55 protein-coding genes, 1 other RNA gene and 1 pseudogene are annotated in these 52,319 nt (G+C 54.7%); 38 read left to right on the top strand and 19 right to left on the bottom strand.

All coding sequences use genetic code 11. The features are described 5' to 3' along the window. Positions 1 to 87: 87 nt before the first annotated feature. Positions 88 to 660, bottom strand: a complete 573-nt coding sequence (grpE, locus tag ACUTSU_RS21375; RefSeq protein ID WP_020828269.1) for a nucleotide exchange factor GrpE — start codon at positions 658 to 660, stop codon at positions 88 to 90. 124 nt (positions 661 to 784) lie between these two features. Here grpE and nadK point away from each other — a divergent pair, with 124 nt between their 5' ends. From nadK to bamE, 3 genes are all read left to right on the top strand, one after another. Beyond that, entirely contained in the window at positions 785 to 1,663 is an 879-nt protein-coding gene (nadK, locus tag ACUTSU_RS21380) for an NAD(+) kinase (protein ID WP_445652322.1), read from the top strand. Between the two features lie 86 nt (positions 1,664 to 1,749). Further along, on the top strand, positions 1,750 to 3,411 hold the full coding sequence (recN, locus tag ACUTSU_RS21385; RefSeq protein ID WP_445654698.1) for a DNA repair protein RecN: 1,662 nt from the start codon (positions 1,750 to 1,752) through the stop codon (positions 3,409 to 3,411). Positions 3,412 to 3,524: 113 nt separating this feature from the next. Further along, on the top strand, positions 3,525 to 3,863 hold the full coding sequence (bamE, locus tag ACUTSU_RS21390) for an outer membrane protein assembly factor BamE (RefSeq protein ID WP_445652324.1): 339 nt from the start codon (positions 3,525 to 3,527) through the stop codon (positions 3,861 to 3,863). A 115-nt stretch (positions 3,864 to 3,978) separates the two neighbouring features. On the opposite strand, the gene ACUTSU_RS21395 is transcribed toward bamE, so the two are convergent. Further along, the gene (locus ACUTSU_RS21395) at positions 3,979 to 4,263 is read right to left on the bottom strand and encodes an RnfH family protein (RefSeq protein WP_445652325.1); all 285 of its coding nucleotides are present in this window, start codon (positions 4,261 to 4,263) and stop codon (positions 3,979 to 3,981) included. Beyond that, complete coding sequence (locus ACUTSU_RS21400) at positions 4,256 to 4,690, bottom strand: type II toxin-antitoxin system RatA family toxin (protein ID WP_020828273.1); 435 nt, start codon at positions 4,688 to 4,690, stop codon at positions 4,256 to 4,258. Before ACUTSU_RS21400 ends, ACUTSU_RS21395 begins: the two co-directional genes overlap by 8 nt. A 161-nt stretch (positions 4,691 to 4,851) precedes the next feature. On the opposite strand from ACUTSU_RS21400, the gene smpB reads away from it, so the two are divergent. The 4 genes from smpB (at position 4,852) to ACUTSU_RS21420 (ending at position 7,059) form a co-directional block, all read left to right on the top strand. After that, positions 4,852 to 5,334, top strand: a complete 483-nt coding sequence (gene smpB, locus ACUTSU_RS21405; protein ID WP_135317654.1) for an SsrA-binding protein SmpB — start codon at positions 4,852 to 4,854, stop codon at positions 5,332 to 5,334. A 49-nt stretch (positions 5,335 to 5,383) separates the two neighbouring features. After that, positions 5,384 to 5,764: a transfer-messenger RNA gene (gene ssrA / locus ACUTSU_RS21410) on the top strand. Positions 5,765 to 5,949: 185 nt separating this feature from the next. Continuing rightward, a complete protein-coding gene (locus ACUTSU_RS21415; protein WP_060706411.1) occupies positions 5,950 to 6,564 on the top strand; it encodes a hypothetical protein in 615 nt (204 codons plus the stop codon). Between the two features lie 360 nt (positions 6,565 to 6,924). Then, positions 6,925 to 7,059 (top strand): hypothetical protein, encoded by a 135-nt coding sequence (locus ACUTSU_RS21420; protein ID WP_445652326.1) that lies wholly within the window; start codon positions 6,925 to 6,927, stop codon positions 7,057 to 7,059. Positions 7,060 to 7,073: 14 nt separating this feature from the next. Here ACUTSU_RS21420 and ACUTSU_RS21425 read toward each other — a convergent pair. Then, a pseudogene (locus ACUTSU_RS21425) lies at positions 7,074 to 7,301 on the bottom strand (LysR substrate-binding domain-containing protein); the annotation flags it as partial. A 126-nt stretch (positions 7,302 to 7,427) separates the two neighbouring features. Between ACUTSU_RS21425 and ACUTSU_RS21430 the strand changes: the two are divergent. Continuing rightward, the gene (locus tag ACUTSU_RS21430; RefSeq protein ID WP_445654699.1) at positions 7,428 to 8,162 is read left to right on the top strand and encodes a class I SAM-dependent methyltransferase; all 735 of its coding nucleotides are present in this window, start codon (positions 7,428 to 7,430) and stop codon (positions 8,160 to 8,162) included. An 80-nt stretch (positions 8,163 to 8,242) separates the two neighbouring features. Here ACUTSU_RS21430 and ACUTSU_RS21435 read toward each other — a convergent pair whose 3' ends face one another. Continuing rightward, a complete protein-coding gene (locus ACUTSU_RS21435; protein WP_445652328.1) occupies positions 8,243 to 8,521 on the bottom strand; it encodes a GNAT family N-acetyltransferase in 279 nt (92 codons plus the stop codon). 150 nt (positions 8,522 to 8,671) lie between these two features. On the opposite strand from ACUTSU_RS21435, the gene ACUTSU_RS21440 reads away from it, so the two are divergent. Beyond that, the gene (locus ACUTSU_RS21440; RefSeq protein ID WP_445654700.1) at positions 8,672 to 9,085 is read left to right on the top strand and encodes a DoxX family protein; all 414 of its coding nucleotides are present in this window, start codon (positions 8,672 to 8,674) and stop codon (positions 9,083 to 9,085) included. Between the two features lie 39 nt (positions 9,086 to 9,124). Here ACUTSU_RS21440 and smrA read toward each other — a convergent pair whose 3' ends face one another. Then, the gene (gene smrA, locus ACUTSU_RS21445; RefSeq protein ID WP_445654701.1) at positions 9,125 to 9,697 is read right to left on the bottom strand and encodes a DNA endonuclease SmrA; all 573 of its coding nucleotides are present in this window, start codon (positions 9,695 to 9,697) and stop codon (positions 9,125 to 9,127) included. A 172-nt stretch (positions 9,698 to 9,869) separates the two neighbouring features. On the opposite strand from smrA, the gene ACUTSU_RS21450 reads away from it, so the two are divergent. Together ACUTSU_RS21450 and ACUTSU_RS21455 are read left to right on the top strand one after the other, a co-directional pair. Beyond that, the gene (locus tag ACUTSU_RS21450; RefSeq protein ID WP_012146414.1) at positions 9,870 to 10,208 is read left to right on the top strand and encodes an MbeD/MobD family mobilization/exclusion protein; all 339 of its coding nucleotides are present in this window, start codon (positions 9,870 to 9,872) and stop codon (positions 10,206 to 10,208) included. 66 nt (positions 10,209 to 10,274) lie between these two features. Next, positions 10,275 to 10,721, top strand: a complete 447-nt coding sequence (locus ACUTSU_RS21455) for a DUF1198 family protein (protein WP_037422188.1) — start codon at positions 10,275 to 10,277, stop codon at positions 10,719 to 10,721. A 29-nt stretch (positions 10,722 to 10,750) separates the two neighbouring features. Here ACUTSU_RS21455 and ACUTSU_RS21460 read toward each other — a convergent pair whose 3' ends face one another. From ACUTSU_RS21460 to ACUTSU_RS21470, 3 genes are all read right to left on the bottom strand, one after another. Further along, on the bottom strand, positions 10,751 to 11,089 hold the full coding sequence (locus tag ACUTSU_RS21460; RefSeq protein WP_012146416.1) for a DUF2002 family protein: 339 nt from the start codon (positions 11,087 to 11,089) through the stop codon (positions 10,751 to 10,753). A 102-nt stretch (positions 11,090 to 11,191) separates the two neighbouring features. Then, entirely contained in the window at positions 11,192 to 11,335 is a 144-nt protein-coding gene (locus ACUTSU_RS21465; RefSeq protein WP_445654711.1) for a hypothetical protein, read from the bottom strand. 145 nt (positions 11,336 to 11,480) lie between these two features. Beyond that, entirely contained in the window at positions 11,481 to 12,494 is a 1,014-nt protein-coding gene (locus ACUTSU_RS21470; RefSeq protein WP_445654702.1) for a helix-turn-helix domain-containing protein, read from the bottom strand. A 129-nt stretch (positions 12,495 to 12,623) separates the two neighbouring features. Between ACUTSU_RS21470 and ACUTSU_RS21475 the strand changes: the two genes are divergently transcribed. Then, positions 12,624 to 13,664 (top strand): alpha/beta hydrolase family protein, encoded by a 1,041-nt coding sequence (locus ACUTSU_RS21475; protein ID WP_445652331.1) that lies wholly within the window; start codon positions 12,624 to 12,626, stop codon positions 13,662 to 13,664. On the opposite strand, the gene ACUTSU_RS21480 is transcribed toward ACUTSU_RS21475, so the two are convergent. Beyond that, positions 13,624 to 14,520 (bottom strand): LysR family transcriptional regulator, encoded by an 897-nt coding sequence (locus ACUTSU_RS21480; RefSeq protein ID WP_445652332.1) that lies wholly within the window; start codon positions 14,518 to 14,520, stop codon positions 13,624 to 13,626. The two genes, ACUTSU_RS21475 and ACUTSU_RS21480, sit on opposite strands and share 41 nt — an antisense overlap. A 106-nt stretch (positions 14,521 to 14,626) precedes the next feature. On the opposite strand from ACUTSU_RS21480, the gene ACUTSU_RS21485 reads away from it, so the two are divergent. Continuing rightward, entirely contained in the window at positions 14,627 to 16,006 is a 1,380-nt protein-coding gene (locus ACUTSU_RS21485; protein ID WP_445654703.1) for an MFS transporter, read from the top strand. Continuing rightward, positions 16,006 to 16,386 carry a DUF4440 domain-containing protein gene (locus tag ACUTSU_RS21490; protein WP_445652334.1) on the top strand — a complete coding sequence of 127 codons (381 nt, stop codon included), beginning with the start codon at positions 16,006 to 16,008 and terminating at the stop codon, positions 16,384 to 16,386. The genes ACUTSU_RS21485 and ACUTSU_RS21490 overlap by 1 nt, the downstream gene beginning before the upstream one ends. Before the next feature lie 344 nt (positions 16,387 to 16,730). On the opposite strand, the gene asr is transcribed toward ACUTSU_RS21490, so the two are convergent. Beyond that, positions 16,731 to 17,150 carry an acid resistance repetitive basic protein Asr gene (gene asr / locus ACUTSU_RS21495; RefSeq protein ID WP_445652335.1) on the bottom strand — a complete coding sequence of 140 codons (420 nt, stop codon included), beginning with the start codon at positions 17,148 to 17,150 and terminating at the stop codon, positions 16,731 to 16,733. Between the two features lie 218 nt (positions 17,151 to 17,368). Between asr and ACUTSU_RS21500 the strand changes: the two genes are divergently transcribed. Continuing rightward, the gene (locus tag ACUTSU_RS21500; protein ID WP_037422211.1) at positions 17,369 to 17,677 is read left to right on the top strand and encodes a DUF883 family protein; all 309 of its coding nucleotides are present in this window, start codon (positions 17,369 to 17,371) and stop codon (positions 17,675 to 17,677) included. 63 nt (positions 17,678 to 17,740) lie between these two features. On the opposite strand, the gene pdxR is transcribed toward ACUTSU_RS21500, so the two are convergent. Next, positions 17,741 to 19,174 carry a MocR-like pyridoxine biosynthesis transcription factor PdxR gene (pdxR, locus tag ACUTSU_RS21505; RefSeq protein WP_445652336.1) on the bottom strand — a complete coding sequence of 478 codons (1,434 nt, stop codon included), beginning with the start codon at positions 19,172 to 19,174 and terminating at the stop codon, positions 17,741 to 17,743. 96 nt (positions 19,175 to 19,270) lie between these two features. On the opposite strand from pdxR, the gene ACUTSU_RS21510 reads away from it, so the two are divergent. The 5 genes from ACUTSU_RS21510 (at position 19,271) to nrdF (ending at position 23,739) form a co-directional block, all read left to right on the top strand. Next, positions 19,271 to 19,702, top strand: coding sequence for a carboxymuconolactone decarboxylase family protein (locus tag ACUTSU_RS21510; RefSeq protein WP_445654704.1), 432 nt, complete (start codon positions 19,271 to 19,273; stop codon positions 19,700 to 19,702). A 281-nt stretch (positions 19,703 to 19,983) separates the two neighbouring features. Beyond that, positions 19,984 to 20,220: a glutaredoxin-like protein NrdH gene (gene nrdH, locus ACUTSU_RS21515; RefSeq protein WP_020828299.1), complete on the top strand. Its 237-nt coding sequence runs from the start codon at positions 19,984 to 19,986 to the stop codon at positions 20,218 to 20,220. An 8-nt stretch (positions 20,221 to 20,228) separates the two neighbouring features. Continuing rightward, entirely contained in the window at positions 20,229 to 20,633 is a 405-nt protein-coding gene (gene nrdI, locus ACUTSU_RS21520; protein ID WP_020828300.1) for a class Ib ribonucleoside-diphosphate reductase assembly flavoprotein NrdI, read from the top strand. Continuing rightward, positions 20,615 to 22,759: a class 1b ribonucleoside-diphosphate reductase subunit alpha gene (nrdE, locus tag ACUTSU_RS21525; RefSeq protein WP_445654705.1), complete on the top strand. Its 2,145-nt coding sequence runs from the start codon at positions 20,615 to 20,617 to the stop codon at positions 22,757 to 22,759. The genes nrdI and nrdE overlap by 19 nt, the downstream gene beginning before the upstream one ends. An 8-nt stretch (positions 22,760 to 22,767) precedes the next feature. Beyond that, positions 22,768 to 23,739, top strand: coding sequence for a class 1b ribonucleoside-diphosphate reductase subunit beta (nrdF, locus tag ACUTSU_RS21530; protein WP_445652339.1), 972 nt, complete (start codon positions 22,768 to 22,770; stop codon positions 23,737 to 23,739). A gap of 77 nt (positions 23,740 to 23,816) precedes the next feature. Here the strand turns inward: nrdF and ACUTSU_RS21535 are convergent, their stop codons facing one another. The 4 genes from ACUTSU_RS21535 to ACUTSU_RS21550 all read right to left on the bottom strand — a co-directional run bounded on the left by ACUTSU_RS21535 (position 23,817) and on the right by ACUTSU_RS21550 (position 27,361). Further along, positions 23,817 to 24,029, bottom strand: a complete 213-nt coding sequence (locus ACUTSU_RS21535) for a DUF1289 domain-containing protein (protein WP_445654706.1) — start codon at positions 24,027 to 24,029, stop codon at positions 23,817 to 23,819. 72 nt (positions 24,030 to 24,101) lie between these two features. Beyond that, a complete protein-coding gene (locus ACUTSU_RS21540; protein WP_445652341.1) occupies positions 24,102 to 24,842 on the bottom strand; it encodes an SDR family oxidoreductase in 741 nt (246 codons plus the stop codon). An 84-nt stretch (positions 24,843 to 24,926) separates the two neighbouring features. After that, complete coding sequence (locus ACUTSU_RS21545; protein ID WP_445654707.1) at positions 24,927 to 25,871, bottom strand: MBL fold metallo-hydrolase; 945 nt, start codon at positions 25,869 to 25,871, stop codon at positions 24,927 to 24,929. Positions 25,872 to 26,005: 134 nt separating this feature from the next. After that, positions 26,006 to 27,361, bottom strand: coding sequence for a 2-hydroxycarboxylate transporter family protein (locus ACUTSU_RS21550; RefSeq protein WP_445652343.1), 1,356 nt, complete (start codon positions 27,359 to 27,361; stop codon positions 26,006 to 26,008). 326 nt (positions 27,362 to 27,687) lie between these two features. Between ACUTSU_RS21550 and ACUTSU_RS21555 the strand changes: the two genes are divergently transcribed. From ACUTSU_RS21555 to proX (ACUTSU_RS21580), 6 genes are all read left to right on the top strand, one after another. Continuing rightward, complete coding sequence (locus ACUTSU_RS21555; RefSeq protein ID WP_445652344.1) at positions 27,688 to 29,286, top strand: ATP-binding protein; 1,599 nt, start codon at positions 27,688 to 27,690, stop codon at positions 29,284 to 29,286. Between the two features lie 21 nt (positions 29,287 to 29,307). Further along, the gene (locus ACUTSU_RS21560) at positions 29,308 to 29,994 is read left to right on the top strand and encodes a response regulator (RefSeq protein ID WP_445652362.1); all 687 of its coding nucleotides are present in this window, start codon (positions 29,308 to 29,310) and stop codon (positions 29,992 to 29,994) included. A 406-nt stretch (positions 29,995 to 30,400) separates the two neighbouring features. Further along, on the top strand, positions 30,401 to 31,603 hold the full coding sequence (proV, locus tag ACUTSU_RS21565) for a glycine betaine/L-proline ABC transporter ATP-binding protein ProV (RefSeq protein ID WP_445654710.1): 1,203 nt from the start codon (positions 30,401 to 30,403) through the stop codon (positions 31,601 to 31,603). Continuing rightward, positions 31,596 to 32,714, top strand: a complete 1,119-nt coding sequence (gene proW, locus ACUTSU_RS21570) for a glycine betaine/L-proline ABC transporter permease ProW (RefSeq protein WP_445652345.1) — start codon at positions 31,596 to 31,598, stop codon at positions 32,712 to 32,714. Before proV ends, proW begins: the two co-directional genes overlap by 8 nt. Before the next feature lie 57 nt (positions 32,715 to 32,771). Further along, positions 32,772 to 33,764: a glycine betaine/L-proline ABC transporter substrate-binding protein ProX gene (gene proX / locus ACUTSU_RS21575; RefSeq protein ID WP_445652346.1), complete on the top strand. Its 993-nt coding sequence runs from the start codon at positions 32,772 to 32,774 to the stop codon at positions 33,762 to 33,764. Between the two features lie 51 nt (positions 33,765 to 33,815). After that, complete coding sequence (gene proX, locus ACUTSU_RS21580; RefSeq protein WP_261093275.1) at positions 33,816 to 34,817, top strand: glycine betaine/L-proline ABC transporter substrate-binding protein ProX; 1,002 nt, start codon at positions 33,816 to 33,818, stop codon at positions 34,815 to 34,817. A 39-nt stretch (positions 34,818 to 34,856) separates the two neighbouring features. Here proX (ACUTSU_RS21580) and ACUTSU_RS21585 read toward each other — a convergent pair whose 3' ends face one another. Next, complete coding sequence (locus tag ACUTSU_RS21585) at positions 34,857 to 35,735, bottom strand: LysR family transcriptional regulator (protein ID WP_445652347.1); 879 nt, start codon at positions 35,733 to 35,735, stop codon at positions 34,857 to 34,859. A 103-nt stretch (positions 35,736 to 35,838) separates the two neighbouring features. Here ACUTSU_RS21585 and ACUTSU_RS21590 point away from each other — a divergent pair, with 103 nt between their 5' ends. The 7 genes from ACUTSU_RS21590 (at position 35,839) to emrB (ending at position 43,157) form a co-directional block, all read left to right on the top strand. Then, complete coding sequence (locus ACUTSU_RS21590; RefSeq protein WP_445652348.1) at positions 35,839 to 37,038, top strand: MFS transporter; 1,200 nt, start codon at positions 35,839 to 35,841, stop codon at positions 37,036 to 37,038. Between the two features lie 124 nt (positions 37,039 to 37,162). After that, positions 37,163 to 37,909 (top strand): AzlC family ABC transporter permease, encoded by a 747-nt coding sequence (locus tag ACUTSU_RS21595; RefSeq protein ID WP_044554494.1) that lies wholly within the window; start codon positions 37,163 to 37,165, stop codon positions 37,907 to 37,909. Continuing rightward, complete coding sequence (gene ygaH / locus ACUTSU_RS21600; protein ID WP_020828317.1) at positions 37,899 to 38,252, top strand: L-valine transporter subunit YgaH; 354 nt, start codon at positions 37,899 to 37,901, stop codon at positions 38,250 to 38,252. Before ACUTSU_RS21595 ends, ygaH begins: the two co-directional genes overlap by 11 nt. A 159-nt stretch (positions 38,253 to 38,411) precedes the next feature. Then, a complete protein-coding gene (mprA, locus tag ACUTSU_RS21605) occupies positions 38,412 to 38,933 on the top strand; it encodes a transcriptional repressor MprA (RefSeq protein WP_445652349.1) in 522 nt (173 codons plus the stop codon). Between the two features lie 21 nt (positions 38,934 to 38,954). Beyond that, positions 38,955 to 40,406, top strand: coding sequence for an efflux transporter outer membrane subunit (locus ACUTSU_RS21610; RefSeq protein ID WP_445654708.1), 1,452 nt, complete (start codon positions 38,955 to 38,957; stop codon positions 40,404 to 40,406). A gap of 25 nt (positions 40,407 to 40,431) precedes the next feature. Then, positions 40,432 to 41,604, top strand: a complete 1,173-nt coding sequence (gene emrA / locus ACUTSU_RS21615; RefSeq protein WP_445652351.1) for a multidrug efflux MFS transporter periplasmic adaptor subunit EmrA — start codon at positions 40,432 to 40,434, stop codon at positions 41,602 to 41,604. A 17-nt stretch (positions 41,605 to 41,621) separates the two neighbouring features. Further along, positions 41,622 to 43,157: a multidrug efflux MFS transporter permease subunit EmrB gene (gene emrB, locus ACUTSU_RS21620; RefSeq protein WP_445652352.1), complete on the top strand. Its 1,536-nt coding sequence runs from the start codon at positions 41,622 to 41,624 to the stop codon at positions 43,155 to 43,157. A 217-nt stretch (positions 43,158 to 43,374) separates the two neighbouring features. Here emrB and ACUTSU_RS21625 read toward each other — a convergent pair whose 3' ends face one another. Then, positions 43,375 to 44,475: a tRNA/rRNA methyltransferase gene (locus tag ACUTSU_RS21625; protein WP_445652353.1), complete on the bottom strand. Its 1,101-nt coding sequence runs from the start codon at positions 44,473 to 44,475 to the stop codon at positions 43,375 to 43,377. A gap of 208 nt (positions 44,476 to 44,683) precedes the next feature. On the opposite strand from ACUTSU_RS21625, the gene trxC reads away from it, so the two are divergent. The 5 genes from trxC to ACUTSU_RS21650 all read left to right on the top strand — a co-directional run bounded on the left by trxC (position 44,684) and on the right by ACUTSU_RS21650 (position 50,743). Beyond that, the gene (gene trxC, locus ACUTSU_RS21630; RefSeq protein WP_445652354.1) at positions 44,684 to 45,103 is read left to right on the top strand and encodes a thioredoxin TrxC; all 420 of its coding nucleotides are present in this window, start codon (positions 44,684 to 44,686) and stop codon (positions 45,101 to 45,103) included. 137 nt (positions 45,104 to 45,240) lie between these two features. Beyond that, positions 45,241 to 45,945, top strand: coding sequence for a tRNA-uridine aminocarboxypropyltransferase (locus tag ACUTSU_RS21635; protein WP_445652355.1), 705 nt, complete (start codon positions 45,241 to 45,243; stop codon positions 45,943 to 45,945). A gap of 228 nt (positions 45,946 to 46,173) precedes the next feature. Further along, the gene (locus ACUTSU_RS21640) at positions 46,174 to 48,822 is read left to right on the top strand and encodes a bifunctional acetate--CoA ligase family protein/GNAT family N-acetyltransferase (RefSeq protein WP_445654709.1); all 2,649 of its coding nucleotides are present in this window, start codon (positions 46,174 to 46,176) and stop codon (positions 48,820 to 48,822) included. 153 nt (positions 48,823 to 48,975) lie between these two features. Beyond that, a complete protein-coding gene (gene pssA, locus ACUTSU_RS21645; protein ID WP_445652357.1) occupies positions 48,976 to 50,331 on the top strand; it encodes a CDP-diacylglycerol--serine O-phosphatidyltransferase in 1,356 nt (451 codons plus the stop codon). A 79-nt stretch (positions 50,332 to 50,410) separates the two neighbouring features. Continuing rightward, positions 50,411 to 50,743 carry a YfiM family lipoprotein gene (locus tag ACUTSU_RS21650; protein ID WP_445652358.1) on the top strand — a complete coding sequence of 111 codons (333 nt, stop codon included), beginning with the start codon at positions 50,411 to 50,413 and terminating at the stop codon, positions 50,741 to 50,743. Position 50,744: 1 nt separating this feature from the next. On the opposite strand, the gene ACUTSU_RS21655 is transcribed toward ACUTSU_RS21650, so the two are convergent. Continuing rightward, positions 50,745 to 52,055, bottom strand: a complete 1,311-nt coding sequence (locus tag ACUTSU_RS21655; RefSeq protein ID WP_445652359.1) for an MFS family transporter — start codon at positions 52,053 to 52,055, stop codon at positions 50,745 to 50,747. Positions 52,056 to 52,319 lie beyond the last annotated feature (264 nt).

Here is a 52,319-nt window from a genome sequence, read left to right on the forward strand (position 1 = left end):
TTTATCGGCCTCTACTCGCTCTGGGCTGGAATGAGGTTTGTCATCAGTCTGAGGCACCCGAGGGTGCCTTTTCTTTACTTAATTAGCTTAAGCCTTGGCTTTGGAAACCGCGACCATCGCCGGGCGCAGCAGGCGACCATTCAGCGTATAGCCTTTTTGCATCACCATCATTACGTGGTTCGGCTGGTGATCGGCAGATTCCATCAGGCTCATTGCCTGGTGCACATCCGGGTTGAACGGCACGTTAATATCACCAACGATCTCGATACCGTACTTGCGCACAACGTCCTGCAGGGACTTCAGCGTCAGCTCGATACCTTCGATCATCGCCGTCAGCTCCGGATTATTTTTATCCGCCAGTTCCAACGCACGCTCCAGGTTATCCAACACCGGCAGCAGGTCGCCGGAGAATTTCTCCAGAGCAAACTTGTGTGCTTTTTCAATATCCAGCTCGGTGCGGCGGCGGACGTTTTCCATTTCCGCTTTGGCACGCAGCAGGCTGTCGCGTTCATGCTGCTGGGCTTCGGCCAGTTGAGCTTCCAGCTCAGCAATGCGCTCATCCCGCAGATCGACGCCCTCAGCCGCTTCCGGCAAGACTTCCTGCTGTTCCATTTCTTCCGAGACTTGCTCGTTTGGCGTCTTCTGTTCTTTACTACTCATGAATATCTCCGCGTTTTAGCATTAATCTCGCAACTTGGCTTATTATGGGGATCAAAACCGGGGTTTCAAGTCAACCGGTCATAATGTGGGGCATAAACTGGTCCCGGTGAGGAAAATCACAACAATGAATAAAAAATTCGCCTGTATTGGCATTGTTGGCCACCCGCGTCACCCTTCGGCGCTGGCAACACATGAGATGTTATTTCACTGGCTGGTCGCCCGAGGCTATTCGGTAATGGTTGAACAGCAGATAGCCCAGGATTTGGCGCTGAAAGATGCGGTCACCGGCAGCCTGGCAGAGATTGGCCAAAAGGCCGATTTGGCCGTAGTGGTCGGTGGCGACGGTAATATGCTGGGTGCAGCGCGCGTGCTGGCGCGTTACGACATAAAAGTTATCGGTGTTAACCGTGGAAATCTCGGTTTCCTGACCGATCTTGATCCCGACAACGCATTGCAGCAATTGGCCGACGTGCTGGAAGGCGAATATATCGATGAACAGCGCTTCCTGCTGGAAACCATCGTACACAAAGAAAACCAGCAGTGCCGCATCAGCACCGCTATCAACGAAGTGGTGCTGCACCCCGGTAAAGTGGCGCACATGATTGAGTTTGAAGTGTATATCGACGATCGCTTCGCCTTCTCACAACGCTCTGACGGCCTGATCATCGCCACCCCAACCGGTTCGACCGCCTATTCGCTTTCTGCTGGCGGGCCGATCCTGACGCCGTCGCTGGAAGCCATCGCGCTGGTCCCGATGTTCCCACACACCCTTTCGGCCCGCCCGTTGGTGATCAACGGCAACAGCACCATCCGGCTGAAGTTTTCGCAGATTGGCAGCGATCTGGAGATCAGCTGCGACAGCCAAATCGCGTTACCAATCCAGGAAGGTGAAGAGGTATTGATACGCCGTAGTGATTTCCATCTGAATCTTATTCACCCAAAGGACTACAGCTATTTCAATACGTTAAGCACCAAGCTGGGTTGGTCAAAAAAATTATTCTAAAAACTGCACCAGCCTCTTTACTGTATATAAAACCAGTCTATACTGTATGGAAATACAGTTATGATTTTATACACAGGAAGGTTCCCATGCTGGCGCAATTGACCATCAGCAATTTTGCTATCGTTCGTGAGTTGGAAATTGATTTTCAACCGGGTATGACGGCGATTACCGGTGAAACCGGCGCCGGCAAATCGATCGCCATCGACGCGTTGGGGCTATGCCTCGGTAATCGCGCCGATGGTAACGTCGTCCGGCTGGGAGCCGCCCGTGCCGATATCTGCGCCCGTTTCTCACTGGCGGATACCCCTTCTGCACGACAATGGCTCGAGCAGAACCAGTTGGACGACAGCAATGAGTGCCTGCTGCGCCGGGTGATCAACGCAGATGGCCGTTCCCGCGGCTTTATCAATGGCACCGCCGTCCCGCTTTCGCAACTGCGCGAACTCGGCCAGCGCCTGATTCAAATCCATGGCCAGCATGCCCACCAGTTGTTGCTCAAACCAGAGCACCAAAAACAATTGCTCGACGCCTACGCCGATGAACCCGCCCTGCTAACGCAAATGCAACAGGCTTACCAGCGCTGGCACCAAAGCTGCCGCGAACTGGCTCATCATCAGCAGCAGTCCATCGAGCGCGACGCGCGCAAACAACTGCTGCAATACCAATTGAAAGAGCTGAACGAGTTTGCGCCGCAGGCCGGTGAGTTTGAACAAATCGACACCGAATTCAAACGCCTGGCCAACAGCGGCCAGTTGCTGACCATCAGCCAGCAAACCCTGCAATTACTGGCCGATAGCGAAGAAAGTAATATGCTGAGCCAGCTCTATACCGCCAAACACCTGCTGCTTGAGCTGGTCGGCATGGATGAAAAGCTCAGTGGCCTGCTGGATATGCTTGAAGAGGCATCAATCCAAATCAGTGAAGCCAGCGATGAACTGCGCCACTACGCCGATCGCATGGATCTGGATCCGAACCGCCTGCAAGAACTCGAACAGCGCCTGTCGCGGCAAATCAACCTGGCGCGTAAACATCACGTCGCGCCTGAAGAGCTGCCGCAGTTGCACCAGCAAATGCTGGCTGAACAACAGCTGCTGTCACAGCAAGAAAACGACCACGAACACCTGACCGAGGCGGTTACGCTGCATCATCAACAAGCGCTGTTGTTGGCAGAGCAACTACATCAGAAACGCCAGCATTATGCCGCTGAGCTGACCACGTTGATTACCGACAGCATGCAGGCACTCTCCATGCCGCACGGCAAATTCAATATCGACGTCCGCTTCGAGCCGCAGCATTTGAGTGCTGAAGGCGCGACCCGCACCGAATTCTGTGTGTCCACTAACCCAGGCCAACCGCTGCAAGCGCTGGCAAAAGTGGCCTCCGGTGGCGAACTGTCCCGCATTGCGCTGGCCATCCAGGTGATTACCGCTCGTAAGATGGAAACCCCGGCGCTGATTTTCGACGAAGTGGATGTTGGTATCAGCGGCCCGACGGCCGCCATTGTTGGTCGCCTGTTGCGTCAACTTGGAGAATCTACCCAAGTCATGTGCGTCACCCACCTTCCGCAGGTGGCCGGTTGTGGGCATCAGCACCTGTTTGTCAGCAAGCAGACTGACGGCACGGAAACCGAAACGCAGATGTCACCGTTGGATAAACGTGCTCGTTTGCAAGAATTGGCGCGTCTTTTGGGCGGCAGTGAAGTCACCCGAAATACCCTGGCAAACGCGAAAGAACTGCTTGCTGCATAGAAAAGCTCAACTTTTTTACTTTCCTGAGGTCATATTGGGGCCCTGTAAAGGTTTCCAACTGCTGCAAGGTCTATTATCATCGGCATCCTATGCCCTAAAGGAATGTGATTACTATGCGCTGTAAAACGCTGACTGCCGCCGCTGTGGTTCTTGTGATGCTGAGTGCAGGCTGTTCTACTTTTGAGAAGGTGGTTTACCGGCCTGACATCAACCAAGGGAACTACCTGACGTCAACCGACGTAGCTAAAATCCAAAAAGGTATGACCCAGCAACAGGTCGCTTATACATTGGGAACCCCAATGCTGCAGGATCCGTTCGGTACTCAAACGTGGTTCTATGTGTTCCGCCAGCAGCCGGGTCATGAAAATATCACCCAGCAAACTCTGACGCTGACCTTTAACAGCGCGGGCGTATTGACCGATATTCAGAACAAGCCTGCGCTGACCAAGTAATCAGTACAGGAACTGTCGTCCGGCCCGTGAGGGACAAATCAAGTTCTTCATGACAGTCACAGGCTGCAACTCGGAAGATAAAATTCTGATAAAAAAATAAGGCGCACTCAGCGCCTTATTTTTTTGCCTTCTCTGCCCGTTGACGGCGCAGCTCTTTGGGATCGGCAATCAAGGGGCGATAAATTTCCACCCGGTCGCCATCATTGAGCACATCGCTCAACTTGGCCGGTCGGCTATAAATGCCCACCTTGTTACTTTGCAAATCAATGTCACTGCGCAGTTCCAGCAATCCGGAGGCCATAATGGCCTGCTCAACATTGCTGCCCTCTGCCAGTTTCACATTGCGCAGATACTGACGCTCCGGCAAGGCATAAACCACCTCAACCCGTATCTCAGACACTGTAAACCTCTTTCGCCCGCTGGGTGAATGCCTGCACCATATTACCGGCCAACTCTTTAAATACCTTGCCGAACGCCAACTCGATCAGTTTGTTGGTAAATTCGAAGTCCAGGTGCAGCTCAACCTTACAGGCTTCCGGACTGAGCGGCGTAAAGTGCCAGCCCCCCATCAACTTGCGGAACGGGCCGTCAACCAACTGCATATTGATGCTCTGATTATCCAGCAGCGTATTGCGCGTGGTAAAAGTTTTGCTGATACCGGCTTTGGCAACATCTACCGCGGCGGTCATTTCGTTGTTGGACGCGTTAATCACCCGGCTACCGGTACAACCTGGCAGAAAATCGGGATAAGAATGAACATCGTTAACCAACTGATACATCTGCTCGGCACTAAATGGCACTAACGCAGATCGACTGATCTGGGGCATATCATTTCCTGTGAGACACAAAACGTACAAATCATACCATTTATCTATCGGCAAACAAAAAATCTGCTATGCAACGCGGAGGCCAAAAATGCGAAAAATTGCGCAGGTGCTGAGAGGTAAAGGATTTCTTTCGCTGACGCATCCAGTATAATGAACGCACTATGACAAAGAAAAAAGCACACAAACCCGGCTCTGCCACCATTGCGCAAAACAAGCGAGCGCGTTTCGAATACTCCATTGAGGAAGAATTCGAAGCGGGCCTGTCCCTGCAAGGGTGGGAAGTCAAATCACTGCGTGCCGGCAAAGCCAACATTAGTGACAGCTACGTGACCTTCCGCGATGGTGAAGCCTACCTGTTTGGCGCCACTGTCTCACCGCTCAACGTAGCTTCTACTCATGTGGTCTGCGATCCGACACGTACCCGTAAACTCCTGCTGAAAAAACGTGAGCTGGACTCACTGCTCGGCCGTGTAAACCGTGACGGTTACACCGTGGTTGCCTTGTCCATGTATTGGAAAAATGCCTGGGCCAAGATCAAAATCGGCGTAGCCAAAGGCAAGAAAGAACACGATAAGCGCGATGACATCAAAGATCGTGAATGGCAGACGGCGAAATCCCGTATCATGAAACACGCCAACCGATAAGCCACTGGCTTATCGGGTAAAACTTCTGTTATACTGCGCGACGTAACTTGGGGCTGATTCTGGATTCGACGGGATTGTGAGGCCTTAGGAGCATGCCGAGGGGCGGTTTGCCTCGTTAAAAGCCGCAAAAAAAATAATTGCAAACGACTCGCAATTCGAATCTGCTGCTTTAGCAGCTTAATCAGCCTAAGAAACTGAAGATTCCCTCTCTCCCTAGCCTCCGCTCTTAGGACGGGGATCAAGAGAGGTCAAACCCAAAAGAGATCGCGTGGATGTCCTGCCTGGGGCTGAAGCGTTAAACCCAATCAGGCTAGTTTGTTAGTGGCGTGTCCATCCGCAGCTGACCGGCGAATGTGAAGATTGGACTAAGCATGTAGTGCCGACGGTGTAGTAATTCCGGACGGGGGTTCAAATCCCCCCAGCTCCACCAAATAAAACAAGGGGTTACGTGAAAGCGTAGCCCCTTTTTCTTTACAGTGGCGACAAAATGGCGACATAACAATAACCGCCTTGGCTCTGAGAGATCCCTATCAATCAGCTCACTATGGGCTTTTTTCGAACCCCTCAAAGGGTTAACATTAGCTTTCCTTAATATGGAGATTTATAGAGGATTTCATGAAAAAATTTCTAAAATGGGTTTTAATAATTTTCGTTGTTCTTATTGTAATTGGTTATATCTCTGGTAAGGACAAACAGACTACCAGCACAACAGCGCTTTCTAGCAGTACAACTACAGAGCAACCCAAAAAGGAAAGGGTAGAAGATAGTTACCCTGATCAGGAAAAACGCTTCATTCAAATTGTTGAGCAGGCAATCAGTGGCTCGAAAGCTTCCGCCAATGACATGCAAAAAGGCGGAGTTAAAGCAGACCGTACAGACGCCTTATGTGGTTTATTGAAGAATAAATCGGTAAAAGATTGGGTCGGTAAAGTTGATACCGTTGATTCTAATAGTGACGGTAAAGGGGTGTTAACCATTCAACTTACTCGCGATATTTCGGTAAAAACTTGGAATAACGCGCTATCTGATATCTCTGATAACACCTTGCTAACTCCCAGGACTCCAATTTTCAATGCTGCTTCAAACCTTAAGAAAGGCGATTACGTTGTCTTTTCTGGCCGATTCATAGCAGACAATGAAAGCTGCATCAGAGAGTCGAGCATGGGCTTAAGCGGTGGGCTTGAAGAACCAGAGTTTATCTTTAAGTTTAGTGAAATAGCGCCCAAGTAAAACCTTTTGAATCCAGCAAGCCCGCATTAACATGCGGGTTTTTTGTTAGCTCCCTGCTGTTCAGATTTTTCAGTTTGACTTAAACCCCTTAACAGCCCTCGAAACCTTGCGGCGCCTGGCGTCATGAGGTTTCCTCCAAAACTCTAACGATCCCTATCAGCAAGCATAAAACTCACGTAAAACAAACTTTTCCCTTAACTTTCAATCAACTGGATTTTTGGCGAGATCCTGCCGAGATCGTCAAAACTGTAAAAACCTGAAATCCGTTTCAAAGTTTTCAGTTTGGCCCTGTTCGCAAAACCCCAGCAGCGGCGCGGGCTGGCGGGGTGATTTGTAGAAAAATAAAACTGAAAAATTTTTATGATCCAAAACGCGCAGGCGGGTGTGCAGGCGTACCTGATTTACCGCCAACGTGGAGTGTTACCCCATCGGGTACAGGTGATGATGGACAGCATCATGAATACCATCAAGCTGCATGAGCATCGATTGGTCTAACCTCGCCAACCCTGTCAGCCGTGGTCCTGCGCCTGTTTGATAAAATCGATAAAGGCCCGCAATGGCGCGGGAATAAATCGGCGGTCAGAATAATAGAGATAGAGACCGGAAAATTGTGGCCACCAGGCTTCAAGCACCGGCTCCAAATCGCCACGGGTTAAATATGGCCTTAACCAAGCCTCAAACAGATAGATGATGCCGACTCCAGCCACGCCAGCCTCTATGGCCAAATCGCTGGACGCCATCGCCTGACGCCAAGCTGCGCCCTATCAAGCCTACTTATTTAACATGGAAATCAGCGAGATGTGCAGATAACATGACGACGCTGCCTAAATTTACGGCAGCGATTTACTCAAACAGGAGTCGTTATGACGCAAAACATTTATGACAATCAGGCCTTTTTCGACGGCTATGCCCAGCTCAGCCGCTCGGTACAGGGGCTGGACGGAGCACCGGAATGGCAAACCATCCGTAGCGTCCTGCCGGACTTGCAGGGTAAAAGTGTGGTCGATCTCGGCTGTGGTTATGGCTGGTTCTGCCGCAGCGCACGTGAACAGGGTGCCGCCAGCGTTTTGGGATTAGATCTGTCGGAGAAAATGCTCGATAAGGCACGGGCGATGACTCAGGATAGCGGCATTGAATACCGTCAACAGGATCTGGAACAGCTTCAATTACCATCGCTGTCTTTTGATCTAGCCTACAGCTCGCTGACTTTGCATTACATCGAAGATCTGACCCGGCTGTTTGCCACGGTTTATCAGGCGCTGGTGCCGGGTGGGCAGTTTATCTTCACCGCTGAGCACCCGATTTACACCGCACCAAAACAGCAGGGCTGGTTGCTGGACGAAAATGGGCAAAAATCCTGGCCGGTCAACGGTTATCAGCAGGAAGGTCAACGCATTTCAAACTGGTTGGCGGAAGGGGTGATCAAGCAGCATCGCATGCTCGGCAGTTACCTTAATCTGCTGGTGCAGCAAGGTTTCGTCGTGAACTACCTCAATGAATGGGGCCCTTCGGCACGGCAAATCGCAGAAAACCCCGCGCTGGACGAAGAGAAAGAACGCCCGATGATTTTTATTCTGGCTGCCCATAAACCCGCATAATTATTGCCCTGCGTAGTAAATCCTTAACATATCCAATATTGGGGAGGCTGCCTCCCCCAAAGTCACCGATGATTCAGCCTTCAGGCACGGATATCCTGATATTCAGGCGTGGTGTCAAACTCATGTTTGGCAAACGGGCACAGCGGAATAATTTTACGGTTTTCCGCCCGCATTTTCGCCACCACCAACGCCACCAGCTTTCTACCGACACCCTGGCCTTTCAACACCTCATCCACCCAAGTGTGATCGATAATGGCTAATTTATCGCCGCTCGGCACAAAAGATATCTCGGCTATCATTTTTCCCTGCCGATCGTTTATATAGAAACGTTTTTCATCTGCCAGAATTTCAAAATCCATAAATTTATCCCATCTTAAAAATACATAAATTTATACCCTATAGCTTTTAAGCTGCAGCTTGAAAGATGAAGGGTCTAGAACAAAGCTGATATTAGTCTACTATTTAATCAACAACACAACATAATTGTGACAGTGGCTGAGGAGTTCAAAATGGGTGAAAGCTCAAAAGACGGCGTTATTCTGCTATCTCGAATCTTGTTGATGATCCTGTTTATCATTTTTGGCTGGATGAAGCTGACCAGCTTTGGCGCAACCGTGACGGCAATGGAGGGTTATGGTACGCCAATGCCGTATTTGGCGGCGATTATCGCCGTGGTGGTTGAGTTCTTTTTTGGCATCGCGCTTATTCTCGGGTTATTTACTCGGCCTATTGCGGTTATTTTTGCCGTTTATGTTCTCTGCACCGCCTTTATCGGTCACCCGTTCTGGAAAATGACCGGCATGGAAATGATGGGCAACGAAATAAACTTCTTTAAAAATATCAGCATTATCGGCGGGCTGCTGCTGCTGGCGGTTACCGGCGCCGGGCGTTATTCACTGGACTACAAATTCTTCAATAAATAGCCACTTCCAGCCGGTAGCCGCTCTGCCGGCTGTTATTTTCTAACGGCTGCGCTTGGCGTGGCGCTCGAAATTATCCGCCCTGGCCTGCGCCGATTTGCGCAACGTGACATAGCAGGCACCTTCACCGCCGTCACGCGGCAGCGCCCGACAAAAAGCCTGCACCTGTTCAAACTGTGCCAACCATTTGGCAAGATAGCTGCGAATGATATTGGCATGGTTCTCTTCTTCCCGCCCGCGTCCGTGGATAATCAGCAGCGAACGCAGGTTTTGCTTTTCTGCCTGCAAAATAAAGCGGAACAGCGCTTGCCGCGCAGCCTCCACCGATTGTTTCAGCAGGTTCAGGCTGGCCTGCGGCGGATAGCGGCCATGGCTCAGCTTGTCCAGTACCCCCTGCTGGATCCCCTCGCCTTTGTATTCCAGCGGGACTTCGCAAGGGATCAGTTCGAGAAAACCGGTACTGAGAAAGTTTTCCTGCCGCAGCGCCTGCGCCTCACGCCGCGCACTTTTATCCATCGTCTCCTGCGGTTTAAGGTACAGGGTCTCGGGGGCGCTGGATAACGGGATGACATCCGCCATCGCCTGCTCAAAAAAGTCTTTGTCCTGGTTGCTCATCTTTCTGCCACTCTTAGACTGGGCCTTTAATACCGGGGATGAAACAGATTGTAAGACGGCGCGCCCCGGTTGCAAGCCGGGAATTTTCCGCAATTGTCGTCAACGGGTGAGGTTCTGTGTAGTTTTCGTTATACTGCTAAACCATTATTGAGTGCCGCAAAGGATCGATCCCATGAAAATGCGCGAGCTGGAAACCCAGTTTCAAAATGCCATGAGCGAGTTGCAGGCCAGCTTCGAAAAGCAGCACCGTGAGTGGCAGCACAGCTATCAGGCACTGCAGCAGTTGCTGGAAGAGGCTAAACAGCGTGAAGTCGCATTGCGTATGCAAAATGAGCAGCTGGTGCGCAAGCTGAGCACCGCCAGTTCAGTGCCGGAACAGCACGCGTTAGTGAAGCAAATCAAAATGCTGGGCGCCCATCTGGACGCGCTGGCCAAGGATGCTGCCACCTTCAACCACCACCTGCGTCATCAACAGCGGGCAGCCGACAATTTCAGCGGCGAACAGCGTTGACACCGGGCGCTGTCACACAGCGCCTCCTGCCAAATACTGGCGTTCTGAGAGTGTTATAAATCATAAATGACCTGGATCATCATCGCTGCCCTGATCGTTGTATTTATTATTGGTTACCGTATTCTGACTTCCGATACTCGCAAAGCCATCGACTCTCTGGCCCACCTGCTGAAAGTAAAACCGATGCTGATTGAATCCATGATTCAGGAGATGGGCAGCCGCAACAGCCAGACTTTTATCCGCGTGCTGAACAACGGTTACACCGAAGAAATGCACCAGGCGGCCTATTTGCTGTTTATCTACCTGACCTTTATCAAACAGGCAGATGACCACCAGATAGCCCTGTGGCGGGAAACGCTGGTGCGCGCCGGGTTATCGCCGGAACTGCATGCCGAACACACTGAGGCCGCGCTGTTTTACTTTGCCGATCTGGATATCGACGCTTTCGAACTGGCGCAGTTTCGCCGCGCTTACAATGAGCGTTTTAATCAGGAAGCGATTGCGAATTGGTAAAAGTGTGTCCCCCGCTGGCGGGGGAAGCATTACTGGAACATGCTGTAGATATAGCGCGAAAGCGCATCACGCGAGCTGAAGCCGTGTGGAATGCCGTAACGCGCACTCGGGGCATCGCTGCTTAAATCCAGGGGAAACTCAAGGTACTGATTGCTGATGCGTACCGGCGAGGTCGGCGTGGCAAAATGCACGCTTTTCTCTTTTAGCGCCGGGTGGATCACCAACGCGGTTCTGCCCATCCGCGCTTCACGATTCACATACACGTAGTGCTCACCCTTGCGGTAACCATAAGACTGGTCGGTGACATAATCACGCTCAAAGCCAGTATTCTCCAACACCCTAGCCACTTCATCCGGCCGTAAATACATCGATTTCTCCTCTCGTTCTGGACCGCTGAGCGACCTTACCGTAATCATGAGATGAAACAATAAATTTTTCGGTATGGATGTGGGTTTAGGAATAATCCTTAACTATGGATTTTCTCGGTTTTGCAGCAGCAAACGCAGCGTCAACAGCACGCCCAGCCCCCCCCGGCCGACACATAGCAGGATTAAACTCAGCAACGGCAGGCCGATGGTCAGGTAGCAAACGAAGGTGAACATCACGACCGACAAAATACGTTTATTCAGCTGGAGATGTTTTTCTTTGGAACTGATTGCAGTTATCGAAGATGGCTCGCATCGAACGGGGTAAGCAACAGTGCTCAGCACACCCCGATGGGATCCGATGATAAATGTGAGAGTTATAACGAATTATTATTTAACTACGCGTTTGTTGCCTGCGCCATTCGCTCGGATTGACGCCATAAATACGCAAGAACTCGCGGTTAAAGTTCGACTTGGTGGTAAAGCCCGCCGCCTGCATGATATCGGTCACCGGATCATCACTGGCAAGTAACCACTGCGCCGCCTGGTGGACACGCAGCTGATTCACATATTGCGACACATTCATGCCCGCATGCCGATTGATGGCTTGTGACACCCGACGTGTCGGTAGACCCACTTTGCGCGCCAATCGGGCCAGATTCAGCTCGGGCTCCAGATAAAGATCATCCTGCCGCAGCCGCTGTTGTACCCGGTCAAACCACTCGGCCAGTTGCTCTTCGTCTTCGGTGACCTCCGTCGTCGGCTCCGACAGTGGCTCCACCGGGTTATCCAGAGGGCGGCTACGGGACAGCACCAGGTACAGGCTCAAGGCCACCAGCAAGTTAACGATGGTCGCCAGCACGCCTGCTTGCCGTCCATCGAACAGTGAGAAATCGAGTGCAATCACCAGTTCGGCCAGCGCGATGGCTATCAACAGCATGCCCAGACCACGCCACAACCGGTAACTGAGCCAGCTTTCCGCCAGCGCCACCTGTTGTAAGCCGTTCTCACCGCGCCGCAGTGTATACAGCAGTGCCACGCCGTAACCCAGATAAACGCTAACAATCAGGGTATCCAACCAGCAAGGCGCGATCAGATAGGCTAACAGCGTCAGCCCCAGCGGCGTCAGGTGCCCGAGCTCACGCCAGCGAAGCCGACCCTGGGTGCTGACCAAAAAGGCCAGATAGGTCAACGCAGGGATCGCCACCGCACCGAAGGGTTGCACCCCATTGAATTGCGTCACGCCATAACCATAGCGGACACCCACCAGCAAACTTTGCCAGGCACATAACAGCAGCAATAGCTGGAAAATCCAAAGCTGCGCCCGCGGTCGTCCCAGGCGGCACAGCAACCCCAGGCACAGCAAACCAAACAGAAAAGTGAGCGGAATAAGTGGCATTGTTGGCATCTTGTTGTGTTCACACAGAACCGGCAGTGTACTGTCAAAACAATCATTTAACGACCCGGATCGCGATCGAGGTCGCCGGATAGCGCCGCCAATGCCACCCTCCCCAGGTCAACATTTTGAGGAGTGAAAATGAACAGAGCGTTATTGTTGTGGATACTGCTGTGCGGCGTTGCCGGCGCGACCCCTTATCAGGTCGCCACCCGCGATGAAGTCTTTCAGGCCGGTTCACGTTCGTTGAACAGCCAAATTTACTACCCCACCACCGAGACCCATCAACAACGGATCATCGGGGCGAATCCAGTCTTTACCGGTATCAACAGCCAACCGGATGCCGTTGTGGCCAGTGGACGTTTTCCGCTGATCGTTATCAGCCACGGCAGCGGCGGCAATAATGCCAGTCAGGCCTGGCTGGCGGCGGCGTTAGCTCAACAGGGAATAATTGTCGTAGCAGCCAACCACCCCGGCAGCACCACCGGCAACTCTGTCCCGGCGCTCTCCGCCGAATTGTGGTTACAGACCGAAGATATTTCCGCCTTGATCAGCGCCATCACCGCCGCCCCCCAGTGGGATAAAGTCATTAATCGCCAGATGATTGGTGTTATCGGCCACTCCAAGGGCGGTTACAGTGCCATTGCCGCCATCGGCGGGCGAGTCCGGCTGGCCGATTTCATCAGCGGCTGCCGACAGGCCCCGCAGTCACCCAACTGCCAGTTCTATACCGGGGCCAAGGTTGATTTGGGCGCACTCTCCGCCCGGCAATTTGATACGGATTATACCGACCCGCGCATCCGTTTTGCCGTCGCCCTCGATCCCGGCATGGTGCCTTACCTGCTGCCTGCCAGCCTGCGTCGGCTCAGCGCCCCTTTATTGGTTATCGAACCTCAACGTTTCGAACCAGACAGCCAGCTCCCCGGCCTTGGCGGTGCCGCACTGGCCAAAGACGCAGGACAGCAACCGATTGATGCACTGCGGCTCTCGAAAGGTAACCATTTCGATTTTCTTCCGCTGTGTCAGCCGAATGGCAGTCAAATTCTGGCCGCAGAGGAGGAAGACGCAGCGGTGTTATGCGCTTCCTCCAACACGCAGCGTGAATGGGTACACCAGAAGACAGTGGAGGCCATAATGACGTTTATTCGCCCGTGGCTACCCTCGCCCGCAGGAAATCAATAAACGCCCGCACCTTTTCCGGCACGTGACGCGTGTTTGGGTAAAGCGCATAAATGCTTTGCGCCGGAAATTGATGGTCTGCCAGCAGCGGGCACAGCTTGCCTTCGGCAATGGCGGGCCGCACCAGCCATTCGGGTAGCAATGCTACCCCGGCACCGTGCAGGGCAAAAGCCAGCAGGGCGGCGGCGCTGTCCCCCATCAGTGTGGCGGTGTCTTCAACCTTGAACAGCACCGCCTGCCGTTCCGGGGTAATCACCTGCCAGTTCAAGGGGGAACTCAATCGACTGTGGGCGATCCACTGCGCCTGTGCCAGTTGCGCCAGCGAGCCAACAGGATGGCGGGCCAGATACGCCGGTGAGGCGACCGGCAGGATGGCAAAGCTGTCTAGCCGCGCGGCGTGATGACTGGAATCCGCCAGTTGTCCCAGCCGGATCGCCACGTCGAAGCGCTCCGAAATCAAATCAGCATGATAAGAAGAAGAAACGTGCTGAATGCGCAAGCGCGGATGCAACTGGGAAAATGCCGCCAGCGCCGGTACCACCACCTGTGCGCCGTATTCCGGCGTGGTGGTGATACGCAATACCCCGCTCAGGCCGTGGTGATCGCGACGCACGTCATCCAGCACATTCTCCGCGTCTTGCAGCAGCCGCAGGCAGCGTTGATAAAAGCGTTCACCGGCATCGGTCAACGCCAGCCGCCGGGTACTGCGCACCAGCAACGAAACGCCCAATTCGCTTTCCAACTGTTTGACATTGAAACTGACCACCGCCTTGGTTTGCCCCAATGCCACCGCTGCGGCGGTGAAGCTCCCCACATCCACCACCGCCACAAAGATCGCCAAACGCTGCAGGTTAAGCATAGTGTTGCCTATTATTGTCAAAATTATTTTGACAGTGTAATCGTTCGCAGCCGATTTATCCCCAGTTTCCCACCCGCTACACTGCGGGCCTTCAACCGGAGGCCTCATGCCCTATCGCATCAAAGTCGCAATCGTCTATCTGCTCGGATTTTTTGTCGATCTGATCAACATGTTTATCGCCAATGTCGCTTACCCGTCGATCGGCCATGCCCTACAGGCTTCGGTCGGTGAACTGGCCTGGATCAGTAATGGTTATATTCTCGGCCTGACGCTGGTGATCCCACTCAGCACCTGGCTGGCACAGCGTATCGGCGGACGACGGGTATTCCTGTTGTCGCTGACACTGTTTATGCTGGCGACGACCGCGGCGGGCTACGCCGGCTCCATTGGCGAGTTGATTGGTTGGCGGGTACTGCAAGGTATGGGGGGCGGCTTGCTGATCCCTATCGGCCAAACGCTGACCTATCAGCTGTATCGCAGCCACGAACGCGCCGGGCTTTCCGCCGCCATTATGCTGGTCGGCCTGCTGGCACCGGCGCTGTCACCGGCTCTGGGCGGGGTGATTATCGACAGTCTTGACTGGCGTTGGGTGTTTTTCGCCAACCTGCCGCTGGCGGCGCTGGCGTTGCTGCTGGCCGCGCTGTGGTTACGCCCGCAGGCAGCGGATACGCAGCGCAGACCGCTCGATCTTAATGGGCTGCTCAGCGCCTGCGCGGCACTGACGCTAATCCTGCTGGGGCTGACCTGGCTGGGTGAAGCCGATGGCCTGCTTCAGGGCCTGATGTTGTTGGCTGGCGGGGCATTGATGCTGACCTATTACCTGCGACGCAGCCTGCGCATTGCCCAACCGCTGCTGAATTTACGGCTGATGCAGGATCCGTTGCTGCGCACTTCAATGATGATTTATCAATGCATCCCCGGCCTGTTTATCGGCGTCAGCCTGGTCGCCATGCTGTATCTGCAAAATCAATTGGGCATGCACGCCGCGCAGGTCGGCAGCCTGATGATCCCCTGGTCGCTGGCCTCGTTCCTGGCCATTACGCTGACCGGCAAGAAATTTAACCGCTTTGGCCCACGACCGCTGTTTACCGCCGGTTGTCTGCTGCAGGGGCTGGGCATTCTGGCGCTGTCGCAAATTAGCCACGCCGGAGATCATGGATTGCAGTTGGCGGCCTTCGCCCTGATGGGTTTTGGCGGCAGCCTGTGCAGTAGCACCGCGCAAAGCAGCGCTTTCCTGCAGATTGCCGATGAGCAACTGGCGGATGCCAGCGCACTGTGGAATATCAATCGACAGCTCAGCTTTTGCCTGGGGGTTGCCCTGCTCAGCCTGCTGCTGAATCTGTTGCTTGAACATTTTTCACCCGCCGTCGCTTACCAAAGCTGTTTTTACCTGGCCGCCGCCAGCACGCTAGTACCACTGCTGCTGTGTCTGCGCATCGCTAACCGCGCCATCGTGCGCCGTCTCAATACTCAACAGGAAAATTGATGAACCGATATTTTACCGAAGTGATCGACGCTCATGTCGCCATTGAAAACTGGCTGGATAAAGGTACTGGGGAAGAACAGGCCTTATTGGCACGTTTTGACCCGGCGTTCAGCATGATCGCGTTAAACGGCAGTCGACTGGGTTTCGCCGCGCTGAGCGCTTTTTTCCACGCTCATCGTGCCGCTAAACCGGGACTGGAAATCACTATAGAAGAGATGACGTTGGTGGCCGAATGGCCGACCGGTGCGGTGGTCAGCTACCGTGAAAAGCAAATGTTGCCTGGGCAGGCGGCAACGCTACGCAGCTCCACCGTGGTGTTCGAGCAGACCCAAACCGGGCTGAGTTGGCGGCACCTGCATGAAACCACGCTGGCGCAGTAATCAGAGAAAACCGTCGGCCAGGAACAGCTCCCAGGCGACTATCAGCCCACACAGGGTAACGGCGCTGAAAATCACTTCGAATAAATAACGATTGATCATCACGAGCTTGCCCTCAAAAGAAAACACCCGGCAAAACCGGGTGTTTGGTTGCTGACAAAGCAGGAAAAAGCGTGGTTTTTCCTGCTTTGTGGTGAGCAGCCGAAAATCAATAAATTGATTTTCCTGATTTTTATTTATCGGCCTCTACTCGCTCTGGGCAGGTATGAGGTTTGTCATCAGTCTGACACCCGGCAAAACCGGGTGTTTATATAGCGTCTGGATGCTGCGCTACCCGAAGACTTTACTTATTTAGCGGCTGGCGCTGCTTTTTTGGTCGCTTTGTGGTGTTTTTTAGCGGCCTGAGCTTTCTGTACTGGGGCTTTTTTGCTTACTTTGTGGTGAGTTTTAGCTGCCTGGGCTTTCTGGGCTGGGGCTTTAGTGGTCGCTTTGTGGTGCTTTTTAGCGGCCTGAGCTTTCTGCACGGCGGCTTTTTTGTGGTGTTTTTTAGCAGCCTGAGCTTTCTGAGCTGGGGCTTTCTTGGTTGCTTTGTGGTGCGTCTTCTTATGATGAGTAGCTTTAGCAGGAGCCTTCTCAGCAGCAGCGGCTGGTGCAGCGGTAGTGGTTGCAGCTGGAGCTGCAGCCGCTGGGACTACTGCATCGGCAGCGAAGGCAACAGAAGACAGACCCATGGTAGCAGCAACGATCAGGGCTAATACTTTTTTCATCTTTAATTCCTCAGAGTGTTTTTTCAGTAAGCCCCGTTGGGCCGTTGAAGCAGATACTAGAGGAATCGATGAGCCGCTTCCGTGAGTGATTGGTTTCGCCGAGTAACCAAATGTACAGCGACAGTATGACCATCGGACAGGCCGTTTTTTTCGTGATCGCCAACACATTTAAAATAATGGTCTACACTTAAAAGACGTGTGTCGAATCGGAGAATCGAATGTTTAAGAGATCAGAAAAAGTAGAACGCGACATCGATCAAGACGTCACCCTGCTGGCGGATACGCTGGATGAGGTGCTACGCGAATCCGGTGACAAGACCAAGGAGGAACTGAAAGAGCTGCACAGCAAGGCAAAAGGCGTTTTACGCGATGCCCGTGCGCGCTTCAATGGCTCCAGCAATTTGACACAGCATGCCCGCGATGCCGTCGAACAAGCCGACAGCTACGTGCGTGACAAACCTTGGCAGGGCGTTGGGATCGGGGCCGCTGTCGGCATCGTCCTTGGCGTACTGCTGGCCCGGCGTTAACACCCCTTGCAGTCATAAAGATAAAACAGATGTGCGTCTGGCCCACGGGAAACCGTGGGCCGTTTAATTTCTGCCTTTGAACAACTCAGCCAATCTGGCCACCGCACGTTCCGTCTCGGCCTGCTGAGTAAAGTTGGCAAACCCCATCAGCAAACCAATCCCTGCAGGTTCTGTGATTCGCCAGTCCGATAGAGCCTGCACTGACAACCCGCACTGCCAGGCGTCCTGCGCCAAGCGCCGATCCTCTCCATCCTGTTTAAAACGAGCCAATAGTTGAATGCCGCCGTCCTGCGACGCCACCGTCAAATAGTCGCTCAACTGTTGTTCCAGCGCTTGCGCCAGCCAGGCTCTGCGCTGGCGGTAGATTGGCCGCATCCGTTTCAAATGGCGATAGAAATGCCCCTGTTCTATAAAGTCCGCCACGCTGGCCTGTAACAACGGCGGGCAACCGCAGCCGCGCAGCCGACTGCTGCGCCCAAAGGCTTCCACCAGCCCTGCAGGTACCACTAAATACGCCATGCGCAATGCCGGGAACAGCGTTTTGCTGAAGGTTCCGGCGTAAAGCACCCGCCCCTGACGATCGAGACTTTTCAGCGGTGGCAACGGCCTGCCGTGGTAACGAACCTCACTGTCGTAGTCATCTTCAATCACCCATGCCGTCTGCTGTTGCGCCCATTCTAGCAATGCCATGCGCCGCGCCAGGCTAAGCGAGACCCCCAACGGACTTTGATGGGTCGGCGTCAGCACCGCCATACGAGCCTGAGGTGCCCTGGCCATGCCGGTGGCAATATTCATGCCCTGTTTATCGACCGGTACCGCCACCGGCCGCATGCCGGCGGCTTGAAACAACGGCAGCGTCACCGGATAGCCCGGATCCTCAAGCCAGACCTGATCGTCCGGCTTGAGCAAGGTACCGATCACCAAATCCAGCAGCGCCTGATAGCCGGCGCAGATAAATACCTGTTCCGGTCGGCAGCTGATACCGCGTGAAAGCTGCAAATAATTGACGATCGCCGCACGCAGTTCAGGCAATCCCTGAGTTGAAGGATGGGCTAGAGCAGCCAGTGGGCTGGTGCGTAACTGGCGGCCGACAATCCGCTGCCACAATGCGCGAGGAAAGGCATCCAACGCCGGTAGCCCCAGTTGAAACGGCTGGGTGGTGCCGTTCGGATGCAGCGGATTTGCCATCACCGTTGGCAAAGGCTCCACCGCCAGCGCCGCACGCACCGGCAGGTTCTGCAACTGCGGCGAAACATAGGTGCCCGCCTGCCCCCGGCTTTGCAGAAAACCTTCGGCGATAAGTTGGCCGTAAGCGCTTTCCACCGTGGCCCGCGCCACGCCCAGATCGCTCGCCAGCCCACGCACCGAAGGCAGCCGACTGCCCGCCAGCAGGCTTCCTTGCGCAATGGCGTCTTTAATTCGCAGATAAATCTGCCGGTACAAAGGATCTGCGAGCTGAGCATCCAGCCGCAAAGAGGAGAGAAACTGACGCATCATGGCCTGGTTAAATAATCATTTTATGGCTCTATAGCATAGTCCATATCGCCATTAAAGTAGCCTCATTATTCTGCTGTTCGCTAACTGAGGTTGACCATGATTAAGCAACGTTTGAACTATTCCGCACTCTCACCCGCGCCATACAAAAGCATGGTGAGCGCCCTGATGGCGCTGGAAAAAGGCGCGCTGGACAAAGCGACGATTGAACTGATGTTCATGCGTGTTTCGCAGATTAACGGCTGTGCCTACTGCCTGGATATGCATGGTAAAGCACTGAGAGAAAGTGGCGTTGACAACGCCAAGCTGGACCAACTTGCGGGCTGGCGCGTGAGTCATGCGTTCAGCGACCGCGAGCGCGCGGCGCTTGAGTGGGCAGACTCCGTGACCCTGATCGCCGCAACTGGCGCACCGGACAGCGCGTTTGAAGCGCTGCAGACGTACTTTAGCGAAGCGGAAATTGCCGATTTAACCTTCGCCATCAGCATCATGAACGCCTTTAACCGCCTGGCCATCAGCATGCGTCAATGACGAAACCGCACTTTCCCCCCTCTCGCCCGAGAGGGGTTTCCCGCCAACAACCACCAAAAAAAATTTTTCCCTCTGCTTTTCCAGCCCTGATGCGGCTTCGACGTGAATCCTGCCAAAACACCATATATAGCGTGGTTGATAAATTAAATATCCACATATAGTATTCAACCCATCAACCGCAGGGAACATGTAGCGGTTGGTAACGCCGTCAGAAACGCCGTTCAATGCTCCGTTATCTGACCTGTCCGCCTTTCCTTCAGCCTAAAAGGTAAATGCGAATCATGAGCATTATTATTTACAGTAAACCAGACTGTGTCCAGTGCAACGCCACCTATCGCGCATTCGATAAACAAGGGATTGGTTATCAGGTGATCGACCTCACCCAAGATCAGCAGGCGCTGAACCATGTTAAATCCCTTGGCTATCAGCAAGTTCCGGTGATTATCGCCGGTGAAGATCACTGGTCTGGCTTCCGGCCGGACAAAATCGGCGCGCTGGCCCACGCCCTGGCGTCCTGAGGTTGCCCATGAACCCGCTGGTCTATTTCTCCAGCAGTTCGGAGAACACCCACAGGTTCGTTGAAAAACTGGGATTGCCGGCGATACGTATCCCTATCGCCGGCGCCCGCAGCAAACTGCTGATGGATAAACCCTATATTTTGATCGTGCCCAGCTATGGCGGCGGCAGCGCCGTAGGAGCCGTGCCGATCCAGGTGATCCGCTTTCTCAACGATCCACAAAATCGCGCTTTCCTGCGCGGCGTTATCGCCGCCGGGAATACCAATTTCGGCGCAGCGTACGGCATTGCCGGCGACATCATCGCCAAAAAATGTCAGGTGCCTTTTCTTTACCGCTTTGAGTTGCTCGGCACCACACAAGACGTTGCAAACGTTCGACAGGGAGTAACCGCATTTTGGCAACGACAGAACTGACCCGGCCCGCCGCAAGCGCGCTGGATTACCATTCGCTCAACGCGATGCTCAATCTTTATGATGCCGAGGGCCGTATCCAGTTTGACAAGGATCGGTTAGCAGCGCGGCACTACTTCCTGCAGCACGTGAATCAAAACACCGTGTTCTTCCATAACCTGGAAGAAAAGCTGCGTTATCTGGTGGAAGAAGGCTATTACGAGCAAAGCGTGCTGGCTCAATATGACTTCACCTTTATCAAGCAGCTGTTCCAACAGGCCTACGCGAAAAAATTCCGCTTCGAGACCTTTCTGGGGGCCTTTAAGTACTACACCAGTTACACGCTGAAAACCTTTGACGGTAAGCGCTATCTGGAACGCTACGAAGACCGGGTGTGCATGGTCGCCATGCGGCTTGCCGCAGGCGATACCGCGCTGGCACAAGATTTAGTGGAGGAGATGATCTCCGGCCGCTTCCAGCCGGCGACGCCAACCTTCCTCAACTGCGGTAAGCAGCAGCGCGGCGAACTGGTTTCCTGTTTTCTGTTACGCATCGAAGACAATATGGAGTCGATCGGCCGTGCGGTGAACTCCGCGCTGCAGCTGTCGAAACGCGGCGGCGGCGTGGCATTTTTGCTGACCAACATCCGTGAAGTCGGAGCGCCGATCAAACGCATTGAGAACCAGTCTTCCGGCGTGATCCCAATCATGAAAATGCTGGAAGACGCCTTCTCTTACGCTAATCAGCTGGGCGCGCGTCAGGGCGCCGGGGCGGTCTATCTCAACGCCCACCACCCGGATATCCTGCGTTTCCTCGACACCAAACGTGAAAATGCCGACGAGAAAATCCGCATCAAAACGCTGTCGCTCGGCGTGGTGATCCCGGATGTCACCTTCGAACTGGCGAAAAATAATGAAGAGATGTACCTGTTCTCGCCGTATGACGTCGAGCAGGTGTATGGCGTGCCTTTCTCAGAAATCAGTGTCAGCGAGAAGTACCGCGAAATGGTGGATGACAAGCGCATCCGCAAATCACGCATCAATGCGCGTGAATTCTTCCAGGTGCTGGCAGAGATCCAGTTCGAATCCGGTTATCCGTACATGATGTTTGAAGATACCGTCAATCGTGAGAACCCGATCGCCGGGCGCATCAACATGAGCAACCTGTGCTCCGAGATTTTGCAGGTTAACCGCGCCAGCACTTACCACGATGACCTGAGCTATGACCAGTTGGGCAAGGATATCTCCTGTAACCTCGGCTCTATGAATATCGCCAAAACCATGGATGCGCCGGACTTCGGCAAAGCCGTCGACACCGCAATCCGCGCGCTGACCGCCGTGGCGGACATGAGTGACATTCGTTCGGTGCCGTCGATCGCCGAAGGCAATCGCAGCTCGCACGCCATCGGTCTGGGCCAGATGAATCTGCATGGCTATCTGGCACGCGAACGCATTTTCTATGGCTCTGAAGAAGGTATCGACTTCACCAATATCTATTTCTATACCGTCGCTTACCACGCCATTCGCACCTCTAACCAGTTGGCAATCGAACGCGGTAGCGCCTTCGCCGGCTTTGAGGATTCCACCTACGCCTCCGGTGAGTATTTCAGCAAATACACCGAACGGGATTGGTTGCCGCAGACCGAACGGGTTCGCGCCCTGTTCGCCGACGCCAATATTGCCATCCCTGGCCGTGAAGCGTGGTTGGCGCTGCGCCAGTCAGTCATGATGCACGGCTTGTACAACCAGAACCTGCAGGCGGTGCCACCGACCGGTTCCATTTCTTACATCAATAATTCGACCTCCAGCATCCATCCGATCGTGTCACGCATCGAGATCCGCAAAGAGGGCAAGATTGGCCGCGTCTATTATCCGGCACCCTATATGACCAACGACAATCTGGAGTACTACCAGGATGCCTACGACATCGGGCCGGAAAAAATTATCGATACCTATGCCGCCGCCACTCAGCACGTCGATCAGGGACTATCGCTGACGTTGTTCTTCCGCGATACCGCCAGCACCCGCGACATCAACCGCGCGCAGATTTACGCCTGGCGTAAAGGCATCAAAACCATTTATTACATCCGCCTGCGCCAGATGGCGTTGGAAGGCACCGAGGTGCAGGGCTGCGTGTCCTGTGCACTGTGAGGCAATCTATGAATACCACTAAACCGGCGCAGTTGGTGCGCGCAGTCAACTGGAACATCATCGAAGACGACAAGGATCTGGAGGTGTGGAACCGTCTGACCTCCAATTTCTGGCTGCCGGAAAAAGTGCCGCTGTCGAACGATATTCCCTCGTGGGCCACGCTGACGCCGAAGGAACAGCAACTGACCATCCGGGTGTTCACCGGCCTGACGCTGCTGGATACCATTCAGAATACCGTCGGGGCACCCGCGCTGATCGCCGATGCCATTACGCCACACGAAGAGGCGGTGTACTCCAACATATGCTTTATGGAGGCGGTACACGCCCGCTCCTACAGCTCGATTTTCTCCACGCTGTGCCAAACGCCAGACGTCGACGACGCCTATCGCTGGAGCGAGGAAAACCGTGCGCTGCAGAAAAAGGCCAGCATCATTTTGGCCCACTACCGCAGCGACGATCCACTGATGAAAAAGGTCGCCAGCGTGTTCCTCGAGTCCTTCCTGTTTTATTCGGGCTTTTATCTGCCGATGTACTGGTCGAGCCGCGCCAAACTGACCAACACCGCCGATCTGATTCGTCTGATCATCCGCGACGAGGCAGTACACGGCTATTACATTGGCTATAAATTCCAGAAGGGGTTGGAGAAGGTCGACGCGGCGCGCCGCCAACAGGTGAAAAATTTCGCCTTCGATCTGATGCAGGATTTATACGATAACGAGGTGCGTTACACCGAAGAGCTGTACGACGGTGTAGGCTGGACTGAGGACGTGAAAACCTTCCTGCACTATAACGCCAACAAGGCGCTGATGAATCTGGGTTACGAAGCGCTGTTCCCGCCGTCGATGGCGGAGGTCAATCCGGCGATTCTGTCTGCGCTGTCGCCAAACGCCGATGAGAATCACGATTTCTTCTCCGGATCCGGCTCGTCTTACGTGATTGGCAAAGCGGTCAATACCGAGGATGATGACTGGGATTTCTGAGGTTAATAGCAGGGGCGAATAACTTCGCCTTATAACGATAACCAGTGGACGGGCGCAGCATGCAGCGCCCCTATCGTTTAGATATTCCCGGCACGCTGCCGGATGCGTTGCCAGATGGCCCGTTTTTCATCGTCATCGGCGCTCGACCAGGTGGCGATTTCATCCAGCGTGCGCCAACAGCCACGGCACCACGCCTTTTCGCTGTCGATCTGGCAAACGTTATTGCAGGGTGAACGGACGCCATCGCCAATCTGGCTGCCCGCCTTCCTTCTTCTACTACGGCCTACCATTAAACACTTCCTCACGATGGATTTCCCGCCACAGGATACCCGATCCCGTAGCGGAAAAACTGGCCGTAAGCATCAGATAATACCACCGTTAGCACGCAGGGTTTGGCCGTTGATCCAGGCACCGTCGGCACCGACCAGGAATGACACCGCCGCGGCGATATCCTGCGGCTGACCCAGGCGCTCCAACGGTGCCATTTTCGCCAGACGTTCGATCAGCTCCGGCGTTTTACCGTCCAGAAATAATCCGGTGGCGGTGGGTCCCGGTGCGATGGCATTGACGGTAATATTACGCCCACGAAGCTCTTTCGCCAGCACGCTGGTCAGCGTCTCGACGGCGGCCTTACTGGCGGCGTACATGCCGTAGCTCGGTTGCAACAGCCCGACCACGCTGGAAGAAAAGTTGATGATGCGGCCATTGTCGCGCAGACGCTTCGCCGCTTCACGCAGGGTATTGAAGGTACCCTTCAGGTTGATGTCGATTAGCCGATTGGCATCGGCATCGCTCATTTCCGCCAGCGGGGCCAGTGCAATTACCCCGGCGTTGTTGACCAAAATATCCACGCCGCCGAAGGCCTGTTCGACATGATCAAACATTTTTGCCACCGCTGCGGCATCGCTGACGTCCGCTTTGGCGCTTAGCGCACGACCGCCATTTTGCTCAATTTTGCGCACCAGTTGATCGGCCAAGGTCTGGTTACCTGAATAATTGACGATCACGGTCTTGCCGTCGGTGGCCAGCCGTTCGGCGATGGCGGCACCGATGCCGCGTGATGCGCCAGTTACGATGGCAACCTGTTGGGTAGTGGTGTTCATCTGCTCTCTCCTCGTCGGCACTGCGCCGGCAGGCTTGCCGGTTTGAGGTCATCATGCAAGCCGCCCATAAGGGCGGTCAATGGTTTACAGGGTGCCGTAGTCCAAGGGTACCCAGTTGTAACCTTCACCCTGCTGATTCAGATAACCCAATCCCGGGAATGACAGATGCGCAGCGCCCACCAGCACACGCTGTCGGGCGCTATCACTAAAGACTCGCAGGCGCTGAGCCACTGCCGCTTTGGCATCGCTGTCGAAACTTATGGCAACGCGCGGATCGGGAAGCTGCACTGCCGCAACATGGATAAGATCGCCAATCACCAGCAGCTTTTTACCTTCATTCCCGACCAGATAAATGCTGTGCCCCGGTGTATGACCATGAGCCGCAAACGCGCTGATCCCTGGAGATAACTCACCGTCACTGGCGAAAGATTTAAAGTGCCCGGCAACCTGATAGGGTTTGATCGCCGCCATTGCCCTTTCAAACGAGACTTTGTCTTCGCTCTTCGCCTGCTTCAATCGGCTCTCGCTCAGCCAAAAATCGGCATCCTGCTGACTGGCGCGCACCACCGCATTCGGGAATATCGCCTTGCCGTTTTGCGACAAACCGCCGAGATGGTCCGGGTGCAGATGGGTCAGATAAATTTCGTCCACCTGCTGCGGCTGATAGCCGGCGGCCTTCAGGTTGGCAACCAGCTTGCCCAACCCGTCCCCCAGCAACTTGCCGGCACCGGTATCTATCAGGATCAGCTTACTGCCGGTGTTGATCAGATAGGCATTGACCGAAGTGACCACCGGTTGTTTCTGATGGCGCTCGGCCAAGGCGGCTTCGATCCGCTTTGGCGAACTGTTAAGCAACAGTTTGTCCACCGGCAAACGGAGCACACCATCGGACAAGGCGGTGACTTCATAACTGCCCAGCATGATGCGATAAAAACCCGGCGCGGGGATTTTTACCTGTGGCGCAGCGGCCAGAGTTTGCAGCGACATGACGGCCAGCGCCGCCCCCAGCAGGTAACCTTTCCAGAACATAACGACTCCTTATGGTAAATTTGACAGCGCTAAGTATTGACGCAAAACCCATAGCCTGCCCGCAGGAGCGATGACACAGGCAAAAAAAATCCCCGCGGGGGCGGGGAAAGGCAAAGAAAACTGTGGTTTTTTTGTTATACGAAGAATTTAGCCAGCACTAACAAAGAGAGTGAGACGTTGATCGCACCGCCGATACGGGTGGCGATCTGGGCAAACGGCATCAGCGACATACGGTTACCGGCAGTCAGGATGGCCACATCACCGGTGCCGCCCTGCCCACTCTGGCAGCAGGAGACAATCGCCACGTCGATCGGGTGCATACCAATTTTTTTGCCGACGAAGAAGCCGGTCGCCACCAGGGTAGAAACGGTGCTGACAATCACCACCAGGTTTTGGAGAGTGAAAGCGTTAACCAGTTCCTGCCATGGGGTGATGGCTACGCCAACGGCAAACAGAATCGGGTAGGTCACCGCCGTACGGAAGAACTTGTACACCACCTGCGAACCTTCCTGAATGCGTGGGGAAACGCCGTGTGCCAGCTTCACCGCTACCGCCGCGAACAGCATGCCAACCGGTGCAGGCAGCCCAATCATACGGTGCAGCAGCATTCCTACCATATACAGCAGGATGGCCAACAGCGCGCCACAGGCAATGGTACTGACATCCGCCTTGCCGCTGATTTTATCCACTGCGCTCATTTCGCTGTCGCCCTGCTGGCTCGACATCAGGCTACCCTCACCGGTCAGGTGCGGATAGCGTTTACCGAGTTGATTCAGCAAGCCGGCCAGCACAATGGCGGTCAGGCTGCCGAGCATCACGATCGGCAAAATACGTCCTAACGCCACACCCTGCTCCATATGCAAAATTGCCGCGTAGCCCATCGACAGCGGGATCGCGCCCTCACCGACGCCCCCGGCCATGATTGGCAAGATCAGGAAGAAGAAGATCTGGAAGGGTTCCAGTCCAAGAGCCATACCGACTGCCATGCCCACCAGCATGCCGGCAATCTCACCGCACAGCATCGGTACGAAAATGCGCAGGAAGCCCTGGATCAGTACCTGACGGTTCATACTCATAATGCTGCCGACGATAATGCAGCAGATATAGAGGTACAGAATATTGGTCGATTTATAGAATTTGGTGGTCGACTCCACCACCACATCCGGCAACAGGCCGTAATGCACCAGCGCGGAAGGAATAAAGGTGGCGCAGATCGCCGCGGCCCCCATTTTGCCGATCAGCGGCAGGCGTTTACCGAACTCACCGCAGGCGAAACCAAAGAAGGCCAGCGTTGCAACCATCACTACGATATCGCTGGGTAATTTCCCTTCAAGGCAATCAAGCAAAATAAGCACGCCGGCCAGAACAAAGAACGGCAACGGAATAATCCCTACTTTGTAGTTATCCAGTATGTGCCACCATTTTTCACGCAACGGTATTTCAGCGGCTTTATCTTTGGCGACGAGGTAAGAATCATCTGTTGTGCTCATAATCTGGCCTCTTATTAGTTTGTTCAGCCATCATAGAGAAATGCACGGATTATCTGCTGTGATTTTGTTCAAAATAAAAAAGGGTTTTTAATGGTGGTTATGGTTTCTATGGTGTTAATTGAGGTTATGTAAAATAGATCGTAGATTTAATGGTGTTAACGTTATTTTGACTTTAAAACTTATCACTTTTATTGCAGTCGTGAATGCAGCGACCCGCCAAGAATAAACCCGTGGCGGCGATCACAAGTTGATCCGGCGCAATATTACATTAACGGCGACTCATGATAGGGTAAGCGCTCAGGATCTCTCAGGGTGCCTCCCAAACCATGCGCATAAAGCTCTCATTTCAAATCAAGCTGTTCCTGTGCCTGGTTGCCTTCTCCTGCGTACTGTTAACCTTTATTGGTGCTTACACCTACTATCAGCTCGATGCCCAGCTGCATCGCGATCTCGGCGCGCGAGCGCAGGTGCAGGCAAGGGAAATTGCCCTGATCCCCTCGCTGGTCAACGCGGTGGAACAAAACGACCCGGTTAAAATTGCCGAGCTGGTGAAAAAAATACGTGCCAGCAGCGATGCCAGCTATATCGTCATCGGCGATAAGCAAACCCGGCACCTTTATCATTCTGAATACGCCAATATTGTTGGCACCCCGATGGTCGGGGGTGATAACAAAGAAGTTTTGGAAGGGAAAAGTATTATTTCCATCCGCAAAGGGGGCATCGGCATTTCATTGCGCAGTAAAGCGCCCATTATGGATGAGCATAATAACGTCATCGGCATTGTTTCGGTCGGTTATCTGAAATCCCATATCGACAATCTAAATGCCAGAACCCTGACACAAATCGTCGGATCCATTGTGCTGTTATTAATCGCCCTGTTTGTTTTTTCCTGGCTGCTGTCGAAGAATTTAAAACGCCAGATGTTCTGGCTGGAACCCAAAGAAATTGCGCTGCTGGTGCGTCAGCAAAAAGCCTTGCTGGAAGCCATCTATGAAGGCGTCATCGCCATCGACCCGCAACTTCGGATCATCACCATCAACCACGCGGCGCGTGAACTGCTGGAGCTGCGCCAGCCCGCCGCCGCTCTGATGGGCCGCAATATCGGCGAGATTATCCTGTCACAGCCGGACTTCTTCGGCGCTTCCCAGTTGGGGCACGACACTCATGACGAGGTTTGTCGCTTTAACCACGTGCGGGTGATCGCCAGCCGGGTGCGTATCATGCAGGAACAAGAGTTGCAGGGCTGGGTGATCAGCTTCCGCGACAAGAACGACATCAATACCCTGAGCAGCCAACTCAGCCAGGTTAAACGCTACGCGGACAACCTGCGTATCATGCGCCATGAGCAGCTTAACTGGACGGCCACCCTGGCCGGGCTGCTGCATATGCAGCGCTACGACGAGGCGATCCGCTATGTGGAGGCTCAATCGGAAGGCGCACAGGAGATCCTCGACTTTATTTCACAGCGTTTCAGTTCAGCGGCACTCTGTGGTTTGCTGTTGGGCAAGTACTCCAGTGCGAAGGAGAAAGGCGTTGAGCTGCGTTTCGATCCCGCCTGTCAGCTACGGCAAATCCCGGCGGCGCTGAATGAAACCGAACTGATGTCGATCATCGGCAATTTGCTGGATAATGCGGTAGACGCTACGCTGCATTGCACCACGCCACATGAGGCGGTAGAACTCTATATTAGCGATAACAGCAATGAGCTAGTGATTGAAGTGGCCGATCGCGGTACCGGCATTGCACCCGAGGTGCGTGATACGTTGTTCGAGCAAGGCATCACCACCAAAGATGACAAAGGTGACCATGGCATAGGTTTACATTTGGTCGCCAGCCACGTAGCGCAGGCCCATGGCAGTATAGAAGTGTCGGACAACGAGCCGCACGGGGCCATTTTTTCTTTATTTATCCCTAAAACCTTATAACCCGTTTCGAGCACCCGAATGATGCAACCAGAAGCACTGGACGTTTTGATCGTGGAAGATGAGCCGCAGTTGGCCACGCTGCACGCCGAGTTTATCGAGCAGAACTTTGCTCTGCGGGCGGTGGCTTATGCCGCCACACTGGCCGAGGCCAGAGCCAAAGTCAAGGCCCACCAGCCACGTCTGATCCTGCTGGATAACTTTTTGCCGGACGGCCAGGGCATCGAACTGATGGAAGAAACTGCGGTGAAAAACCCCGGCTGTTCGGTGATTTTCATTACCGCCGCCAGCGATATGAATACCTGCAGCCAGGCGATCCGCAACGGTGCCTTCGACTACATCATTAAACCGGTATCCTATAAGCGGCTGCGTAACTCGCTGGAGCGTTTTATGCAGTTTGTTCAAACCCAGCGTACCTTTAAGGTGATCGACCAAAGCAACGTCGACGCACTGTATAACCTGCAATCCAAACAGTTCTCCAGCGAGCCCAGTGCCAAGGGCATTGAAACCAATACGCTGGAGTTGGTGCAGGCACTGTTTATCGAACAGCCGGAGGCGGCGCACGCGGTGGAAGACGTGGTCAAACAGGTGGGTATCAGCAAAACCACCGCCCGACGTTATCTGGAATATTGCGTCGCTACCCAGTTCGTGCGCGTAGAGATGATGTACGGCAATATCGGCCATCCACGCCGCCTGTATCGCAAGGTTTAAGCTGACATCTGGCTGTCATATTAAGCGGGTAATATGAATGTGCCGATATCCCCTCGATATCGGCACCTGTCGTTGAAATTAATGAAATACTGATGACTTTTACCCGGCCTATGGTCGGGTTTTTTATTGTCTGAATTCAGCCCCGAGCGGGGAAATAACAAGATTATTGCATCAGGATTATTCTTACCTAAAACCAATCATTTAAGGAGAATATCAGATTAAAATAATTGAATACCCACCGCACTACCATAACCAATCGAAAAGTTGATGTAAATCGCTAATATCCCATTCATCAGACATTGAGGGTTGTCTCAGATATTCACTGTGTTAGGGTATAGGGGACTATTATTTTCTATTGGGACATTTTTTATCGCTTGATAATTCATCAGAGGAAACAGCAAATTGCATGGCAATTAAACTCGAAGTAAAGAATCTGTATAAGATATTTGGCGAGCATCCGGATCGCGCATTCAAACTGATTGAGAAAGGTCTGACAAAAGATCAACTGCTTGAAAAAACCGGGTTATCACTAGGCGTAAAAGGCGCCTCTCTGGCCATTGAAGAAGGCGAGATATTCGTCATCATGGGGCTTTCCGGTTCAGGAAAATCCACCCTGGTACGCCTTCTCAATCGTCTGATAGAACCCACCCGCGGCCAGGTGCTGATTGACGGTGAGGATATATCGAAAATATCCGAAAGAGCGCTGCGAACCGTACGTCGAAATAAAATCAGCATGGTGTTTCAATCATTCGCTCTAATGCCGCATATGAATGTTTTGAATAACACCGCATTCGGCATGGAATTAGCCGGCATTCCGCCGCAGGAACGTCAGGAAAAAGCCCTTGAGGCTCTGCGTCAGGTCGGTCTGGAGAATTACGCTCATTCTTATCCCGATGAACTTTCCGGTGGGATGCGTCAGCGCGTGGGATTAGCCCGTGCCATGGCGAATAATCCAGATATATTATTGATGGATGAAGCTTTCTCAGCACTTGATCCATTAATTCGTACCGAAATGCAGGATGAACTGGTCAAATTACAAGCCCAACATCAGCGTACCATCGTCTTTATTTCCCATGATTTGGACGAAGCTATGCGTATTGGCGATCGTATTGCCATTATGCAGGGCGGTGAGGTGATTCAGGTCGGCACGCCGGAGGAAATATTAAATAATCCGGCCAACGATTATGTACGCACCTTCTTCCGTGGCGTAGATGTCAGCCATGTTTTCAGCGCCAAGGATATCGCCAAGCGTCGTCCGGTCGCGCTTATTCGTAAAACCCCCGGTTTTGGTCCGCGCTCAGCGTTACAGCTGCTGCGGGATGAAGACCGCGATTATGGTTATGTTGTTGAACGCGGAAAGAAATTTATCGGCGTGGTGTCGGTAGATTCGCTCAAGCAGGCGCTGGCGGCCAACCTGACGCTGGATGACGCCCTGTTGGAAGCTCCCGCCCCGGTACCGGCCGATATGCCGCTAAGCGAACTGATTTCATTGGTCGCTCTGGCACCTTGCGCGGTACCTGTGGTCTGCGAAGAAAATAACTATATCGGAATTATTTCCAAGGCCATGCTGTTGCAGGCCCTGGATAAAGAGGGCCCAACGAATGAGTGATACTACACAGGATCCATGGGCCACTGCGCCTGCCGACGCCAGTGCCGCACCGACCACTGACGCCGCAAATTCAGCCCCCGCCGCTGGCGACGCCTGGTCCAGCGCGCCACCACCGGCTAGCCATGACGCCGCGAATCAGGCCGCTCAAGGTTCCGACTGGCTTAACAGCGCACCGGCCCAGCCGGAGCATTTCAACCTGCTGGATCCGTTCCACAAGACCTGGGTGCCGTTTGACTCCTGGGTAACCCACGGCATTGATTGGCTGGTGCTACACTTTCGTCCGCTGTTCCAGGGGATCCGCGTACCGGTTGACTTTATCCTCAGCGGTTTTCAACAACTGCTGCTGGGTATGCCGGCACCCGTAGCCATTTTGCTGTTCTCGCTGATTGCCTGGCAGCTTTCCAGCCTCGGTATGGGGGCCGCCACGCTGGTCTCACTGATTGCCATCGGCGCTATTGGTGCCTGGTCACAGGCCATGGTGACGCTAGCGCTGGTATTGACTGCCCTGTTCTTCTGTATCGTCATCGGCTTGCCGCTCGGCATCTGGCTGGCGCGCAGCAAGCACGCAGGCAAGGTCATACGACCGTTGCTGGACGCCATGCAAACCACGCCGGCCTTCGTCTATCTGGTGCCGATCGTCATGCTGTTCGGTATCGGTAACGTGCCGGGAGTGGTGGTGACCATTATCTTCGCCCTGCCGCCCATCGTGCGTCTGACCATTCTGGGCATTAAGCAGGTGCCGGAAGATCTGATTGAAGCCGCTGAATCCTTTGGTGCCAACCCGCGCCAACTGCTGTTTAAAGTGCAGTTGCCATTGGCAATGCCGACCATTATGGCCGGGGTAAACCAAACGCTGATGCTGGCACTGTCGATGGTGGTGATCGCCTCGATGATCGCCGTAGGCGGTCTGGGCCAGATGGTGCTACGCGGTATCGGTCGCCTCGATATGGGGCTGGCCGCCGTCGGCGGGGTCGGTATCGTGATCCTGGCGATTATTCTCGACCGCCTCACCCAGTCGCTGGGGCGCGATCGCCGCAGTAAAGGCATGGGGCGTTGGTACGCACACGGTCCCATCGGCCTGCTCACCCGGCCCTTCATCAAAAAGCCATAATTGATTGCCCTGCCCCCGGCCAGCGTCGGGGGCACCGATAAAATCGAAGGAACCACTATGCGCTCGACAGGAATTTGGGCTTTGGCCCTGACTTCATTGCTTGGCACACAGGCGTTCGCCGTCGAACTTCCCGGCAAAGGCGTCACGGTTAAACCCTTGCAAAGTACCCTCGCCGAAGAAAGCTTCCAGACCGAATTGGTCAACCGTGCCCTGACCAAGCTGGGCTATAACGTCCAGCCGACCGGCGAGGTGGAATACAACATCGCCTATACCTCTATCGCCTCCGGTGATGCCACCTATATGGCGGTAAACTGGGAGCCGCTGCAAACCGACATGTACCAAAGCGCCGGCGGCGACAAAAAGTTTTATCGCCAAGGTGCCTATATTACCAATGCGGCCCAGGGTTATCTGATCGACAAGAAAACCGCCGACCAATACCACATCCACGATATTTCGCAGTTGAAAGATCCCAAGTTGGCCAAGCTGTTTGACGCCGACGGCGACGGCAAGGCCGATCTGGCCGGCTGCGAACCGGGCTGGGTGTGCGGCAACGTCATTAACACCCATATCAAAGCCTATGGCCTGAGCAACACAGTGACTCAAAACCAGGGCAATTACTCCGCCATCATCGCCGACACCCTGACTCGCTACAAACAGGGTAAACCGGTGCTGTATTTCACCTGGACGCCGTACTGGGTGAGCGATGAGCTGGCACCGGGTCGTGATGTGGTTTGGTTAACCGTGCCGTTCTCCGCCAGCCCAGGTTCGTTGAAAGACAAGGATACCGCCTTGCCGAACGGCAAAAATTACGGTTTTTCCGTCAACAACGAACATATCGTCGCCAACAAGCAATGGGCCGAGGCTAACCCGGCCGCCGCCAAACTGTTCGCCATCATGAAACTGCCGCTGGCGGACGTGAACGCGCAGAACCTGCGGATGCACAAGGGCGAGAACAGCGCCGACGATATACAACGCCACGTAGACGGCTGGATTAAAGCCCACCAAGCCACCTTTGACGGTTGGGTCAGCACCGCTGCAGCAGCGAAATAATCCCGACGTGCCGGAAATCCCGGCTTCATAACATAAAAAAGGTATTTCACTATGCGCACTACAGGAATCTGGGCGGTTGCCCTTACCACATTGATTAGCTCACAGGCGGTTTCCGCCGCGGACTTGCCGGGTAAAGGCATTAGCGTTCAGCCGGTGCAAAGCACCATATCTGAAGAAACCTTCCAGACGCTACTGGTCAGCAAAGCACTGGAAAAGTTAGGCTATGACGTCAAGGACACCCGTGAAGTAGACTATAACGTCGCCTACACGTCGATCGCCTCTGGCGACGCAACCTTCCTGGCGGTGAACTGGGATCCTCTGCACGCCGATCAGTACAAGGCCGCTGGCGGCGACGCCAAGTTTTACCGTGAAGGGGTTTACGTCAACGGCGCGGCGCAGGGCTACCTGATCGACAAAAAAACCGCTGACAAATACCACATCACCAACGTTGAGCAGTTGAAAGATCCGAAGATCGCCAAGCTGTTTGACACCAACGGTGACGGCAAGGCCGATCTGACCGGTTGTACGCCAGGCTGGGGCTGTGAAGCGGCGATTAACCACCACATCAAGGCCTACGGCCTGGATAAGACCGTCGAACACAACCAGGGCAACTACGCGGCGATGATTGCCGACACCATCACTCGCTACAAAGAAGGCAAACCGGTGCTGTATTACACCTGGACGCCGTACTGGGTGAGTGACGTGCTGGTACCGGGCCGTGACGTCGTCTGGCTGCAGGTGCCGTTCTCCGCCATGCCGGGCGAGCTGAAAGATATGGATACCAAGCTGCCAAACGGTGCCAACTATGGTTTCCCGGTGAATACCATGCGCATTGCCGCCAACAAGAAATGGGCCGAAGCCAACCCGGCAGCCGCCAAGCTGTTTGCCATCATGAAGTTGCCGATTAGCGACGTGAATGCGCAGAACCTGCGGATGCATGAAGGTCAGGCGTCAGAAGCCGATATCCAGGGCCACGTTAATGGCTGGATCAAGGCGCATCAGGCCACCTTTGACGGCTGGGTGAAAACCGCCGCCGAAGCCGCCAAGAAGTAATCGTACAGGGGTGCAGTTCTCCACTGCGCTCCGCTCTCTTCATTCAGCAATATCTATCCCACTAAACTGCAAAAAACGCTCGGCGGTTCTAGACAGCTGCTGCGGCCATACGCAGTACACCTGTCGTCGCGGACCGTCCTCAATTGGGATTGATACCAGCGAACTCAGACGCTGCGCCGTAGAAATCGGCACAATGCCCGCCGCCAAACCACGCCGCACCAAATTCTCCAACCATTCAATATGATCAATTTCAAAACTGACATGCCGCTTGATACCTGCGGCCTGAAACGCGCGGTCGGTTTGCCGCCGGGCGCCGGTGCCGCTGTAAAAGTCCACCAGCGGCACTTCCGACAGGGTTTGCAGATTGACCCGCTGACAGCTGGCCAGCGGATGCTGCGACGCCACCAGTGCCACCAACGGCTCATCGGTTAGCTGCCGATGCGACACCGGCAGCATATCGATATCCCCCGGCCAAATACCGACAAACGCCACGTCGGTTTTTTGTTGGCGGACGTCTTCCAGCAATTCTTCGCTCATGCCTACATACAGCCGGATATTCACCGCCGGATAGTGACGATGGAAGTTGCCCAGTTTTTCAGTCAGATCAATCGCGTTTATGGTCGAAATAGTGCCAATGGTCAGGGTGCCGGATACCGTGCCGCTGGCCGCGAGCACTTCTTCCATCAGCGTCTGCTTCGCCGCCAATAGCCGTTGTGCAGGCTGAATAAACGCCTGCCCGGCGGTGGTCAGTCTGACCCGGCGTGAGGTACGTTCAAACAATGCACAGCCCAGTTCCTCCTCCAGTTTAGCTATCTGGTGGCTAAGGGCTGACTGTACCGTATGGCAGCGCTGTGCCGCTCGGGTAAAGCTCTGCTCTTCGGCTACCGCCAGCGCAAAGCGGATCTGTTTCAGGTTCATGGCATCTATCGAAAAATGAGATTAATCAAATGAAAATTATACATTGGTTTAACGCGCTGTCCTGCCCGATACTGCGCCCAACTTCTTTCTGTGATTAAAAACTATGAACCAACAACATTCACAGCCGGGTCTCAGCCCAGCGTTGATCGTGCTGATCGCCATCGCCACCGGTCTGGCGGTCGCCAGTAACTATTACGCCCAGCCTCTGCTGGAAACCATCGCCCAAAACTTCGGTTTATCGGTAAATCAGGCCGGCTTTATCGTCACTGCCGCCCAGTTGGGCTACGCCGTTGGCCTGCTGTTGCTGGTGCCACTCGGCGATATGTTTGAACGCCGCGGACTGATCGTCTTTATGACCCTGCTGGCGGCAGGCGGCATGCTGATCACCGCCAGTTCCACGACCCTGCCGATGATGATCCTCGGTACCGCACTCACCGGGCTATTCTCGGTAGTCGCACAAATCCTGGTGCCGCTGGCGGCGACGCTGGCACACCCGGAAAAACGCGGCAAAACCGTCGGCATTATTATGAGCGGGCTGCTGCTCGGCATCTTGCTGGCACGCACCGTGGCCGGAGCGCTGGCTTCGATCGGCGGCTGGCGCACCATTTACTGGGTCGCCAGCGTACTGATGATCCTGATGGCGCTTATCCTGTGGCGCGCCCTGCCGCGCTACAAGCAGCATTCGGGGCTGAATTACCCGCAGTTGCTGAAATCGATCTTCACCCTGTTTTGCGGTACTCCGCTGCTGCGCACCCGCGCAATACTCGGGGCGCTGTCGTTCGCCAATTTCAGCGTGCTGTGGACTTCGATGGCCTTTTTACTGGCGGCTCCGCCGTTTGGTTATTCCGAAGGGGTGATAGGTCTGTTCGGCCTGGTCGGCGCTGCCGGTGCGCTGGCAGCTTCACGCGCCGGACATTTGGCGGATCAGGGCAAGGCCGGGTTAACCACCAGCGTGGGCCTGGTGCTGTTGCTACTTTCATGGATACCCATAGCTTTCGCTAAACAATCCTTATGGGCATTGATCGCCGGTATTCTGCTCCTCGACCTGGCCGTACAAGCCGTACACGTCACCAATCAGAGCGTGATTTACCGCATTATGCCGGAAGCGCGCAACCGTCTGACCGCCGGCTACATGACCAGCTATTTTATCGGTGGGGCACTCGGCTCGCTGCTGTCCGCTTCAGCCTATCAACATGCGGGCTGGACCGGCGTTGCCGCTGCCGGGAGCGTTTTGTGCCTGCTCAACCTGCTGACCTGGTGGTGCGGCAAGCGCCATGATCCCCAGGGACCGGCGGCCATCTGATTAGCAAGCGAATAGTCATAGCTGGAATTTATTAGCGGCGCAGGGTATAAACATTACTTACTCTCTGGTAATGTTCTGGGGATAAACTATTGGTTCCCTATATACCCTGCGATTCAAATACATTATGCAAAGCCAAGCTGCAGAAAGTATCAATCCCCCAGCCGTAAGTTCCACCTTCACCCACGGCATCGTCGACAGTTTACCGATCGTTATCGGCTATGTGCCGGTGGCTTTTGCGTTTGGCCTTAGCGCCGTTAAGCTGGGGTTCTCCCCGCTAGAGAGCATTTTCTTCTCCTGCATCATCTATGCGGGCGCCAGCCAGTTCGTGATCACAGCCTTGCTAAGCGCCGGTATGTCACTGTGGGTTTCCGCGCTGACCGTGATGGCAATGGATATACGGCACCTGTTGTATGGTCCTGCTTTGCGCCACCGCATCGTCTCGCGCATGTCGGGCGGCAAAACTGCGCTCTGGGCCTTTGGCCTGACTGATGAAGTGTTCGCCGCCGCCACCGCTAAATTGATGCGCAATAACCGCAGTTGGAGCGAGAACTGGATGATCGGCATCTCGCTTTGCTCCTGGCTGTCTTGGGTCGCAGGCACCGCGCTGGGTGCCGTGTTCGGCAATGGGCCACTAGAGCAGTTCCCGGTGATTGAAGCCTCATTATCCTTTATGTTGCCGGCGCTATTCCTCAGCTTCCTGCTAGCGGCATTCAAACGTCCGCAAAGCCTGACCATCGCCGCCGCACTGGCCGGTGCGCTGCTTGGCGTAGTGCTGTTCTCTATCCCAGTGGCCATTTTGGCCGGCATCAGCGCCGGTTGTATCGCAGCCCTGTTCCAACCCACAGCAACGGAGGCCATTGATGAACACTGATGTGCTGGTGATCGGCCTGGTGGTCGGCTGTGCTAATTATCTGTTCCGCTACTTACCCTTGCGTTTGGCGCCTGCGCGGGCACAACCGGGAATCAAACGCGGTAAAACCGCACTGTTGCTCGACAGCATCGGCATCGCCTCAATCTGCGCGTTGCTGGTGGTTTCCAGCACCCCGGTAGTGATGCGTGAACCGGACAAGCTGTGGCCCACTCTGGTCGGTTTCGCCGCGCTGGGCCTGTGTTTTTACCGAACCAAAAGCATCATTTTGTCGACGCTGATTGGCGCGGCATCCTTTGGCATTACATTAAAGTTATTTATGATTTTCAGTCAGGGTAACCTTTAATCTTAGGCAGCACGTCGCATTAACCCTTTTGCTTAAAGTGGGTTTATTGACAATCCGCTGACAAATGACACGAATTGCTAAATTATTCGGACGACTGAAGATTTACATTATTAATCACTATCGTTACTATCTCGAACGAAATTAATGAGGCCCCAAATTATGGAAAGCTCGTTTACTCCCATTGAACAAATGCTTAATTTCCGCGCAAAACGTCAGAAAGATTTTCCTTATCAGGAAATTCTGCTGACCCGGCTGTGCATGCACATGCAAAGCAAGCTGCTGGAAAACCGCAATAAAATGCTCAAGGCACAAGGGATTAACGAAACACTGTTTATGGCGCTGATTACTCTGGATGCGCAGGAGAATCACAGCATCCAGCCTTCTGAGCTAAGCTCTGCTCTGGGCTCGTCACGCACCAATGCCACGCGGATTGCCGATGAACTGGAAAAACGCGGCTGGATTGAACGCCGGGAAAGCGACCATGACCGTCGTTGCCTGCATTTGCACATGACGCCGCAGGGAGAAGAGTTTCTCAACCAACTGCTGCCACCGCAGCACAAATGTCTGCATTTCCTGTGGTCCACGCTGAACGATGATGAACAGCAACAGCTTGAAAAGCTGACGCGCAAGCTGTTAACGCGTCTTGACCAGATGGAAGTTTCAGGACAGTTATCCCAATAATTTCTGTTCAGGTAACCTACTATGCGATCCCCGTTTAACAGGAGATTCACCCCGCTGTTCGCCGTATTGCTGCTGGCCGGGTGCGCTTCTACCGACAATATTGCCCCGCAATCCACCCTGATGGACCCGCAGAGCCTGCAATTGTCACAGCCGAAAGTCAGCTCGCTGAACGTTAGCCCACAGTGGTGGCGCTCGCTCAACGATCCGCAGCTCGACAGCCTGATGACCCAGACGCTGCAAAGCTCACCGACGCTGAGACAAGCCGCCGGACGCGTGCGCGAAGCGCAAAGCGTGGTGGGTGAAGCCAGTGCAGCCAACGGCCCGAATCTGGATCTGAACGCCAGCAGCAACCGCCAGAAAATTCCGCAGAACGTCAACATGGGATTGGGTTATCCGCATAAACCGATCTACGAGAGATCCAACTCTCTGGGGCTGAATCTGGCCTATGAGTTTGACTGGTGGGGGAAATACCGCAATCAAGTTAACGCCGCCAGGGCGCAGGTCGATGCGGCCCGCGCCGAGCAAGAACAGGCTGCGCTGACGCTGACCAGCTCGGTGGCCTCCGCCTATTTCCAGCTGCAGAGCAATTTCGCGCTGGAAAAACTGCTGCAGCAGGAAGTCGACAACAACCAACGTCTGACGGATTTGCGCCAACAACAATATCAAGCCGGCATCACCGGTGTTGATGTTCCGCAACAAAGCCAGGCGCAGGCCGACGGTGCCAAGCAGCAGATCCTGCAACTGCAGTCGCAGATTGAACAACTAAGACACCAATTGGCCGCGTTGGCCGGCCAGGGCCCGAGCGCGATGCAGCATCTGCGTCCGGTGGCTCTGCCCGCCAGTAATCTGATGGCGCCAAAAGGTGAACTGACCGCCGATCTGCTGGGCAAACGCCCGGATATCGCCGCGCAGCGCCAGTTGGTGGAGTCTTACAACCAACGAGTCAGCACCGCCCGCAAGGAATTTTACCCCAGCCTGACCATTTCAGCCTTTGCCGGCCTGACCACCACCAACACCAGTGGCACCAGCCCGAATCTGTTTGAAGCGGCCAGCCAGGCCTGGAACGTGATGCCGGCGATTTCATTGCCGATCTTCCACGCCGGTGCGCTGCGCAGCAAGCTGGGTGAGGAGTCCGCGCTGTATGACCAAGCTGTGGAGTCCTATAACCAAACCATCCTGAATGCCGTGCAGGAAACCGCCGATGCCATCACCGTCCAACAAAGCACTGCGCAACAGCAGCTGCAGGCGGCATCTGCGTCCCAATCGATGCAACAAGTGTACCGCGTCGCTAACGCTCGATACCAGGCAGGGATTATCGGGCGCGACCAGTTGTTAACCAGCCAGACGCAGCTCTTGCAGCAGCAACAGGCGGAACTCAATGCCAACAGCAACTTGCTGCAGGCGAAGATAGGACTGATCCGTGCGCTGGGCGGTGGCTATCAGGCCCCGGTCGCTGCGGATTCAAAAGCATAATAAAATAGAGAGCTTGGAGAACACCATGAGCGCAAGCGCGGAGACTCAGACCCCGCCACAACCTGTCGGCAAAAAGAAACAGCGCAAGTTTTGGTTGCTGTTAATGACGGTTATTTTCATTGTTATTGGGGTGGCATATTTAGTGTATTGGTTCCTGGTGTTACGTCATCATCAGGAAACGGACGACGCCTATGTATCCGGTAACCAGGTGCAGATTATGGCCCAGGTGAACGGTAGCGTTAACAGCGTCAACTTCGACAATACCGACTACGTGAAGCAGGGGGATGTGCTGCTCACGCTGGATCCGACCGATGCCGAACAGGCGCTTGAACGCGCCAAAACCGGCCTGGCCAACAGCGTACGTCAGACCCACCAACTGATCATCAACAGCAAGCAGTATCAGGCCAACATTGCCCTGCGCAAGTCTGACCTGAGCAAGGCGGAGAACGATCTGAAGCGCCGTGTGGTGCTGGGCAGCCTTGACGCCATCGGCCGTGAAGAACTGCAACATGCGCGTGATGCGGTCGACAGCGCCAAAGCAGCACTGGAAGTGGCCGTTCAGCAATACAACGCCAACCAGGCAATGGTGCTGAACACCCCGCTGGAGCAACAGCCGGCTATCCAACAGTCCGCTGCGCAAATGCGTGACGCCTGGCTGGCGTTGCAGCGTACCAAAATCATCAGCCCGATCACCGGCTATGTGTCTCGTCGCAGCGTACAGGTTGGTGCGCAAATCGCCGCCGGTTCCCCGCTGATGGCGGTGGTGCCTGCCGATCACATTTGGGTGGACGCCAACTTTAAAGAAACTCAAATCGCCAATATGCGTATCGGTCAGTCGGCCACCGTTGTCAGTGACATTTACGGTGACGACGTGGTCTACAGCGGCAAAGTGGTCGGTATCGATATGGGCACCGGCAGCGCCTTCTCACTGCTGCCTGCACAGAATGCTACCGGTAACTGGATCAAGGTGGTTCAGCGCCTGCCGGTTCGTATTGAGCTGGATGCCAAGCAAATCACCGATCATCCGCTGCGTATCGGTCTGTCGACGCTGGTGAAAGTTGACACCACCAACCTGGACGGCCGAGTGCTGTCTGACGTGGTGCGTAACAAGCCGCTGTATCAGACCGACGCGCTGGCGTTGAACCTGGCCCCGGTTAACCAGATGATCGCCGACGTGATCCATGCGAATGCCGGCTAAGCGCGTGGGAGGCAACCTTGGCACAGAAACCGCTTGAAGGTGCCCAGCTCGCCTGGATGACGGTCGCGCTCGCCATGGCGACCTTTATGCAGGTGCTGGACTCCACCATTGCCAACGTGGCAATCCCGACCATCGCGGGTAACCTCGGGTCTTCCAACTCGCAGGGGACCTGGGTGATCACCTCGTTTGGCGTGGCGAACGCTATCTCGATCCCGATCACCGGCTGGCTGGCGAAGCGCGTCGGTGAAGTGCGGCTGTTCCTTTGGTCCACCGCCCTGTTCGTGCTCGCTTCCTGGCTGTGCGGCATCTCCAACAGCCTGGGCATGCTGATCTTCTTCCGCGTGATCCAGGGCGTGGTCGCGGGGCCACTGATCCCGCTGTCGCAAAGTCTGTTGCTGAACAACTATCCGCCCGCCAAGCGAGCGATGGCCCTGGCGCTCTGGTCAATGACAGTGATCGTCGCGCCCATATTCGGGCCTATCCTCGGCGGTTATATCAGTGATAACTATCACTGGGGTTGGATCTTCTTCATCAACATTCCGATTGGCGCCGTAGTGATCCTGGTGGCGATGTCAACGTTGAAAGGCAGGGAAACCAAAACCGAGATCAAACCGATCGATACCATCGGCCTGGTGCTGTTGATCGTCGGTATTGGTTCGCTGCAGGTGATGCTCGATCAGGGTAAGGAGCTGGACTGGTTCAACTCCACCGAAATAATAGTGCTAACGGTGGTCGCGGTAGTAGCGCTGGTGTTCCTGATCATCTGGGAACTGACGGACGACCACCCGGTGGTGGATCTGTCGCTGTTCAAGTCGCGCAACTTTACCGTCGGCTGCCTGTGTATCAGCCTGGCCTATATGCTGTATTTCGGCGCTATCGTGCTCTTGCCGCAGCTGCTGCAAGAGGTATATGGCTATACCGCCACCTGGGCGGGGCTGGCTTCGGCACCTATCGGATTGATACCGGTATTGCTGTCGCCGATCATCGGCAAGTTCGGTAACCGGCTCGACATGCGACGACTGGTGACCTTCAGCTTCATTATGTATGCCGTGTGCTTTTACTGGCGCGCTTATACGTTTGAACCGGGAATGGACTTTGGCGCTTCGGCGTGGCCGCAGTTTGTCCAAGGCTTCGCCATCGCCTGCTTCTTTATGCCATTGACCACCATTACGCTGTCCGGCCTGCCGCCGGAGCGTATGGCCGCGGCGTCGAGCCTGTCGAACTTTACCCGTACGCTGGCGGGGTCGATCGGAACTTCGATCACCACCACGCTGTGGACTCAGCGTGAATCGCAACATCACTCGCAACTGGCAGAATTTGTAAACCCTTACAGCCAGCAGTCGCAAGAGATGTACCGGCAGCTGGAACAGATTGGCATGAGCAAGCAGCAGGCGTCGGCCTATATTGCCAACGAGATCACCGCGCAGGGGCTGATTATCTCGGCTAACGAAATATTCTGGCTATCGGCTGGGGTGTTCCTGATCCTGCTGGCGCTGGTCTGGGTGGCTAAACCGCCATTCAGCTCCGGCGGTGGGGGCGGCGGCGCTCACTAAACAGTAGAAAGCAAAACGGGCACCCCAGGGCGCCCGTTAGGTTGCTGACAAAGCAGGAAAAAGCGTGGTTTTTCCTGCTTTGTGGTGAGCAGCCGAAAATCAATAAATTGATTTTCCTGATTTTTATTTATCGGCCTCTACTCGCTCTGGGCTGGAATGAGGTTTGTCATCAGTCTGACGGGCACCCCAGGGCGCCCGTTTTTTATTCGACAAAGCATTAAGCCTGGTTTTGACGCCACCAGTCAGCCAGCAAAATACCGGTCGCGACCGATACATTCAAGCTTTCTACCTTGCCAGTACCGCCGATAGACACGTTCATGTCGCCCTGCTGCCAAGCACTGTCGCTCAGGCCGTCACGTTCCTGACCCAGTACCAGTACCATTTTGGCCGGCAGTTTAGCCTGCGCCAATGGGGTGCCTTTGTGGCTCGAGGTGGTGACAATGGCGTAACCTGCTTTGCGGAAGGTATCCAGCACCGACAGGAAGTCATCGGCGTTAATCGCCTTGATGTGCTCCGCGCCACCTTCAGCCGTACGCACCGCGGCACCTGATTCCAGCACCGCCGGATCCTGCAGCAATACGCCGTTAACGCCAAAGTGGGCACAGGAACGGACGATAGCCCCCAGGTTGTGCGGGTTGCCTACTTCTTCCAGTGCCAGCACGCAATCTTTCGCCGGGGCTTCTTTCAAATAGGTTTGTGCATCCAGACCCTGACGCTTTTTAATCAGGAAGCAGACGCCACCGTGGTGTTCGGTGCCGGACGCTTTGGCCAGCTCTTCTTCATCCACCACGTGATAGGCTTTGCGGTTTGCCGCCATCCAGCGCAGTGCTTCACGAAAACGTGGCGTGACCGACTGTACGAACCAGGCTCGGACGATAGCGTCCGGACGGCTGGCAAACAGGGCCTGACAGGCGTTTTCGCCGTAAACGCGGGTTTCTTCCGCACGCTGACGACGCAACTGTTCTGGATCGATAAAGCTCTTGCCGCTGATGCCGCCGTGATCAAACGCCGGCTCTTCTTCCGGGCCACGTGACACGGTTTTCCACGGCGAATCATAACCGCCACGGTCTTCAGTTTGCGCTGGACGGCGAGGACGATCGCTTTCACTGCGGCGGGAATCAGAGCCAGAGCCACGGCGATCGTTATTACCGCGCGGCTTGTCCTGACCGGTACGGCCCGAAGAGCGCGCACCGTCTGCCGGACGGCCTTTGCCGGCCGGACGCTTATTCTTGTTACGGCCGTCGCTGTTGCTGTCGTCGTCACTGCGGACGTACATCACTTTAACTTTACCGTTCTTGCCACTAAATGAATCGTTCATTTTCTTCTCCACCAACGCGCAGGGCGCGAAGATTACCTGATGTTGGGGTGCTAAGCCACCTACTTGCGCTAAAAGCTAACAACTATCGTATTCATCGAACAAACCTCTTTGTTCATTTCCCTACTTTTAACGATAATAAGCAGCATTAAAGATACATATCCGCAACCCGAGTGCGGTATGTCGTGCTTTCACCGTATCCGAGGTCATCATGAATACAGTTTGTCCAGCTTGTAATGCCACCAACCGCGTGCCTGAAGAACGTGTGGCTGACGGCGCGAAATGCGGCCGTTGCGGCCATGCGCTCTTTGACGGCGAGGTGATCAACGCCAGCGCCGCCACACTGGACTCGTTGTTGCAAGATGGCCTGCCGGTGGTGGTCGATTTTTGGGCACCGTGGTGCGGCCCTTGCGTCAGTTTTGCCCCGATCTTTGAAGACGTCGCCAAAGAGCGCGCCGGCAAAGTTCGCTTCGTTAAAGTCAACACCGAGGCAGAACCCGAACTGAGCGCCCGTTTCCGCATCCGCAGCATTCCGACCATCATGCTGTTCCGCGAAGGGAAAATGGTCGACATGCTTAACGGCGCCATGCCGAAAACGCCGTTCGATAACTGGCTCAATGAATTAGTTTAACGCAGAAAGTCTATACCCGTCGCCTTTCAATAGGCGGTGTTACCCATTGCCCGTGACACCGCCGTGACTCAATCCAGCCCGAACGCTCCCGTCGGGCTTTTTTCTACGTTACAATAGCGGTTTTCCCCGAGACTTTTATGACCGACAACGCCGTCCTTCGCCTGCGCCAATTTCGCCTGGAACGCTCTACCCGCCCTTTTCTGGCGCGTGGCAATCGCGTACCGCGTTGTCAGGGCTGCCTGCTACCCCATAAAAACTGCCTGTGTGGCACTATCCAGCCACAGCCTGCCGCCAGCCGTTTTTGCCTGATCATGTTTGGTGCAGAACCGCTGAAACCGAGCAATACCGGCCGACTGATCGCCGATATTCTGCCGGAAACCCAGGCATTTCTTTGGTCGCGTACCGAGGTTGACCCTGCCCTGCTGGCGGCGATTAACGATCCCGAGCGCCAGCCTTACGTGGTGTTTCCCGCGTCCTATGCCGCGCCCGAGCGGCCGGTGTTCAGCGAATTGCCTGCCAGTGGTAAACCGCCGCTGTTTATTATGCTCGACGGCACCTGGACCGAGGCGAGCAAAATGTTCCGTAAAAGCCCGTACCTTAATCAGTTCCCGGTGTTCTCACTCAACGTGACCGCCGCTTCGAATTACCAACTGCGCGAAGCCAGCCGCACCGAGCAGCACTGCACAGCCGAAGTGGCGGCAGCGCTGTTGCAGCAGGCCGGGGATGTGGCCGCCGCCAACGGGCTGGTCGAGCATTTTCACTATTTCCGTCAACAGTATCTGGCCGGGAAACCTACTCGCCCGGAGGCACCGGTCACAGCAAAGCCGTCGCAAAACGCCTAGAATCAGGCGTAACGTTGCCTATAGCCAATAGCATTCGAAAGACAGGTAGGCGGCAACTGAACGACAAGTCGGCAAGAGGCGATTTGAACAGCGCTTGCGCTGGCCCGAAGGGGAAGCCTCAAATGAGGCTTCTCATCCCTGGTCACTTAGTTAACTAAATGACCAGGGTGAGAGAGGGCAGCCAGCCCCCCTGTCTTTTGAAGGATAACGGATATAAAGGATTCGTACATGAGCCAGCGAGGGTTAGAAGCGCTTTTACGTCCTAAATCGATTGCCGTTCTCGGCGCTTCACAACAGCCCGGCCGCGCCGGTAACCTGATGATGAGCAACCTGCTGGCCGGCGGTTTCAACGGGCCGGTGATGCCGGTCACCCCACGCTACAAGGCGGTGTGCGGCGTGATGGCCTACCCGGACGTCGCCAGCCTGCCCATCAGCCCCGATCTGGCGATAATTTGTACCCATGCGCAGCGCAACCTGGCATTGATTGAAGATCTGGGCAAGCGTGGCTGCAAAACCGCCATTGTGCTCTCCTCCCCGCCGGAACAGTTCGCCGAGCTGAAAGCCTGCGCGCAGCGTTATTCGATGCGCCTGCTGGGCCCCAACAGTCTCGGCCTGCTGGCTCCCTGGCAAGGCATTAACGCCAGTTTCTCACCTGTCCCCATTCTCAAAGGCAAGCTGGCGTTTATTTCCCAGTCCGCCGCCGTGGCCAATACCATTCTCGACTGGGCACAACAGCGTGAGGTTGGCTTCTCTTATTTTATCGCGCTGGGCGATAGCCTGGATATTGACGTCGACGACCTGCTGGATTTTCTGGCGCGCGACAGTAAAACCAGCGCCATTTTGCTGTATCTGGAAAACATCAGCGATGCACGGCGCTTTTTATCCGCCTCGCGCAGTGCCTCGCGCAACAAACCGATTCTGGTGGTCAAAAGCGGCCGCAGCCAGCAGGCCCAGCTGTTGCTTAACAGCCAACAGGGGCTGGATGCCGCTTATGATGCTGCTATCCAGCGCGCCGGTTTGTTGCGCGTGCAGGATACTCATGAGCTGTTCTCCGCAGTAGAGACCCTGAGCCATATGCACCCGCTGCGCGGCGAGCGGCTGATGATCGTCAGCAACGGTGCCGCACCGGCCGCTATGGCTCTGGACGAGCTGCTGGGCCGCAATGGCAAACTGGCGCAGTTGGGGGGCGAGATCCTGGCGCAGCTTGGCGAGGCTTTGCCCGAGTTTATCCACGCCGGCAACCCGATAGACCTGCGTGATGACGCAACACCGCAACGTTATCTGGCGGCGGTTAAAACGCTGCTCGACAGCCATGACTACGACGCCTTGCTGCTGATCCACGCCCCAAGCGCGGCGGCCCCGGGCACCATTACCGCCGAACGTATTATCGAGGCGGTGCGTCAACACCCACGTGGCAAACGCATTACGCTGCTCACCAATTGGTGCGGTGAATATTCCTCGCAAGAAGCCCGACGACTGTTTACCGAGGCTGGCATCCCCACCTATCGCACCCCGGAAGGCACGGTGACCGCGTTTATGCATATGGTGGAATACCGCCGTAATCAGAAACAGTTAAAAGAAACCCCAGCGCTCCCGGTCGGCCTGACCGCCAACACCGCTGATGCTCATAGGCTGATTCAGCAGGCGCTGGCCGAAGGTGCTACGCAACTCGATACCCACGAGGTGCAATCGATTCTGCAGGCCTATGACCTGACCACGCTGCCAACCTGGATTGCCGAAGACAGTGCCGAAGCGGTGCATATCGCCGAGCAAATTGGCTACCCGGTAGCCCTGAAACTGCGTTCGCCGGATATTCCCCACAAGTCTGAGGTGCAGGGCGTGATGCTCTATTTGCGCACCGCGACCGAAGTGCAGCGTGCCGCAGAAGCTATTCTTGACCGGGTGAAGCGTACCTACCCGCAGGCGCGTATCCACGGTTTGCTGGTGCAGAGCATGGCCAACCGCGCCGGGGCACAAGAGCTGCGTATTGCGGTGGAACAGGATGCCATTTTTGGCCCATTGATCATGCTGGGCGAAGGGGGCATCGAATGGCGCCAGGAAAATCAGGTCGCGGTGGCACTGCCGCCGCTGAATATGGCGCTGGCGCGCTATCTGGTATTGCAGGCGGTAAAAGGAGGAAAAATCCGCGGGCGCAGTGCCCTGAGGCCGCTGGATATTCCCGGGCTGAGCCGCCTGTTGGTACAAGTTTCCAATCTGATCCTCGACTGTCCGGAAATCACTCGTCTGGATATCCACCCGGTACTGGCGTCCGACAGCGAATTCACCCTGCTGGACGTTTCCATGCAGCTTGCCCCGTTTGTGGGTGACCCGCAGGCGCGGCTGGCGATCCGTCCTTATCCTCATGAACTGGAAGAAACTATTGGGTTGAAAGACGGTTCGCAATGCCTGTTCCGGCCGATCCTGCCGGAAGATGAGCCAGCGCTGAAACACTTTATCGATCGCGTGACCAAGGAAGATCTCTACTATCGCTACTTCAGTGAGATCAACGAGTTTACCCATGACGATTTGGCTAACATGACGCAGATCGACTACGATCGAGAAATGGCTTTTGTAGCAGTACGTGATGAACAGATCATCGGCGTCACCCGCGCTCTGTCCGACCCAGACAATACCGATGCGGAATTTGCCGTGCTGGTGCGTTCCGATCTGAAAGGACTCGGTCTGGGACGCCAACTGCTGGAAAAAATGATCGCCTATGCCCGGGCCCATGGGTTAACCCGTCTGACCGGTATCACCATGCCGAACAATCGCGGAATGATCGGGCTGGCACAGCGATTGGGCTTTGGTATTGATGTGCAGCTCGAGGACGGTATCGTCAATTTGACCCTGCCGTTGCAGGCGGAGAAAGCGGAGTGACCTGTGTCGCAATGCGCTACGAATCCACCACTTAACGCCAAAACATACGCACAATCGAGGCAACTAGTGGTATTATCGCCCGATTATTCGATTTGTTGTTTTTCCGTATTTGGCGTTCAGGCCATCTAATCATGAGAGAAGAAGCGCACTGTGATGTTGTCAAAATTTAAACGTAGCAAACATCAACAACACCTTGCACAACTGCCCAAACTCCCTCAGACGGTAGCTGATGTACGCACTTTGTACACGCCGTCTGATTACCGTGCCACCCTGCTGGAATTAATCGCTAACGCCACCCAACGTATTTATCTGGTCGCTCTGTATCTGGAGCACGACGACGCCGGGCGCGATATTCTCAACGCACTTTATCAGGCGAAGCAGCGGTGTCCGGAGCTGGAGATTTGCATTCTGGTCGACTGGCATCGTGCCCAGCGTGGGCGTATCGGCGCCGCGGCCACCAATACCAACGCCGACTGGTACTGCTCAATGGCAGACCAGCATCCGGGGCTGCCGGTGCCGATATACGGCGTACCGGTCAATACCCGTGAAGCCTTGGGCGTGTTGCACCTGAAAGGTTTTGTTGTCGACGATACCGTGATTTACAGCGGTGCCAGTATCAATGACGTCTACCTGCATCAGCATGAAAAATACCGTTACGATCGCTACCAACTGATCACCAACGGTGAATTGGCCAATACCCTGGTCGATTACATCAAACAGCAGCTGCTGACCGCCGGTGCCGTACAACGTTTGGATCGTGGCGATCGCCCGAAAAGCCCCGAGATCAAAAACGAAACTCGCCTGTTCCGTTTCGGCCTGCGCCGTGCCGGCTACCAGTTTCGTAACAACGCCGGCAACGATGAGCTGGCGGTAACACCGCTGGTTGGGCTGGGCAAACAAAGCATACTGAATAAAACCATTCACCACCTGATGTCTAGCGCCGATCAGAAACTGACGCTGTGCACCCCCTACTTCAACCTGCCGGCACTGCTGGTGCGCAATATCATCTATCTGTTGCGCCAGGGCAAGCAGGTGGAAATCATTGTCGGTGATAAAACCGCTAATGACTTCTATATTCCGGAAGATCAGCCATTCAAAATTATCGGCGCGCTGCCTTACCTGTACGAAATCAATCTGCGACGCTTTCTCAGCCGTCTGCAACGTTATATCGATACCGGTCAGCTGATTGTTCGCCTGTGGAAAGACGGCGATAACAGCTATCACCTGAAAGGCATGTGGGTAGATGACGAATGGCAGTTGATTACCGGTAATAACCTCAACCCACGCGCCTGGCGGTTGGATCTGGAAAATGCCATTCTGATCCACGATCCCAAGCAGGAAATGCGTGAGCAGCGGCATAAAGAGCTGGAATGTATCCGTACCCATACCACCGTGGTGGGGCACTATCTGGAATTGCAAAGCATCCAGGAGTATCCGATCAAAGTGCGTAAGCTGATCCGCCGTCTGCGCCGTATCCGTATCGACCGATTGATTAGCCGTATACTGTAAGCGCGCTATAATTCAGCTATCGCAGACCCCGGCACTTGCCGGGGTTTTTTATGAACCATGACAACAAGATGTTTTCATTATGCGCCCACTCCGCTGTCTGTTTGTGCTGTCCTTTGTCCTGTTCACCAGCGGTTGCACCCATTGGGCAAATGACAGCTGGACCGGAAAAGACAAGGCGCAGCATTTTGTCTCTTCCGCAGCCTTTGCCGCCGCCGGTACCACTTATGGCGATCATCAAAACTGGAGTGAGGCTCGCAGCCGCAGCTTTGGCCTGATATTCTCGATCGGACTGGGTGCCGTCAAAGAACTGTATGACAGTCGCGAAGGCGGCACTGGCTGGAGCTGGAAGGATTTTGCCTGGGATGTGGCGGGCGCGGCTACCGGTTATAGCCTGTACCACGCCACCCGTTGATTCACAGTTGGATTTCTTTCCCCTTGCGATGCAAGCGAAGTGAAACGATCAGCGCCAACAGACACATACTGGAAACATACCAGAAGAAGGCATTCTCTATACCGTACGACTTCAGCGACAGAGCAACATATTCTGCAGACCCGCCAAACATCGCGTTAGCCACCGCATAAGACAACCCAACGCCTAGCGCCCGCACTTCCGGCGGGAACATTTCGGCTTTCAGTAACCCACTGATCGAGGTATAAAAACTGACAATAAACAGTGCCAGCACGATCAGACCGAATGCCACATAAGGATTGCTGACATTTTTCAAGGTTAACAGAATGGGTACTGTGAGCAAGGTGGCGAAAGAGGCAAAGATCAGCATTGAGCTACGGCGACCAATCTTGTCCGAGAACGCACCTACCAGCGGTTGCAATAGCATGTAGATAAACAACGCTGCGGTCATGATGCCGCTGGCCAACTTGGCGTCCATACCTGAGGTATTCACCAGGTATTTTTGCATATAGGTGGTGAAGGTATAGAAACTTAATGAACCGCCGGCGGTGAATCCCAGTACCATCAGAAACGCCTTACGGTTTTTCCACAGACCTTTCAACGAACCGGCATCTTTATGATTCCTGGTTTTCGCATCGGACGTTTCATTCAGTGAACGTCGCAGGTACAGCGCAACCACCGCCAATACTGCGCCCAGCGCAAATGGAATGCGCCAACCCCAAGCTTTCAGCTCTTCTGTAGAAAGAATTTGCTGCAACGCTACCAGCACCAAGAGCGCCAATAACTGGCCACCAATCAGCGTCACGTATTGGAATGAAGCATAGAACCCACGCTTTCCCTTGATCGCCACCTCACTCATGTAGGTAGCGCTGGTGCCATATTCTCCCCCGACGGAAAGCCCCTGGAACAACCGAGCCACCAACAGCAACACCGGTGCCCAACTGCCGATCGAATCGTAGGTTGGCAAACAGGCGATCACCAGCGATCCGGCGCACATCATACAGACCGAAATCAACATCGAGTTTTTACGGCCATGCTTATCGGCGATATAACCGAACAACCAGCCACCGATTGGGCGCATGAAGAAACCTGCGGCAAACACACCGGCCGTTTGCAGCAACTGGGTAGTGCTGTTGCCGGCGGGGAAAAACGAAGCGGCAAAGTAGATAGAACAGAAGGAATAGACGTAAAAATCAAACCACTCCACCAGGTTCCCTGATGAAGCCCCAACAATCGCGAAAATACGTTTCTTTTTGTCCTGAACCGCCAGCTCGGCGGCCCCTCCATCCTCAATGGCCGAGGTTGTTTCTGTCATTTTATATTCTCCGAGCCAGATAAACAGTGAAGTCAGCGTCCTGCCGTTTAAATGTAACTTAATTGTTAGCGTTTAGTTAACGATTAAAACAAATAGCGGACGAAGAATATAGCGTGATTTATGTGATGCGCATTGAAGAGTGGGGTGAAAATTGATGGGATAACGGTCATTTATTTATAGCAGGCAAAGCAAAAAGGCCATCCTTTCGGATGGCCTCTTGGCTTAATTGATGCCTGGCAGTGTCCTACTCTCGCATGGGGAGAC

It is taken from the genome of Serratia sp. NA_13, from assembly GCF_052691735.1.

Coding starts and splice junctions, on each gene's coding strand:
- grpE (WP_020828269.1), bottom strand. CDS start 660: ATGAGTAGTAAAGAACAGAAGACGCCAAACGAGCAAGTCTCGGAAGAA.
- nadK (WP_445652322.1), top strand. CDS start 785: ATGAATAAAAAATTCGCCTGTATTGGCATTGTTGGCCACCCGCGTCAC.
- recN (WP_445654698.1), top strand. CDS start 1,750: ATGCTGGCGCAATTGACCATCAGCAATTTTGCTATCGTTCGTGAGTTG.
- bamE (WP_445652324.1), top strand. CDS start 3,525: ATGCGCTGTAAAACGCTGACTGCCGCCGCTGTGGTTCTTGTGATGCTG.
- ACUTSU_RS21400 (WP_020828273.1), bottom strand. CDS start 4,690: ATGCCCCAGATCAGTCGATCTGCGTTAGTGCCATTTAGTGCCGAGCAG.
- smpB (WP_135317654.1), top strand. CDS start 4,852: ATGACAAAGAAAAAAGCACACAAACCCGGCTCTGCCACCATTGCGCAA.
- ACUTSU_RS21415 (WP_060706411.1), top strand. CDS start 5,950: ATGAAAAAATTTCTAAAATGGGTTTTAATAATTTTCGTTGTTCTTATT.
- ACUTSU_RS21420 (WP_445652326.1), top strand. CDS start 6,925: ATGATCCAAAACGCGCAGGCGGGTGTGCAGGCGTACCTGATTTACCGC.
- ACUTSU_RS21430 (WP_445654699.1), top strand. CDS start 7,428: ATGACGCAAAACATTTATGACAATCAGGCCTTTTTCGACGGCTATGCC.
- ACUTSU_RS21435 (WP_445652328.1), bottom strand. CDS start 8,521: ATGGATTTTGAAATTCTGGCAGATGAAAAACGTTTCTATATAAACGAT.
- ACUTSU_RS21440 (WP_445654700.1), top strand. CDS start 8,672: ATGGGTGAAAGCTCAAAAGACGGCGTTATTCTGCTATCTCGAATCTTG.
- smrA (WP_445654701.1), bottom strand. CDS start 9,697: ATGAGCAACCAGGACAAAGACTTTTTTGAGCAGGCGATGGCGGATGTC.
- ACUTSU_RS21450 (WP_012146414.1), top strand. CDS start 9,870: ATGAAAATGCGCGAGCTGGAAACCCAGTTTCAAAATGCCATGAGCGAG.
- ACUTSU_RS21455 (WP_037422188.1), top strand. CDS start 10,275: ATGACCTGGATCATCATCGCTGCCCTGATCGTTGTATTTATTATTGGT.
- ACUTSU_RS21460 (WP_012146416.1), bottom strand. CDS start 11,089: ATGTATTTACGGCCGGATGAAGTGGCTAGGGTGTTGGAGAATACTGGC.
- ACUTSU_RS21470 (WP_445654702.1), bottom strand. CDS start 12,494: ATGCCAACAATGCCACTTATTCCGCTCACTTTTCTGTTTGGTTTGCTG.
- ACUTSU_RS21475 (WP_445652331.1), top strand. CDS start 12,624: ATGAACAGAGCGTTATTGTTGTGGATACTGCTGTGCGGCGTTGCCGGC.
- ACUTSU_RS21480 (WP_445652332.1), bottom strand. CDS start 14,520: ATGCTTAACCTGCAGCGTTTGGCGATCTTTGTGGCGGTGGTGGATGTG.
- ACUTSU_RS21485 (WP_445654703.1), top strand. CDS start 14,627: ATGCCCTATCGCATCAAAGTCGCAATCGTCTATCTGCTCGGATTTTTT.
- ACUTSU_RS21490 (WP_445652334.1), top strand. CDS start 16,006: ATGAACCGATATTTTACCGAAGTGATCGACGCTCATGTCGCCATTGAA.
- asr (WP_445652335.1), bottom strand. CDS start 17,150: ATGAAAAAAGTATTAGCCCTGATCGTTGCTGCTACCATGGGTCTGTCT.
- ACUTSU_RS21500 (WP_037422211.1), top strand. CDS start 17,369: ATGTTTAAGAGATCAGAAAAAGTAGAACGCGACATCGATCAAGACGTC.
- pdxR (WP_445652336.1), bottom strand. CDS start 19,174: ATGATGCGTCAGTTTCTCTCCTCTTTGCGGCTGGATGCTCAGCTCGCA.
- ACUTSU_RS21510 (WP_445654704.1), top strand. CDS start 19,271: ATGATTAAGCAACGTTTGAACTATTCCGCACTCTCACCCGCGCCATAC.
- nrdH (WP_020828299.1), top strand. CDS start 19,984: ATGAGCATTATTATTTACAGTAAACCAGACTGTGTCCAGTGCAACGCC.
- nrdI (WP_020828300.1), top strand. CDS start 20,229: ATGAACCCGCTGGTCTATTTCTCCAGCAGTTCGGAGAACACCCACAGG.
- nrdF (WP_445652339.1), top strand. CDS start 22,768: ATGAATACCACTAAACCGGCGCAGTTGGTGCGCGCAGTCAACTGGAAC.
- ACUTSU_RS21535 (WP_445654706.1), bottom strand. CDS start 24,029: ATGGTAGGCCGTAGTAGAAGAAGGAAGGCGGGCAGCCAGATTGGCGAT.
- ACUTSU_RS21540 (WP_445652341.1), bottom strand. CDS start 24,842: ATGAACACCACTACCCAACAGGTTGCCATCGTAACTGGCGCATCACGC.
- ACUTSU_RS21545 (WP_445654707.1), bottom strand. CDS start 25,871: ATGTTCTGGAAAGGTTACCTGCTGGGGGCGGCGCTGGCCGTCATGTCG.
- ACUTSU_RS21550 (WP_445652343.1), bottom strand. CDS start 27,361: ATGAGCACAACAGATGATTCTTACCTCGTCGCCAAAGATAAAGCCGCT.
- ACUTSU_RS21555 (WP_445652344.1), top strand. CDS start 27,688: ATGCGCATAAAGCTCTCATTTCAAATCAAGCTGTTCCTGTGCCTGGTT.
- ACUTSU_RS21560 (WP_445652362.1), top strand. CDS start 29,308: ATGCAACCAGAAGCACTGGACGTTTTGATCGTGGAAGATGAGCCGCAG.
- proV (WP_445654710.1), top strand. CDS start 30,401: ATGGCAATTAAACTCGAAGTAAAGAATCTGTATAAGATATTTGGCGAG.
- proW (WP_445652345.1), top strand. CDS start 31,596: ATGAGTGATACTACACAGGATCCATGGGCCACTGCGCCTGCCGACGCC.
- proX (WP_445652346.1), top strand. CDS start 32,772: ATGCGCTCGACAGGAATTTGGGCTTTGGCCCTGACTTCATTGCTTGGC.
- proX (WP_261093275.1), top strand. CDS start 33,816: ATGCGCACTACAGGAATCTGGGCGGTTGCCCTTACCACATTGATTAGC.
- ACUTSU_RS21585 (WP_445652347.1), bottom strand. CDS start 35,735: ATGAACCTGAAACAGATCCGCTTTGCGCTGGCGGTAGCCGAAGAGCAG.
- ACUTSU_RS21590 (WP_445652348.1), top strand. CDS start 35,839: ATGAACCAACAACATTCACAGCCGGGTCTCAGCCCAGCGTTGATCGTG.
- ACUTSU_RS21595 (WP_044554494.1), top strand. CDS start 37,163: ATGCAAAGCCAAGCTGCAGAAAGTATCAATCCCCCAGCCGTAAGTTCC.
- ygaH (WP_020828317.1), top strand. CDS start 37,899: ATGAACACTGATGTGCTGGTGATCGGCCTGGTGGTCGGCTGTGCTAAT.
- mprA (WP_445652349.1), top strand. CDS start 38,412: ATGGAAAGCTCGTTTACTCCCATTGAACAAATGCTTAATTTCCGCGCA.
- ACUTSU_RS21610 (WP_445654708.1), top strand. CDS start 38,955: ATGCGATCCCCGTTTAACAGGAGATTCACCCCGCTGTTCGCCGTATTG.
- emrA (WP_445652351.1), top strand. CDS start 40,432: ATGAGCGCAAGCGCGGAGACTCAGACCCCGCCACAACCTGTCGGCAAA.
- ACUTSU_RS21625 (WP_445652353.1), bottom strand. CDS start 44,475: ATGAACGATTCATTTAGTGGCAAGAACGGTAAAGTTAAAGTGATGTAC.
- trxC (WP_445652354.1), top strand. CDS start 44,684: ATGAATACAGTTTGTCCAGCTTGTAATGCCACCAACCGCGTGCCTGAA.
- ACUTSU_RS21635 (WP_445652355.1), top strand. CDS start 45,241: ATGACCGACAACGCCGTCCTTCGCCTGCGCCAATTTCGCCTGGAACGC.
- ACUTSU_RS21640 (WP_445654709.1), top strand. CDS start 46,174: ATGAGCCAGCGAGGGTTAGAAGCGCTTTTACGTCCTAAATCGATTGCC.
- pssA (WP_445652357.1), top strand. CDS start 48,976: ATGTTGTCAAAATTTAAACGTAGCAAACATCAACAACACCTTGCACAA.
- ACUTSU_RS21650 (WP_445652358.1), top strand. CDS start 50,411: ATGCGCCCACTCCGCTGTCTGTTTGTGCTGTCCTTTGTCCTGTTCACC.
- ACUTSU_RS21655 (WP_445652359.1), bottom strand. CDS start 52,055: ATGACAGAAACAACCTCGGCCATTGAGGATGGAGGGGCCGCCGAGCTG.